Origin of the sequence: Dyella ginsengisoli LA-4 (assembly GCF_000334915.1) — a bacterium.
In the GTDB taxonomy this organism is placed as follows: Bacteria; Pseudomonadota; Gammaproteobacteria; order Xanthomonadales; family Rhodanobacteraceae; genus Dyella_A; species Dyella_A ginsengisoli_A.
Genome location: NZ_AMSF01000058.1, coordinates 1 through 57,671 on the forward strand (window position 1 = coordinate 1; position 57,671 = coordinate 57,671).

Sequence of the window (57,671 nt, forward strand, 5' to 3'; positions counted from 1 at the left end):
CCCCCCGAGGCACTCCAGCCGCTGCCGCCGACGAAGGCGACCAGGGCGGGGGCATAGACCGGGCGCGGGCCACGCGGCCCCGGGATCCAGCCCCAGCGGTCACGCACGTAGACCCAGCGGCCGTAGTGATACGGCGCGAACCCCCAGGGAGCGTCGTCGATCCAGGTCCAGCCCCACGGGGCCACGTAAGCCCAGTGCCCGAAGCGGTAGGGCGCCCAGCCGGCGTCGACGTCGCTGGGATACCAGACTTCGCCGTACTGGTCGTCGTCTTGCCAGCGGCCATAATCGTCGAGATCCTGGTAGCCGATCACCTGTTCGGAGACGTAGCGGCCGCTCTGGGCGTCCGCGTAGCGCTGGTCGCGGTCAGCGCTCCACACGTCGAAGGCGTCCCGGCTGCCGGCGTAGGATTCGTCGACCTGCGCCAGCGAGCTGTCGTCGAAGCGGTAGGTGTGTCCGCCAACCAGCCTGCGGCTGGTCTGGTCGGCGCCGTAGACCGTGGCCTGGCCGTCGAACGCGGTGATCTCGGTGTCGCCGTCGCGCGCGCCGACGTCGACGCGGAACGTTCCCGGCTGATCCACGACCAGGGCCACCCGCGGCGTGTCGATCTCATAGCTCTCGCCGGGTGCCAGCGCGCGTACCGACAGGCTGACGGTGCCGCGCGTCAGCTCGAACTGGGCCACCTGGTCGTCCAGGCGCAACACGCCCAGGTCGGTGTCGCGATCCAGGCGCAGGGCGGCACGGTCCAGTTCCAGTTCCGCCCGTGCGTTGTCACCGGCAGTCAGGCGGTCGCCGCGGGTCAGCGGACGGTTCACCGAGGCGTCGCTCCAGTCCCGTGCGCCGCTGGGCAGGAGGCCGATGTCGCCGGCGAGGTAGGACAGGCGGGCGACGCGATCGGGTGGGTCGGTGTCCGTCGTCTGTGCGCGGGCGATCCCGCCCAGCGCGAACAGGACGGGGAGGATGGCAAGCATCCGCCAGCGGGCGATGGGGGCATGGCGGTCGGACCGTGACTGGCGCATGGACCTCTCCTTGGGACCGGCGATCCGGCAGCGCCCGGATCGTTGCGATGATCAAGCCTTTGTGAAGATGGCTCGTCCGCATTATGGGTGGGCCGCCGTCGACTTCATGGGCCGAAGGACCCGGCAGGCGACATCGGTTCAGCCTGCTGCCATGTGCGGTTCACCCGGCGTTCGGCGCGGACGCCTTCCCCCGGCTGGCGTTGGCGGTTACCATCCGACGCCGATGCGGGTGTAGCTCAATGGTAGAGCTGTAGCTTCCCAAGCTACTGACGAGGGTTCGATTCCCTTCACCCGCTCCACTGCATCATTCTGCGGACTTCCGCAGAAGTCCAAGAGAGTCTGCAAGTCATTGCTCCACAAAGACTTTTCCTCTCTTTGACGTTCTGCCGTGGTCCACTGCGATCCGCCTACAGCCGGGACTTTTAAGTCCACAAACAAGTCCATTTTTGCGGGCGCGGCTGATTCCGGATTGTTGATGGAGGGGCGAGGTCGACGTGACCAGCATCTGGTTCCTGACTCATGTTCAGGAGCAAGAGCATGGCACTCTCAGACCTGGCCGTTCGGCAGGCCAAGGCAACTGGCAAGGCATACACCCTCCCTGACTTGGATGGCCTCTCCCTGGCCGTCACGGCTGCAGGGGGCAGGACTTGGCACTTCCGCTACTACTGGGCGGGCAAGCAGAAGCGGATGTCGCTCGGCACCTACCCGGAGGTGACGCTTCGCGAGGCCCGCAGCCTGCGCGACGAAGCGCGCGCCCTGCTGGCCAAAGGCACCAATCCTCGCGTTCACCGCAAGCAGAAGCGCACCGCTGTCCGGCTCGCCGACGAAAACACCTTCGAGGCGGTGTATCGCAAGTGGCTCAAGCATCGCGGGCTCAGCCTCAAGGAAGGCCGGCAGACGACCCTTTCGATACTTCCGCGCATCTTCGACAAGGATGTGCTGCCCGCCTTGGGCAAGCGGTCGGTCTATGAGATCAAGCGTCCCGACCTCTTGGAGGTGATTGCCAAGATCGAGAAGCGCAGGGCGCTCTCCGTCGCCGAGAAAGTCAGGACGTGGTTCAACCAACTGTTCCGCTACGCGCTGGTGATCGTGCCGGGCCTGGAGCAGAACCCTGCCTCCGATCTCGATGTGGTGGCGCTGCCGCTGCCACCCGTCAACCACAACCCGTTCCTGCGCATGGCCGAGCTGCCGACGCTGTTGCAGCGGCTGCGCAGCTATCGCGGCAGGCGGCAGACCCAGCTCGGGCTGCGGCTGTTGCTGCTGACCGGCGTGCGAACCGGCGAGCTGCGACAGGCGATGCCGGATCAATTCGATCTGGACCGTGGGTTGTGGATCATCCCGCCCGACGTCGTGAAGCAACTCCAGTTGGATATGCGCAAGAAGCGGCAGCAGCCGAAGGACATCCCGCCCTACATCGTGCCTTTGTCGATTCAGGCCATGGAGATCGTCCGGCACCTGCTGGATGAGTTCAAGCCGGCCCAGCGCCACCTGTTCCGGCACGACAGCGACTTGAAGAAGCGCATCAGCGAGAACACGCTCAATGGTGCGCTCAAGCGCATGGGCTATCAGGAACGCCTGACCGGACACGGCATCCGCGGCACGATGTCCACTGCGCTCAACGAGATCGGCTACCCGAAGGTCTGGGTGGATGCACAGCTCTCGCATGTCGATCCCAACAAGGTCAGCGCGACCTACAACCATGCCGAGTACGTGGAGCAGCGTCGCCGCATGATGCAGGACTGGGCCGATCGGCTCGACCTCTTCGAGCAGAACCAGGTCGAGGCAGCCAGCATGCCGCTCACCGTGCATCTGGAAGGCGTGCCCGCGTTCCCGAGTGAGCAAACCGCAAGCGCGCCCTCCACGCCGGTTGCCGCTTCGCCAATCCTGCTGGTGACGAAGCCGGGTGACGCCATGCCGTTGGTTTCTGCCGCCGCACATCGGCTGCCGGCGGTTCCGCCCCCTCGATCGGCCGCGCCGCTGGTGCCTTCGGACATTCAGCGCGAGAGGATGGAACTGTTCGATGTCTTCGAGGCGCCGCACAACCTTCCCGTCGCGGCGTTTGCCAAGATGGCAGGCAAATCCCGCAGGTGGATCAGCTACGAGATCAAGGCGGGCAACTTGCTGGCGTTGAACGTAGGCAACCGCGGCCAGCGCGTGCCGGACTGGCACCTCGATCCACTCAAGCACGAGCTGATCCAGTCCGTCCTGAAGCTGACCAGGGGTGCGGACCCCTGGCAGATCTACCATGCACTGCTGCAACCGCGCTCGATGCTGCGGGGGCGTTCGGCACTGGAGGGCGTGACGGCCGGCAATCTCGACAAGCTCGTCATGGCCGTGAGCACAGCCGTGAAGGAAAGCGAATGGACCCTGCCGCGAGTCGTGGTTGCCTAGCAGCAGGAATGCGGGATCGTGGCGAAACCGCGATCCCGGCGTATCTGTCAGGACACCAAGCGCGCGCGGCGGGCGAATCTTGCCTGGGTGTCCGACAAGGAAGCGTTGCGGCGCAGCAGGTAAGCCATCACGATCGTTGGTGCGCCGGCCAGCGGCCGCACGGCGATGCCTCGGCGTAGGTAGCTCGCCAGTCTCGCGGCAGGCGCAATGGCGATCCCGTACCCGGCGGCAACCAGCGTCATCGCCACATCGAATGTCTCCACCGTTTGCTCTCGCTCTTGCAGCGCGTTTTCGAACACACGCTGCACGGTCATGCGCCATGGTTCATCGGCCGTGGACTGCGAGCAGATCAAGGGCTGCTTGAGCACTTCACCGCACGGCACTTCACGGTAGGCCAGCAGGTGGGAGCGCTTGGCCACGGCGACCGCCAGCGTGTCATGCCACAGCGGTTCGCATACCCAGCCAGGCCACTGCCGGGAAACCGCAGACAAGGCGAAGTCGAAGCCGTCGTCCGGCAGCTCCGCGCCTCGACCGGGATCTGTCCAGCCGGCCAGGACGGCATGAGTCTCCGGCTCTTCGGCACGCTGCAGGGCGAGCACGTCGGCGAGCTGGGGAGGCACCCATTCGCCGAGGACGGCCATGCGAATTTCGGCGGTGATGTCACTCGATTCCACGTCCAGCTCCCCCCAGGCGGTGAACTCGTGGCAACTGATCTCGAAGCCGTTGAATGAGTTAAGTTTAACGTGGTTTAAATCGTGACCGTGTTCGACGCTCTTGGCAATGCCAAAGCGTTCGATCCAAAGGGGCCGCCCCACCGGCACCACTACCTACGAAGCGGAACCAGCCATCGCGTTTGGGGCTGCCGTGCGGGAAGAAAGAACCAACCAGGGCATCGCTCAGGAAACGCTGGCCCACATGGCCGGCATCGAACGGTCGCACATGGGCAAGATCGAGCGCGGCGAGCACGTCCCCACGCTCCCTCTCATCCTCAAGATCGCCCGTGCGCTGAAATGCAGTTCCGCCCACTTGATGACTCTGACCGAAGCCAAGCTGGCGGAGTCGGCCCCATCCGCAGATTGAAGCCGGCCCGCACAGCGGTCGCATGCCTACGCCTGATCGTCGTCCTTGGCCCCAAGGGCTGAATCTTCGCGCTTTGCGGCCTCGTTGAGGAGCCGCAGGTATGGGTTGTCTGGCGGCGTCTCCTGGAACAGCGCATCCGGGCTGACGAGCAGGTAGCCGTGCAGCCGGCGCGACTTGCGCGGCCCCGTGACTTCGCAGGTCCAGATGTTCAGCCCGCTCGGCTGCTTGCGGTGCTGTCCCAACTTCTCGAAGCGCTTCTGCACCCACTGCCACCCCTCCAGCTTCTCCTGCTTGGCCAGCGCGGCGACTTGAAGGTACTCCTGCGCGTAGCGCTGGAACACGCCGGGGCTGACGAGGTAGGTCGTACCGGCGACGGTATGCACCAGGGCCTTGGCGTCGTTGATGATGAGCTTGCGCGTCTGGATGCTCTGACGCAGCCAGGCCATGAAGTGCGCCCCGGAGGGCTCCGCGCGATCCTGGGAAGACGCGAGGCTCATCTGCGGCGGGGGCATGGTCGAAGGGGCCGGCTCGGGCTCGGCAACAGGGGAACTCGGGATCTCCGGTGTCGCGGGTGGAGCGGTGTCGCCCAGCAGGTCGAGCAGCGCGGCCACGCCGGCATCCGTGGCTGTGGATGCGATCGGCGCCGCGCTCGCGGATGCAGCTTCGATGCCTTCGGCGCGCGGCCCATCGGCCACCGCCGGCGCCTGCGGCTCCGCCTGTTCCTCCTCGACCTGCACACGGCCTGCGAACGGCGCCGGCCGGTCAGCGGCATCCCAGATCATCGCCGGCGAGAGTTTCAGGAAGGTGAAGGCGTGCGACCAGCCGGCGTCGCTGGTGACGGTAGCCTTCCAGATCGCCTTGCCATCCGGCGTCGGTTGCACGATGCCGTGATCCTGCAGCACGTTGAACACCGCCGTGTTGCTCGCCGGGATGCCGTCGATGCCCTGCGACAGCAGATGGGCGCGCAGCTTGTCGGAGACGGTCTTGCTCACCAGCCACAAGGCGTCTTGGGTCAGCCAACCGTCCGCCGGACCGGCCTGGTTCAACTTGAATTCTTCCTTGAGCAGGTAGCGCAAGCCGTCGAGCAATTTGCGTTGCAGCGCATGCTTGGGCGCCGCCAGCGCCTTGCTGGGATCGCCGCCGAGTTCCTGGGCGACCGATGCCTGGTCGGCCTGCACGACCAGTTCGCCGAGCGTGCCGGCGTGCTCGTACTGGCCGGCCAGCACGTACAGCAGCGCGGCCCAGAGGTCGGGATAGCCGCTGAGCCAGTCGAAGATGTCCCGGTCGAGAAGGCGCGCGTAGAGCAGCCCGGTGGCGGCGCTGTGCAGGCGGTACTCGCGCTCCTTTCGGTAACGGAAGCGGTAGGGCTTTCGCAGCGGGCCGTGCCAGGGATGCCAGACGCTGCCGTCGGCATGTTCGACGTGCAGATCGACCGCAATCTTGCCGATGTCGTGCAGCAGGGCCGCGTAGGCCGTGCCTGCGGTCCAGGCTTCGGCCTGGGCCGCCTGTGCCTCCGGCGTGACGCCCGCAGGCAGCAGGTATGACTGCCGCAGCTTCAGCGCATAGGCGACGATCTCCAGACCGTGGTCCAGCATGCCGCCCGGATAGGCGTGGTGGTGGTTCTCGGAGGCCGGGAACTGCTGGACCAGCTCGGCGTAGCGCTCCAGTGGGGCGAGGTAGAGCGCGGCGAACTGTCGGCGTGAGAGCGATGTGCGCTGCCAGATGTGTTCCAGCAGTTTCTGCCGACGCGGCGTGGTCAGCAGCGATGCGGCCGACTCCGGCCGCATCGCCCCTTTCGGAGTTTCGATGGCGGATGTGGGCGGTGTGCCGGCGGCGGGTGGCACCCTTTTGCGCTGGAACAGCGAGAGCATGGCGAACCCCGGATGACGGGCTGCTCGGGGCGCCTTTTGGCCTTTTCAGGATAGGGCCTTTCCCCTTGGCGCCCTTCCTTTGCCCCTTCCCAGCCCTTTGGCCTTTGTCGGAAGCCTTTGGGTATAGGGCCGCTGCTTCGTGGATGCCACGATGAATGCGGCATGGGGCAATCCCGGCAAGTGGGGCGCTGCGGGATGTTCGTCAGCTCTGGCCCAAGCCGGTGTCGAGGGCGGCGGATTGCGCTGCGAAGTCGTCGGGACGGCGCTTGCGGAAGGTTTCGAGATTGGCGAGCTTCCAGCGCAGTGCCGGCAGTTGCGCGGCGTGCTGGCACTGCACCAGCGACCAGTCCGGTTCTGCGCGCGCCAGCCCGCTCAGAAACTGCTTGTGCGCGGTGTTCAGTCGCTGTGGCAGCTCGCGCCGCATCCTGGCGCGAGCGTCGAGCAGCGTCTCCAGGGAGCAGTCCACTTCGGTCATGCCGACAAAGGCCCGCTCGTACTCGCCGGCGATGTCCTTGTCGTTGCCGAACAGCACTTCGTGGGGCGGCCGGTTGTGGCCCGCCAGATAGATCACGAAGCACTCGACCATGCCGTCGCTGATGTCGCCCGATTCGTAGAGCTGCCACACGTCGAACAGGTCGCGGGGGTGCTGTCGATCCAGCGCGGCCACCAGCTTGCTGGCGTACAGCTCGTCCGGTGCCAGAACCGGCAGCTCGAACTCGACGCCGAACAGATCGCTGGTCTTGGCGCTCAGCGGCCGCCGCTCGACGGGCAGCACGCTGCCGCGGAACACGACGTTGACCTCGATCTTCACCTGGCTGGCGTCGTTCTCGACGATCAGCTTGGTGTCTCCCAGGTCCTTGGCGCGAACCAGGCGTGTCTGCACGCCCAGTGGCGCAACGCGCGCGGCGATGGCGGCCAGCTCCTGGTTGATGGCTTGCAGCGCTTCGTCGCGCGGCGTCTGCCACGGGAGGTACACCACGTCGATGTCCACCGACAGGCGCGGCATGTCCCGCACGAAGAGGTTGATGGCCGTGCCGCCCTTCATGGCGAAGATGTCGTTGGCGAACACGTCGGGCGCGACGGCCAGCAGCAGGCGAACGGTGTCCGCGTAGGTCTTATCCATGAGGTCTCAGGCTCAGCAAGGTGCCGTCATCGAGCCGGCTCATCCAGCGCGTGTTGCTGCCGGTGCGAACCGGGTACTGCTCCAGCAGGGCATCGACGTCCACGAGGCTGGTCTCGCGCGCCCAGGTCAGGAACAGGCGCACGGCCTTCACGCTGGCGCAGCAGGACAGCAGTTGCCCGAGCAAGTCCTTGCGGGGGGAACGCAGTCCATCGAAGAGGTTGCGGGCCTCTTCGAGGCTCTGCTTGACGCCGGCTTCGTACAGCAGCTCCAGCACGGCACGCTCGGGGGCTGCCACCCGCAGATCCTCGGGCAGGCCAGGCGGCGTGGTCAGGGTCTTGCCGGCCAGCGCCGTGTCCGGCCAGTCGAACAGGCGGGCGTGGACGTAGCGGGCCGGAAAGCGCGAAGTGAACCAGGCCGGCAACGCGAAGCGACCGTCGCCCCACAGCACCAGCGCCTCCCGGCTGCCCAGGTTGTGCCGCACCCCCTGCAGGGCCAGGGCGCTCTTGCCGCCGACGTGCAGGCCGGGCACGCGCTGTTGCAGGAACTTCAGCGCACCGTAGACCCCGAACTCATCGTTCGGGAAGGCATAGACGCCATGGGCCAGGCGCACGAGCCACCCGCCGTCGGCATAGTGGGCGGCGAGCTGGGGCGACACCCCGAACTGGCTCAGGGTGGCAAGGTCGAACGGCGCCCCACGGGGGAGTCCCGCCTGCAGTCGCTTGATTACCTGGTGCCGAGAATTTCCATTCATGCTATAAAAATAACACAGAATCCAATCGACCCTAGAGCCATTGCAAGAACGTGCAGGGAAAGTAGCATAAGGTTTGATTTATCGCTCAGAATCTAATCGACCTGCGGCCCGAGCCAACCCGGCTCTGCCGGCCGCAACCCGCCCTCCTGATCGCGGTCTATGCTGGAGGGCAGGCCACGACCGGCCGCTCCGCGAGGTGAGGCACCACTGAAGCCGAGGCATATGAGCATGAGCACCAACACGCACAACGGGCGCTGGAGCCACCGGCTGGGCCGGGGGGCTGGCCGTGCCTGGCGTGGATACCTCCGCCGCGAGCAGCGTGTCGCCGGCTGGCTGGTGACGCGCGGGGTACCCGCGGGCGCGGCGACGGCGGTGCTCTGGATCGTCAAGCTGGCCGTACTTGGCATGCTGCTATACACCGTATCCTGGCTCGTCCTGCTGCTGGCCTTTGCGGTGGTCGCCGCATGGCTCGCGCGGAACGCCGACGAGGACGACGAGAAGCAGCCGGAACTTAGAGACGGACACTCGGGCGTCGGCCTGTACGACAAAGATGACTGGCGGATCGACATGGGCGATCCCGACGAGCCGTAGCTGCCGCATCAACGCGAGAGAGTGCTCCTTACTTCGCAGCACCTTTCGATACAGCCGTCATCGCAAGGCGAGAGCCACTACCCCCAGCCGACTTCGCATCGGACGTGCCAGTGATAAGACCGCCCAGGAAGTTTCCGGCGCGAACGCCTGCCCATCCGAGTGCCATGACCCAGAACGTCGGCAACACGATGAACATCGTTGCCATGACGAAGTTCAGCAGCATGTCACCGAACGCATTGTTCAGGCCGATCAATGGGTCGAAGTTGGCGTGCGGCCTGTCCGCGCCAAACCCCCAGCCGTAGAGCGCATCCAGGATCGTGCTGTCGATCCAGCGCGCGAGCTGGAACCAGAAGTCCACGAAGAACAGCGCGAACTGGACGCAGCTCACCGTCACCACCGTCTTCAGGTCGTAGGTGCCGATCAGCAGCACCAGTGGGATGCAGATGACGAGCGCCATCTTGAGCATGGTCAGCACCATCGGCAGCGCCTGGCGCACCACGTCCATTGCCGGAAAAAAGCCCAGCGAGCCGACGGTCAACCCCAGGTCGCTCGCGCCGCGCGTGACGACGTTCGGCAGCGTCTTGTCGATCTGGCCGCCGTAGTCGGTGTAGACGGCGCCCTGGTTCATCTTCTGCTGCCTCGGTGAGACCACGGCGCGGATCACCGAGTCATTGACCTCGCTCTGCGACAGGAATCCCACCCAGCGCCCGATGCGGGTCAGCAGGTCCGGGTCGACCTGTGCCAGCAGCCGGCTGCGCAGTCCCTGGCCGCCATCGGCCCACCACTGCCGGCAGGATGGATAGCCGCCGCCGCTGCCCACCTGTGCCAGCCCCGCATCGCGGGTCGCGTCGTAGGGCCAGGCCGTGCGTGGGGTCTTGGCGCGATAGGTGTCATAGAAGCCGGGCGTGTCGAGGAAGTAACTCGATCCGATCCAGGTGACGTCGTTCATCTGCTCGTCGGAGAGCGTCGGCCGGTTCATGAACAGCTTGGCGCGCGACGGCCCGTAGCAGTCGTGCGTGAAGTCGGCGACCTCCTGTGCCAGCACCGGATCGTCGATGCGCGTGGCATCCACATCCATGCGAATCTGACGCAGGTCCGTGCCGCAGGGAATCGCCGCCACCGCGGAGCCCGTCACGGCTTTCGACAGCGCGTGCATGAAGAACCACCACACCGGCACCAGCGCGCTCTGGTCGTTGAGCGCCGTGTAGACGTTGGACCAGCCCGTGTCGTTGGGCAGCGGGACACTGACCTGGCATTGCGCGGAGCGCGTGGTGTCGAACCTGATCGTGGCGAGATCCACCGGGATGAACGGGATGCCGGCGAACATGATGACCACGATCGCCACCCACACCCGGTTCTCGATGCGCATCGACGACAGCACGCCCTTGTTGCCTTCGTCCGCACCTTCGCTGCGGGCCTTGAGCCACTCCTGGATCACGATGGCCACGAACGGCAGCGCGAACACGCCGCTGGCCACGAGGATGCTCCAGATGCCGTTGTTGACCACCCAAGCCACCAGGGTCAGGTAATACTCCAAGTAGTCCGTGGTGTAGAGCGTCATGCCTGCCTCCCGGTCTCAGCCGTGCCGCAGCAGCTGGCTGGCTTCCAGCGCGACCACGGCGATGACGGCCGCGATCTCCGTGCGCAGCAGGCGCTGATGCGTCTCGCGGGACGGCTCCCGCCGCAACAGGCGCCGACGCATCCACCACCAGCCGTAAGCCGTCGCTCCGTAGAGGCACAGACGCCACACGAAGAAGTGGCCGGCGTGCGCCTGCAGCCAGTGCTGCCAGCCCTCGACGCCGCCGACCACGTGGATGCCGGCGATGTTCACCGCCACCGCGGCGGCGACCACCAGCAAGGTCCACAGCAGCGCCACGCTGACGCGGCGGTTGAACAGCCATGGCAGCCGCAGCCAGGCGAGCCGGCTCATGGCGTACCGCTCCGCGGCTTCTGGACTTCCCGCAGACGGTCGCGCGTGGTGTCGCCCTCGAAGACGCCGCGCGAGCCGGCAGCGCGGGTACTGTGGCGCTGGATGATCGCCATCGCCGAGTTGCCGGCCAGCGTGCGGCGCAGCTCCAGCTCGGTCTTGAGGTTGTTGATCTCCTGCTCCAGCGCGCTGTTCTCCTGGTCCACCGCCTGCACGGCGAGCTCGTTGGCGGCGACGTTCGGCTCCTTCTTGCCGGTCAGCAACGTGCGTTGCAGCAGCAAGGCCTTCTCCAGCACGCTGGACAGCGCAGCCTCGGACGCGAGGCGCCGGCCCAGCACGTCCTGGTCGGGCTCGTCACGCAGGGCCTCGATCACGCCGCGGGTGATCGGCAGCGAGCTGCTGCCGGCCGCGTCGAGATTGGCCAGTGTCGTCGGCCGGGCGCCCGTCACCAGTTCCTGCAACACCTGCAGCTTGGTCTCGTACTCTTCCTGGATCACTGGCGTGAGCCCGACGCCAGGCGTGGTCTGGGTCTTCGTGCAGTTTTCGCAGGTGCGTTGCTCGCGTTCGCCCAGCACGCGGTTCGCAAAGGCCGCGGCCGCGCCAGGCGACGACCAGGTCTGGCAGGTCAGGCGGTTGCCGCAGGCGCTGCGCGCGATCGACGAGGTATCGGTGGCGCTGCGCCCGTTGAGCAGGTTGTAGCCCGCGCGCGTCACGTCGCCGACCACCTTGATCGAACTCTGGCCGGAGCCGCCCGCGTTGCCGCCGCCGACCCAGGGCACGCCGTTGTTCCCTTTGTTGGACTCGGCCTGCTCGATGGCGGAGACGGCATCGGTGCTGCTGACCGCATCCCGCAGCGCCATCCCTTCGGCGAGCTGGTCCCAGCCGGCCTGGCCGCCGGCCATGTCCGCCATACGATTGGCGATGGCGCGGCAGGTCATCTTCGAGCGGTCGAAATCCAGGCGCGCCTGCAGGATGCCGTTGGTGAGCAGGTTGTACAGGCCCGGGTCGGCGCGCTGGATGATCAGGGCCGGCAGCGAGGCCACGGCGCTGGTGGCGTTCTGGATCACGTTGCTCATGATCGTTTGGAAGCCGTTGGTGATGCCGTTGAGCTGGTTCTGCAGCGTCGTGGTGATGCTCATGTCGCCGCAGATCAGGTTGCTGTTCCAGCCGACGCCGACGCCGATGCTCTGCATGTTGCCGGCACCACCCATCGACACGGCCCGGCCGCCGCCGATGCTGTAGAGCACGTCGTCGCCGATCACGCTGCCGCTGACGTTCACGCCATTGGGATCGATGCGCGTCTGCCCCCAGGCGACGCCGACGACCAGCGTGATGGCCGCCACGAGCAGCGTGGCCCCCAGGGGCGATTTCGCGCGGCGGAGGAAGTCAGAGAGGGAGGCGTTCATCGTGGGTTCCTCACATGAAATCGACGCTGCCGAGGAAGACCTGGCCACGGCGCCGGCAGCAGGAGTACGGCCGCCACAAGGCCCAGGCGTAGTCGCCCTGCTGGGCCTGCACGCGGGTGCGGCTGTGCGGGAAGACCACGCAACTGTTCGAGAGCGTGGGCGTCAGCTCCTGCCACTTGCCCGTCGAGGCGTCGGTCTCCATCAACGCGCCGGCCGGCCAGTACCCGTCGCGGGCGTTGACCAGCAGGGGCTGGTACACGTGAATCTGGTTGCGGCGCGTCACGATGTCGCCCGCGCGCTGCGCGACCACGGCGCCGCTCTTGTGATCGTCGGTCTGGTGCAGGAAGCCACCGCGGGGATACACGTTGCCCCAGAGGTTCAGGCTGGTGCGCGTACCGATTTCGCGCCGGCCAGGGATGAGCGCTTCGGGGTAGAACGCTTCCGGGATGTTGTAGCGCCAGGCGATCGTGTCGAGCGTGCTCAGCAGATACGGCATGAAGGCCGTGCCAGCGCCTTCGCAGGTGTAGCCGGAGGCGCTGGCGAACTGGCTGAACACCATCCCGGCCGGATGGCCGATGACATCGGCGTTCTTGAACTTGGCGAGGTTGTTCTCGTTGTCGTGATTGGTCGTGCCGTCACCGCCAGCCTTGGCACTCGGGTTGGGCATGCTCATCGCCCTGACTTCCAGCCACGGGTTTTCGCCAGTGTTCGAGTAGCTCGACACCACCGCATCGGGGACGTAGTGGCGCACCTTGACGGAGGTGCGAACCGAGCAACCGAAGGGCGTGCAGTACAGCCAGTAGCAGATTCCGACCACGCGGTATTCGAGGCAGTCGGGGGACAGCGCCGACGAGACGATGGTGGCGGTGTCCAGGGCGAACGTCGACGTGGCCGTGCTCAGCAGCAGCGAGGCGACGGTGGCGCGCAGGCGCCGGGATGCCAGCAGGAGGCTCATGGCTGCGTGCTCCGGTAGGCGTTGATGCGCGCGACGGCGCGGGGCACGTCGGGCTCGCCGTAGACCACGTAGCGTCGATCGACCACCACGGCGGGAATCTTGGCGATGCCCAGTCCCCAGGCATCCGCGACACCTTGGTAGGCGTGGCCGATGCGGCGTTGAAGGGCCTCGCCGCCGTCATGCAACCGCTGCCGCACCAGGGCTGCAGCCTGTTGCGGGTCGGCCGGTAGGTGCGCGGCGAGTTCGACCTCGATGCGCGTGGCCTGGTCCAGCTCGATGATCCGCACGCCGGCTGGAGCCTGCACCGGATGACGGCTGTCGGTGACGACGAGCACGTCGGCTGCTGCAGTCTGGGTAAACATGAACAGCACTGCCCACAGTCCGGGCGCAATGCTGATGGTCGGCAGCCGGGGCGAAGCCTTGAAGACGGGGGCCGGCATATCGGGCGTCCTTGGAGTCGATCAAAGTCACAGTCGACTTCAAGTGCCGATCTAGCGCGACAAAGAAACCGCATCCGGCCCCTGCCGGTTTCATACCCTATGCCGTTGTGAGCGTTGTGATTGCCTCCTGTCGGAGGCGGAGATCAGGTGCGGGACGCTGAGGTGCCCGCGAACCCAAGAAACGCATGCTGTAAGCGAATCGGCATCGACGGCTTGGAGCGTGCATGTAGGCTCTGCCAAGTCCCGTCACTGATGTCGCTCGGGGCGAGGCGATCTACCGAGCGCGAAACTCTTCTCAAGTAAGCGTTGACGCCATCCGCGGATTCCGAAGGAGCGCCGGCAAGAACGTACCCCACCATGAAGCCGATAGCATGGTTCTCGCCGTACTTCTCCTGGATGAATCGATCCATGCCCTCGACGACGTACTCTCGACACAAGTGAGTGTCCGACCCGGCGATTCGTTTGCATTCGATGATCGCGTGCGGATCATGCTCCTGCGTGCGCAAGAAAATTTCGACGAACGCCAGCGGGATGTCGGTACGTCCGTCTGGCAGCATCACGTTGCTTTTGGATCGCGATTCCGTGCCAGGCAGCACCATGATCTGCTTCCACGGGGAGTTCTTCAGCGCAATGCGCATCCCGTCCCGCAGGCGCTCGGTCATGATTACCTCTCCAGCGTTGGCATTCACGTCCTCGGCTGCGCATGCTCGCTGCCAACCTGCGGCCAGTGTCAGCAGAATGACCGCCACAACCTCGGGCTCAAGTTCAATGAACTCTCTGCCCAGTGCAGGAGGTGCCTCATAGGGGATCCTCAAACTTTGCCCCCTGAAAAGCTCTCCGCGACCACTGCATCGGCATCTTCCAGTGCCGCTATGCCCATCCAGTAGCGCCGCGCTGCTGGCTTGATGATCACGACTTCGTTGCGTCCGTGTACTCGCAATTCCCGCTCTGCACTGAGCGCGGTCGCAATCTTGACTTTCAGGCGCCTGCCGATACGTGCCAGTACTTCACCCAATTCGCCTTGTGGTGCCACGACGCTCACGCTCGCATTACCCGGCCCTTCTTCCAAGACAAAGCGCACGACGCGCAAGGCCGAACTGCTTGGCAAGTCGAGCACTTCGGCGCGCATGTGCCGCTTATTGCGAACGGAAAGCCAATCCTCGATAACGGACAGGAACGTCTTGGCATACGCCGTGACCTCAGTACGACTGTCCGATGGCTCCACGGATGATTCGCGGCCGGTTTCCCATTGCCACCCGGCGCGAAGGAGGCCGTCTCGAATGACAGTTCGGTCGGCATCGTTCAGTTCGTACAGATCGAAGACAGCTTCGTCCAGTTCAGCCCATCCCCTCTCGTCGGTGCCGTTGGCGCGCAGATTCTTCTCAATCTGCAGCAGGCGCTGGCCAGCCTCAGATTTCACTGCGCTCGTGAAATTAGGCACCGGTAGGAAGCTGAGGTCGCGAGCCAGCAGCTTCCTCTTGTAGATTCCAAACTCTGCAGCGGTCAGATAGAAGAACCATGTCGCAAAAGCAGAACTCAACACGGTGGCAAGCAAATGTGCCGTCCGCGTGTGCCCTCTCGGAAGAGACACTGCGAAGTATGAGTTCGTGAAGACGAGATCCCGCTCGGAGACGGCCGCCAAGACGCGTGGACTCCCCAGAAGCATTTCCTTCACGATGAGAAGCGGGGCTTGATATATCTCCCGCGATCGTGGCCATTGTGCCTTCGATTGGCTGAAAGTCGGCAAATCAGCGGGAATGTTGAAGTGCTGCATGTCTTTGACTTGCAGTACATCCAATCCTTTTAGCGGGCGAGCATCGCGCGTCTGATTCTCTGGGGCCCCGCGAATCAATCCAACCTGGAAGGTAGTGTCGAGTAATGAGAGTTGCTCGCCCAGATTTCTGTGGGCCGAAGTCAAGTCATCCAGCAATAGGAGGTCACGGCGCCGGCCAACGGCTGCTGCCTTGAGCTTCAACGGCTGTTCTTGGATTTCGTCGAGTGTCAAAGTGATGACGTCACTCGGCGCCACCTCGAACGAATGAGTCCTTGCACCGCTGGGCGTCCACGGGATCTGAACGACCGTGACCTGATCCGTTCGCTGCTTCGGTCGATGACGGGCAAAGAGAACCACTGCGGGCATGGCCGCTGTCGCGAAGAGCCAACTGCACAAATTGGACAGATTTACCAAGGTGATCGGAGCCACGGCTCGCATCACATGCTGAGCTGCTGCCATGCCGGTGCCGCTGCGGCTGAAGAACGGCATCGCGCTAAGAATGATGCCGAAACGGGTCTTCTCATGTGAGAACTCCGCCGCTCGCAACACGAAATCCAAGCCTTCACCGCGCGGTTGCGCAGGTACGCCCGCAACCCTGGTCTTGCGCCGCGCTTCGGTTCCTGTCTGCCCCCTAAAGCTCCAAGGGGGATTGCCCACGATAAGGTCGAACTGCTTCAGCCCTGTCGGCGTCGCCAGCACGGCCTTGCCATCTCCATCACGTTCGACAGTACGAGCGTCACCGACGAGCAATGTCCTGCCGATCAATGGCTGGAACTTCAGGGACTGCGGTGGTTGCGGGTCAGGGTCCAGCTCAAGCGCAGCCAGGTACAGGCTGAACGCAGCGACGCGAATCGCGGCTTCGCTAATGTCTACGCCATACACCTGCCCGTAGAGCGTCGAGCGGATCAGCTCCCTCGTGGGCGGCTGACCTTGCGAGCGAAGATGAACCAAGCGCCGCAGCGCTTCGACCAGGAAGACACCGGAGCCGCACGTCAAATCCAGCACCGACTCCCGTCCAGATAGACCATCCATGACCTCATCGAGGACCAGCGAGACGACGGACAGTCGCGTGTAGTGCACGCCGTTTCGCAACGCTTCTGTGCGCTTTCCTCCAGTCTGCGGCTCAGCATGTGCAAACTGCTCGTAGATCGAGCTGATGAGCTCGACCGGAATCACGTCGAACTGGTACGGGAAGAAGCTGAGTTGCCCGCTTTCAGGATCGACAGCCTCCAGGAACTCCGCAACCCGCGTCAAATGGTGAGCTGCTGGTGTCGTTTTCACCGACGAGGGCGGAAACATATCGCCGTTGAAGGTCTGGGCCAGCCATGCGAACAGCTTGCTGGTCGCTGGCCGGTCGCGCAGGATCGCCGGCAACGCCGTGCGGCCGCATACCCGCTTCAACCGCGCCGCACTGACGATCTCGCGGTCAATCAGGTACTGGGTGAAGATCACGCGCCCAATCAAGGCCTGCGCCGCATCGCGCGCGAGATTGCCTGCGACCAAATCGCGTTCGAGACATCCAAGGTCAGACAGGAGCTTCTGATCGACGCTGGTCTTGCGATCGATGGCCGGCACCTGGGCCCAGAATTGGCCCGTCTCGATCGCCAGTCGGCCGGCCAACTCGTCCAGTTCATGAAGCGAACCTTCGATGTTCTCGAAACGCCGAATCAAATGTCTCTGGGCATCGCCTTCTTTCGCGGGTGTGCCGAAACCGTTGTACAGGTCGATACGCTGCGGCGAGATCACCCACAGCAACGGCGCGAACCCCTCGTTCCAGACCTCTCGTCGCCACTGGCTGACCAGATCGTCTGCAGGCGCGCTTTGCTCAAACTTGAAGTAGACGGTCAACGACGACGCGCTGCGCCACAATGCGTCCGGAACAAAAACGCGGCCGTGGCGCGAGGACTGCGCCTCGGCCCCCAACCGAAGACCGGGCGCGGGTTGCCCGTCCGGCAGGTAGCCGGTTGCGGCGAGCACCTGTTCCAGCGTGGCAGTGTTCACGCCCTACTCCGGATAGCTTCGGGTGGAAACGGCAACGCTGCCTGGCTCGGCGTCGGGACGATCGGCAGCATGTGCTGCTGAAGCCGCATGATCAACGGATCGAGCGGGATGACGAGAGTCGGTTGCGTCGGCGCCGGTCCAATCCCCTCGGGGCCGATATCGCACAGGGTCGCCGAAGTGGCCGTCACGAACGCCACGGACCCATTCAGCGCCAATGCGCTACTCGTGCCCAGCAACCGAAAGAGCGCGTCAACGCCGACGCTGACGGTGGCGATGTGCACTCCCAACGAGCTGACCAACTCATTGGTAACGGCCAAGCCTAGGAGATCCGCGAAGGTGAATCGGGCAGCCTTCCCGGTCTTGGACGCCAAGTAGGGCACGGTCTTGCGCCAATGCCGCACCGTTTCGACGGACACGCCGGTTAGCGTGCGCATCTGGTCCTGAGTGTACTGGATGGCGGTGACGGCAGACATTCGCGTTGCTGGCAACTAGAAAATATGCAGATTCTGCCATGCAAAGGTGTGCTTCTCAACAGGTAAAGGCCGGTTCAGCCGCCTATCCCACAAGCCTTCCAAGCTTCCGAAAGTCGCGACCATCAGAGCGCATCGCGAACGTGTGGATAGGGGCAAGACGCAAGGCGCCCCCGGAAGGGGCGCCTGCGGACTACAACAAGCCGGCTTCGGCGAACGAGTACGGGCTGCCCTTGCCGACGATGAAGTGATCCAGCACCCGGACATCGACGGTGGCCAGGGCGCTCTTCAGCCGCTCGGTGATCACACGATCAGCGGCCGAGGGCTCGGTGTTCCCCGAGGGATGCTGATGCGCCAGGATCAGCGCCGAAGCGTTGAGCGCCAGCGCACGCTGGACCACCACCCTCGGATACACCGAAGTCTGGTCGACCGTGCCCTTGAACAGCGGCTCGTAGGCGAGCACCTGGTGCTGGTTGTCGAGAAACACGACGGCGAAGATTTCGTTCGGCTCCGCGACCAGTTTCAGGCGCAGGTAGTCGCGCACGGCGGCGGGACTGCCCAGCGCCGGACCGGCCTTGAACACGCGGTTCTCCAGCAGGGTGATGGCCTGCTGGATGATCCAGTCTTCGTGCTGGGCGGCGATCAGGGTGAGCGACTCCGGGCGGGAGTCGGCGATGGCAAGAGACATGGCGAACCTCCAATGGATGAGATCGGAGGGCGCCTGCCCCAGGAGGGCAAACCCTCCGGGGGACGATGGGGATGGAACAGGTGACGAGCGGGCATCCACCACCGCGGATGCGGTGGCTGTTCGCGTCAAGGGATGCGATGCGAACGGGTTTCGATCAACGCGGACAAGCCGCGCCGCAGCCTTGAAGATCGATGGCTACCTGGGCATGTCACCGGCAACGCCGGCGGGCATGTCTGGGGAATGGGCGGGTTCGGCTACGGTCGTGCTGCCGGCGGCGAGCAGGTCGATGGCCGACAGCAAGGCATCGCCTTCGACGGGACCGTGCAGCAGGAGGGTCTTGCCGGACTCGCGGTCGCGCAGTTGCAGGGCCGGCGTGGCCGCGATGCCCTGCTGTGCTGCTTCCGCCGCCTGGGCACGGATGACGGCATCGGGGCGCTCGCTGTCGAGACAACCCTGCATGGCCGGCGTGAGGTCGGGATAGCGCAGGCCCTCCGGCAGGCCCTGGCCGTCGCCACGGGTGTTTGCGTAGAGCCAGGCCACTGCCTGCCAAAGCGCGGCGTGTCCGCCCGTCTCGCCCGCGCACTCGGCCAGGCGTGCCCCGGCAGTCGCGGCCGGCTCGTGCATGGACAGCGGCAGGTGGTGCCACTGCCAGTTCACCTCGGGATGGGCGTCGATCCAGCGCTTGAGTTCGGGGAAGTAGGCCCGGCAGTACGGACACTCCAGGTCGGCGTAGCCGACCACCGTGAAGCGCGCATCGGCACGGCCATACAGCCAGGGCGGGCCAGCCGGTTTCGGCGCCTCGGACCCGGCGGCGGCCAGGGGCATGGACTCGGTTGCCGGATGCGGGGCGCGCAGCAGCATCCACCAGGCAACCGCAATCGTCACCACGATCAGCAGACCGATCCAGGGATGACGGCGGGCGAATGAGGGCAGGCGCATCGTGTCGCTCCCGTCAGGCCAACGTATCCAGCGCCAGCGGTTCGATGCCCCGCGCACGGTCGATCTTCTCGGCCACGCGGAAGGCGGCGTCCAGCTCGCTGATGCCGTGCTGCTGCATCAACTGGAAGCGTTCGGCCTTCTCTTCGGGCTCGGTCATCGCCATCGCCAGGTAGAGGCTGGGCGGCACGGCGCGGAACAGCACTTCCATCGACTTGGACAGGATGACGCCCTCGCTGAACTTGCCGGCCTCCTTGCGGGCCGAGAGCATCAGCGCCTTCTGCGAAGCGTTGAGTTCGCGGAAGCGCGCGATCTTCTCGACTTCATCGGGCGGCATCGACAGGCAGATCCACCACTCGATCATGTTGAGCATGGGCTCGGCCGCTTTCGGCAGGTCGTCCAGGTTCTGCGTGGCGAGCCAGAACCAGGCGCCGAGCTTGCGCCACATCTTGGTGATCTTGACCACGTAGGGCGCGAGCAGCGGGTTCTTCGTGATGATGTGGCCTTCGTCCGTCACGTTGATGATCGGGCGGCCCAGGAACTGGTCGCGCTCGGCGATGTTGTTGACGGTGTTGATGAGCGAGATGTAGGCAATCGAGAGTTGGGCGTTGTAGCCCTCGCGCGCGAAGGTGGCGAGATCCACGATGGTGATGTCCGCCTCGGGCCACGGCGTGCCGGACCGGTCGAACATCTCGCCGTCCACGCCTTGGCAGAACATGTCCATGGCGTCGGCCATCTCCAGCAGCCGTGCGCGCCGCATCTCAGGCAGCGTGGCGTCGCGGGCGCGCTCGCGCAGCGCCTCGCGCACGTCGCGGGTCAGTACCGTGCGCTTCTCCGCTACGCAGCGCTGGGCCGCATCGAGGATGCACTGGCGGATCAGGCTGCGGTCGGCGCGCGTCATGCGCGCTTCTTCCTTGTCCTCGCCGCCGGTGATCATCAGCCGTGCAGTGATCTCCAGTTCGCCGAGCACGTCACGCTGCTCATCGCCTTCCACGGCCATGCCGGCATCGGTCTGGTCTTCGTCGAGCGCATCAGCGTCCAGCGTCTGTACCTGGCTCGGCGTATCGACCAGGCGCCAGGCGTCGGCGAACGGAGCCAGACTGACGCCCGCGCCGGGCGCGAGCTTCACCCGATGCACGGTGAGACCCAGCCGTGCGGCGAAGTCGCCGAACAGGCCGAAGCTGTTGCCCGCCTCGACGATGAACAGGCGCGGCCGATAGATCGCCGTCACCTGATTCAGGATGTTGTTGAGCGTCGCGCTCTTGCCCGAACCCGTGGGGCCGAACAGGAACAGATGCGCGTTCATCTGCCGGTCGAGGCGGTTCAACGGATCGAAGGTGATCGGCCCGCCGCCGCGGTTGAAGAACGTGATGCCCGGATGCCCCGTGCCCTGGCTGCGGCCCCAGACCGGCGCCAGGTTCGCCGCATGTTGCGCGAACATGAGCTGGGTGTACCACTGGCGCTTGTCGGCAGCCGGATCGAACACGCACGGCAGCCAGCGCAGATAGCTGTTCAGCGGCGCCACCTCGTCTTCCTCGCGCACCGGCTGCAGGCCGGCGTTGAGCATCACGTTGACGAGCTGCAGGCCGCGCGCATCGAGCTGGGCCAGGTCGCGGCCGCGCAGGTAGAACGCCAGCGCGCCGCGGTAGAGCTTGTGCGCACTGCCGATCAGGCCGCGCGCCTGCTGCACGTCCTGCCGGGTCTGCTCCGAGGCCAGGGTCTCGCCGACGGCCTTCCTGGCGAGGTGGTTGAGGTGTGCCTCCAGCACGTCCTGGGGCGTGGCGACCAGCGTCAGGCACATCACCGTGTCCTCGGGCATCTGGTCGAACAGCGCGTTCATGGCGTCGCCGCCCTTGCGCGTCTCGCCCGTCAGATGGCCCGTCACGGGTGGCGTGCGCAGGCGATCCATCACGATCACCCGATGCGGCATGCCGTCGAAGAACCACAGGCCGTTCGGCACGTCCGAGCGTGGCTGGCCGAAGAACAGGCGCTGCGCGAAGTCGGTGCCGCTGGCGAGTTCGATCTCGCCCTCCTCCCGCTCTTCCGGGTAGCGGGTCAGCGCGTAGAAGCGTTCCCGATCTTCGGCAGTGGCGCCGAGCAGGGTCGGATTCGGGTTGAACCAGCGCAGCAGCCAGGCGTGGATGTCCGCCGCGCCGAGACGTCGGGCTTTCACGCCGGCATTCGCCAGCCCGCCGACGAGGCGGTCGCAGATCGTGGTCAGCGCCTGCTCGGGCGACTGGCCGCGCCGCGAGGCCGGGGCTGCGGACGTGCGGCGGTAGACCACCATGCGCACGCGCCGGACCTGGCCGCGCCACGGCAGGCGCGTCACCGTGGTGTCCTCGAACAGGCCACCCGGCTTGGCGATGGCCCGCAGGTGATGGGCGAAGAAGCGCAGGTAGAAGTCGCTGAACGCGCTGCCCTGCGCACGCGGCTGCAGATAGTTCGCCAGGGAGCGCAGATAGTTGTCCCAGTCGGCTTCGTCCTGGGCGTAGAGCTGCACCACCCAGGGGTTGTCGTCCAACTCGTCGAAGGAGTCCTGCAGGGCGTTCTCCAGCGCATCGCGCGCCTGCCATAGCCAGGCCATCTCGCGGCCCTCGGTGCCGACCGGCGCCAGCTCGAAGAAGGCCGCCACCGACTGGCCGTCTTCCAGCAACATGCACTTGCTGCCGGGCAGGTACTCGACCCAGGGCAGCAAGTCCGCGAACGACGGCGCGACGCCGTAGAGCGCATCGTGGTCGGCCTGGGTGGCCGGTCTGCGCCGGCACCGGCCGAGCGCGCTGCCCGGCTTGGCGACACCCTGTGCCGCCAGCGCCGTTACGTGCCGTTCCCAGGCATCATCGGCCGCATCCACGGCGTCAGCAGGCGATGCGCCGGGCTTGCGTGACCACGGCAGCGACCAGGCCATCAGTAGTCCTCCACGCGCTCGCCCGGCATCGCGTACTGCACGCGCTGGTAGAGCGGGAACACCGTGCTGTAGCCGGGCACCGGCACCGGGTCGGTGCCCGCCAGGTGCGGGAACACGTACATCACCAGGTCGGGGTTCGGCAGACGGTGGAACTGGCGGTGAATCTCGTTCTGCGCGGTACGGGTGTAGCGCGCCTGCACGCCGGGCGCCGCCTGCACATCGGCCTCGGTCAGCGGCCGGCGCAGGCCCTGGCGCGCATCGAGCAGTTGCCGCGCGGCCTGGCCGCCGCCCGCGCTGCCGCCGGTCTCCTGATGCCAGATGTCGAGCATGGTGCTGTCGCCGTGCGGCAGCAGCTTCTCCTTGCTGGTAGCGCAGCCGCCGAGCAGGGTGGCCGCCAGCAGCACGGCGGCCGCGTCAATCCAGATCCGAGGCATGGGCTTCTCCGGTGCGGTGGTGAACCCGACGCCCCTTGGCGTCGTAGTCGATGTCGAGCGGCTGCTCCAGATGCACGGCCACCTTGGCGCCGGGCTGCACGTAGACCGCCGCGAAGGCCTGGCCGTAGAGCTTGTTGACCCAATCGGCCATGTCGCGCACGCCGCCCGCGAGGATGCGGCCCATCGCTTCGTTGCCGCTGATGCCGACGGTGCCCAGCGAGCCGTTGCTGTTGGCGACCACGGCCACGCTGCCGTTGTCGGACTTGATGAGCGAGGCCGCGCCGGCGCCGGCTGCGGTGATGAGCGCCTGGCTGCCCAGGTACTGCTGGGCGTTGCTGCGTCGCTCGCCGCTGACGCACGGAATGCCGTAGGGGTCGCTGATCCAGCCCAGGCCGCCCTGGATGCTGGCGCCGTTGTGCCCCGAGTTGCCGCTGTTGCTGCCGCCCTTGCTGCTGTCCTCCGGCACCGTGCGGATGGTGCCGTCCTGGAACACGAACGTGACCGAGCGGATTTGCCCGCGCACGCACGAGAGCGTCCAGTCGCCCGAGGCCGTGCCGCTGACCACGGCGCCGGCCACGTCGGGGATGTCGATGCCGTTGGCCGTGAGGTTGTCCAGGCCGATCAACACCTTGAACGGGTACGGGTCGTTGACCGTTCCGTCGATCGGCACGCGCCCGATCAGCGCCGTCATGGCAATCGACCCCATGAGCGTCGAGTTCGATGGCACGGTGTAGACCGCCTTCGTGGATGCGCCCACCGCGCGGCTGCCGACGTCGGCGACGGATTCCACTGCGGCCGACAGGCCTTTCTGGGCCGGCCCGAAGCTCAGGGGAAAGCTCGGCTCCTTGCTGGCGTTCTTGGCGTCGACCTTGGCATCGTCGGGCTCGACCCACTGCGTGCCACCGACGCCGCGGTTGAAGCGCTGGCCGTCACCCTCTTCGAGCCCCAGCCCGACGGGCAGATCGGACCGGCCACCCTTGCCGGAAAGGCCGTCCAGTTGCCGCTGCAGATCCTGCAGCAGCCCCTGGGTCTGCTGCCTGTCGCTGGCCACCTGATTGCGCTCCTGCTCCAGGCGGCTGCGTTCGCCTTCCAGCGCGCTCTGGATGCGTTGGTCGATCGCGCTTTCCCGCGCGCGCAGGCGCTCGTTCTCGGCCTTGTGCTGCTTGTTGTCGCCGAGCGCGCTCTGTAGCTCGGTGCGCAACTGCTTCACCTGGGCCACCAGCGTGGCAACGGTATCGCGCGGCGTGTCGCCTGCGATGCCCAGGGCTTTCATCTCCTCGGACGTGAGCGTGCTGGCCGCGCCCTTGGAGGCGGGCTGGCCGCCGGGCGCGCCGGAGAACAGCTTGATGCCGACGAACACCAGCAGCAGCGCCATCGGGATCAGCAGCCACTTGAGCAGCGGATTACTTTTCATCGCGCGCGCCTCCGGTCGAGCCGGCCGCGGCGGCCGGCGGCAGGTTCACGGTGGCATCGATCGGGCTCAGCGCCGGCAGCAGCGACTCGGCCAGGCCGTGGCCGCGCGTGACCAGGTAGAGCACCGTGGTGTCGGACGGGGTGCCGGCCGGCCCCAGTTTCGGATGCTGGAAGGTCGCCGCCACGAAGTTCCCCTGCAGGGCGCGCGGGTCGAGGTCGAGCCAGCGCGCGGCGGTATTGGTGAGTCGCACGGCCGTCACCCACTGGTCTTCCAGCCGCCACGCGGCCAGCGCCCGCGCGTGCACCGGCAGCGTCGGCAGCAAGGTGTCCAGCGCGAGGCCGCGGCGCAGGTTCACGCGCCCGATGCCGGCGACCGGCTCGACGGTGCGCAGCGGCGCGTACAGGTTCTGTGCGGCATGGCGCGTCAGCACGACCGGTACCGGCGTTTCGCGCCGGGGAACGGATTTGTCTGCCGGCGCAATGGCCTGCTCGTCCGCGCCGCCTGCTGCACCGCAGCCGTAGCGCTTCGCGGGGGCTTCCGCTTCCACGATGCGCACCGGCTCCAGCGGCGCCTGGCCGTCCTTCGCCGGCTCGGCGGCGATGTCGAGCAGGATCAGCGCGCCGGATTCCACGTCCTGCAGTTGCAGCCGCGTGGACGGAATCGGCTCGCTCGCCCGCAGGTAGATCGCGCCACCCGCACTCTGCACGCGCAGGTGGTCGCCGACGCTGGCCGGCACGCCGACGCGCACATTGCGGTCGATGAAGACCACGCGCTCGTGGCCGACCACCAGCGGCACCGGCAGGGGCAGCCGCTCCCAGCGCAGGATTTCCACGGCCTGGCTGGCCGGCACGAAACCGAGGATCAGCAGGACGCCGGCCAGGGCCGACCAGTTAACGGGCTTCATGGGGAGTCTCCCTGCAGATGGCCGGAGGCATTGGCGGGCACGCCGGCCTCGGTCGGCGTCGGCGACGGTTCGATGCGCTGGGGTGCGCTGGCGTAGCAGTCCAGCGCCAGGCCGAAGGGGTTGTGCTCGGGGTCGATGTCCAGCCGGACGACCTTGATGGGGTAGCGCACCAGGGCGCGCTTGACCTGCTCGGAGCCGTAGTATTCGTCCGCGCTCACGTCGAGCGTGACGATCCAATCGCGGTCGGAGAGCACCTTGACGCGCGTGGCCGGATCATCGCCGTAGCCGCGGCCGGGAATCTCGTAGATGCCGCGCACGCGCTGACGCAGCTCGCCACTGGCGCGCCGGTACTCGTAGTCCTGTTGCAGGAAGGCCCGGCAGCTCGGCGTGAAGTAGGCCGACAGCGCGCGCAGGTTGCGCGGGTAGTCTTCTTCGCCGTTCGTGGGCCAGCGCTGCACCTGCTGCCAGATGTAGAACGAGAAGGCATACACGCTCTCGGGCGGCACGTCCCACCACTTGCGCGTGCTGCCCGAGCGCAAGTCCGGCGGCACATGGATGGTCAGACTCTTCGGCGCACTCCACCAACCGAAGCCGAGCAGCAGCGCCACCACGAACAACGCGCCGGCCCCCAGACGCAGCGTCTTCACGTGCGCCTGCAAGTGCGCAACCTCGTTCTTGAAACGGCTCATGGCGCACCTCGATCGGCATTGCGCCGGGTAGTCCAAAAGCCCGAGCGGGTGATGAGGCGCTGCCCGCCCAGGAGTGCCGCCAGCGCCGGGTGCCGCAGGGCCAGCCGCCACTGGAGCTGCCGGTACAGCCAGGTGTCGGGCCGGCCGCGCTTCTGTGCGCGCAGGAAACCGCCGCCGACGAAGACGCCCAGCGCGATGCCGACGACGATCAGCGTGGGCACCATGGCGATGCTGTGCGTGAGCCAGGCCAGCGGCAGGCCGAGCACGAATCCGGCTGCGGCCGACAGACCGGCGCAGATCCACAACTCGTCGGCGGTCAGCCCGCGCACGACCACCGGCTGGCGGTTCAGCCGGTGCGGCAGGAAGGTCACCAGGGTGTCGCGCGGGGTCTCCGAAGGGACGGCCATCGCTTGCCGCCCTCACAGCACGCCGGTGGCCTTGGTGAGCAGCCAGATGCCGACCACCAGCAGGATTGCGCCCACGGCGACCGTCAGGCCGAACTGGCCCCAGGTGGCGCGGCCGGTGTGGATCTCCGAGTAGCGTGTGTAGGCGTGATAGCAGACACCGACGAACATCGAGGCGACCACGAGCAGCGCGATCAGCAGCACGATGTCGTAGCCGTAATTCTGCAAGGTCTGCAGGATGCCGCTGCCCTGGCCGCGCGATGGGTCTTCCATGGTCGGCAGGCCCTGCGCGAAGGCCGACAGCGGCAGGCCCGCGAACGCCAGCGGTAGCAGCAGCAGTGCGACGATGCGGGACGGAATGCGATGGGATGTCGATGGCAGGTTCATGGCGTATGGCCTTTCGTGACGTTCAGGAGAGGAGGAAGAAGGTCAGCACCAGGTACATCGCCACGAAGCGCACGACGACGGCGAGGAACTGACGTTCAGTGATGCGGTGCTCGGCCCAGCCGACGTAGGCGGTGCGCATGGCCCACACGCCCCACAGCAGCAACACGGCGAACACGAAAGCGAGCACCACGGCAGAGACGGCCGAAGGCGCAAAGCCGCCGTTGGCCTGGAAGGCGGCGACCTGATCGGCAGAGGGCGTCATGGCGACGGCTCCTCGTCGTGGGCGCGGTCGCGGCGGACGTAATCGCCGGCCATCGGGACGGGATCGCGCGGCTGGGCGCGCTGGGGCACGAGGTAGTCCTGCAGGCCGGCGCGAACGCGCTTCAGGTCGGCGCGCAGCCGGGCGTAGTCGAAGTGGTAGCGGGCGCGTTCCTGCGGAGCGGTATTGGCGGCGTGCTCGGCGAGGCGGTCGATCAGATTGAGCTGGCGGGCGAGCGCGGCGATCTGCTCACGCTCCGGAGTGCCCTCGGCAATGGCGGGTTGCAGGGCCGAGAGCGACACGGCCAGCAGCACGGCCAGCGAAGGCCAGGCGGATGCGCGGCGGTTGGTCTGTCCCATCGTGCCATTCCCAAGTGAAGCGAATGGCCTTGATGCTGTGTCCCTTGCTCGGCTCGCGCCGCAATCAAACGGAACCGGTGGTCAACCGTATTTCAGAAGTGTTGCTTGATCTGCTAGCCAACGCTCTATCTACTGTCACGTAGCAGGGCAAGCAATCCCTCCTTACCCGCTTCGACCATCAAACTATTTCCTTGCTCAGTCGCTAGCCCACAACCGCTCGTCATCCTGGGTCGCCGCCCAGAAGTCATCGAACAGCGCCAGCTTCGCCTCGTCCTTGGAGGCATAGGTCTTTGCACTGAAACGGCTGTCGATCCGATATCCCCATCGCTTTGTCTTCGTCGGATGCACGCCGAGGTTATGGCCGTCGACATTCAGAAAGCTGTTGCCCTTGGCGGAGACCCGCCACTTGCGCTGTAGCCATCGAGTGCGTCGGACGGCGCGGTTGCGCAGCTTGGCCTCACGCCGCTTCGGCCCCTCGTAGTCGCCGCTCATCTTCTCGGCGCAGACGCACCCGACTTCGAAAGTCTCGTCCAGATCCGGGTGCTCCATGATGTGGACGTAGCGGATCTTCTCGTTGCCGCACATCTGGCAGGTCGCGTAATCGGTTTCGTCTGCCGGCTCGCCGTCGGCCCGCAGATCGACGACATCCACGCAGTGCCATCCCTTGTGGGGCACGCCCGGCTGGTCCCATCGATTTCCATTCACGACTGACCTCCCGATCCTGGGTCATCGAATACTGGCCTGTATGGCATTCCACGCCACATCCCAGCGTATCCGCTCCTGTTCGAGGCGGACTTGTTGACCCCAGGCATTTCCCTTGATCGACTGATAGAGCTTTTGTTCGGTACTTTTGAGTAGTGGGAGTTCTGTGGAAGAGTGCTGGTCTTTCTCTTCGACCCATAAATCACGATGACTCATCAGCGTTGACTCATCCATAAGCACAGTCTTCAGGCTAGGGATGTATGTTCTGGCTCGATTAAGAATGGAAAAGCCATGCGTATCAATGTCACCCCAGTAGATACATTGCGCCTGTTGTAGCCATGGAAGCTGTCCTAAAACGTCAACCGCGTAACCCAATCGCATGATCACAACCGCCCCTGGCAGGTCATCAAAGGAAAGTCCGGTTTGAAGGTTCTCAACAACGAAGACATTCTTTGGTCGTATGCCAATGCTTGCCACCTCCTCACAAGGAGCAGAGATATCGCCAAGACCGCCCAAACGGGCTCTCAGCTCTGGGTCTAGAACGCGCATGCGCATTAACTGCGGCTGTGCCCTCAAACCGCAGCGTCTAAAAAAGTCGCGCTCTCCTGTCGGGTCACCCTGGAGCGTCGCAACCAAGTCAGAGATGAGGCCCTTTCTAGAATCCAGCCACTTGCTGTCGGCCCCGGCAACCGGAATTTGTCGTGGGTAGAGATTCGATTTCGGATTGAGACTGATCCAATCCAGCATCTCTGCCAGCCGACTAAAATCGGCATCGCCGTAGTCAGCGAGGACATCAAAATATCTCGGCAACTGCTGCGCCAGTACCGGCCAGCGAGCAGTGAGCGTCTGATAGCGAGACTGGGCACGCACCCACCGTGCGGATTCCCCAATCCACAGGGCAACATCTTCAGGGCCTCGTAACGCCAGTTTCTCAGGCAGTCGCTGGACGCCAAGCGCTTTCCACCGGCGCTCACACCAGGACAGGGTGCCGACTCCTTGCCAGCCTTGCCATGCACTCACCCAAGCGCGAACGCCGTCGACTTGCCTTAGCGCAGCCTGTTCCGTCGGTATGCCGAGCGGAACTTCCAGCGGCCATTGGCTCTCGCCAGCATCACCGATCAACCACTCGCGGTGTTTGCTCTGAAAGCGACGGGCAAGAAACTGCCAAACATCTTCAGGAAGCTTCAACGCTAGCCTCCTCTCGAGCGTGCTCCGGCAGCTTCAACCGCTGGCGGTCACCGTCGTACTCGATCAACAGGACGCCTGACACCCGCCGGTCGCTGATATCTACGAAGCAGGCGCCACCGATGAATGGTTCGAGGGTCATGACGGACTTCAGCGGCGTAGCGACCACCATTTGAAATCCGAAATTGGTAAAGATGTTCATCGCCAAAGCGGTGAACTCGTTGTCGGCCTTGTCGAAGGCTTCATCAAGCACGACGGGCGCATACATCGGCACGCCGTGGTCGTTCCCTCCCAGCTGATACCGCAGGGCTGCGGCCAAGCACGTGGTGGCCAGCTTCTGCCGTTGACCGCCTGATTTGCCAGCACCGCTGCGGTAAATTTCGACCTCCACGCCGCTTTCATCAATCTCCCGTCCGATAAACTCAACATGCTGTCGAACGTCGAGCACAGTCTCGCGCCAGCGTTTCTGCTCGGGGTCCTGACTGGCGAGTCGATCAACAAGTCGCCGCAGGGCCAGGAACCGCGCCTCGGCAAACTCGCGATCCTCCGTCCACGCATGGCTAAGTGCCTGCTGGATCTCCTGCTTGAACTCCTTGACGTCGACAAGCTGCCGGTCACTGGCGTCGATGTGGAGATAGGTACGTTGATTGGCGCTTTGGTTGAACGGCACCTGGCCAAGACTGTCGTTGACCAGATCCATCCGCTCTAGGATGGCTTTGCGCGCATCGTTCAGGTAGGTGGACAGTGCCGCCAGATTCTGGTGGCTTTGGTTCTGCAGCAGTTCGAAGAATCGCTGCTCATAGGCGGGCAGGCCATCCGTTTCCAGTCGAACCAACTTGGCGAAAAAGTCCGCTGCGCTGGCGAGGCTCGTGTCCATGTCCACAGCATCCATTGGCCACTGCCGTTTGAAATCGGCAAAGCGTGCTTCAATTTCCTTCTCGCAATCGCCGATCTCATCTTTGATCTCACCGATTTCTGTGTTGAGCCCTCTCTCAACAGCGGTTGCTACCTTGTCGAGGCTTTCGAGCCTGATCGCGTCTGACTGCTTGGTGAATCGTTCGTCGAGCCCCTTGATCTGGTGGGGAGTCAATGGAACTCTGGAAGCATCTTGAAGGAGCGATTCAAGCTTCTGCGTGCTGTCGTTGATCTGCTTGAGAACTGAGTCATGCGCGACCTTGGCTTCTCGGAGGTCCTTGTCTGCTTGATCAACCAAGTTCTTTTGCTTGTCGATCCGCTCACTGATTTGCAGTAGGGCTGTATTGCCCTCCCGCGCTTCGCGAATCTGTTGTTCGATGGTGGAAATGCGGTCAAGCAACGGTACTACATCAATTTCCTGCCACTGGAGATTCACCAAGGTTTGGCACTGCATCGCTCGGGTCGCACGATTCTTGTCTTGGTCGGCGAGGGTTTCGATTTCTCCCCTGAGGCGCGTAATCGTCGCAGCCAGCTCCTGGGCCTGTGCTTGAAAGAGCCCAAGCTTCTCGCGGTTATCGAACCCGAGCACCCAGTTTCGTCGGTCGCCGACACTTCTCCGGTCGTCCTTCTCGTGCCGGGTTTTGCTGTGCTTGACCTGGCCCTCACGGGTGATGGCTCGATCAGCGCTCCTGAACGACTGAATGGAGTCGACGCACGCGTAATCGAATCGTTGCCGTAGCTCGGCCTGCAGCCAATCGGCATACGTACCCTCCTTGACGTTCAGCTTCAGGACGAGCGAGTTAGCGCCGATGGGCTTCGCCTGCCAGGTCTCCGAGCGGCCAGTTCGGTAGTACACCAGACGCTGCCCAAGATGGGTGTTGTTGATGTAATTGGCCAGCGCCGAATACTGGCGTTCGTCCACCAAGAGTGAGAGCGCAAATCCGTGCAGTACGCGCTCGATGGCACCTTGCCACTCGGCCTCGTCAGACTTCACCTCAATGAGTTCGCCGACGAAGGGCAGAGCCGATTCTGATATCCCAATAGCTGCGGCGATGTCTCGGCGCATTTCGAGCATATCGGCAGGAATGCTCGATGGCTGGCGCTGGAGTGCCTGCACCTCCTTCACCGCTTGCGAAAATGCCGTCTCAGCGTCTTTCTTTTGACCTGCCAAGCGGAACTGTTCTTCGCGGTTCTCGTTGCTGCGCTGCTCCCAGTTTTCGACTTCCTGCCGCGCGTTGCCCAACAGTTCAGCGAAGGCCTGAGGCGAATCCGGGAGGCTCCAGCCAAGCTTCTTGCACGCATCTTCAGCCTGGCCGCGTTTGCGCAGGCGATCCGTGCGCTGGCCCTCCAGACCAGATTTCTCTGCTTCCCATTGCTCGATCTGATCACCGCCTGCTTCACGGTGCTGTCGCTCCAGATTGCGCAAGGTTGTGGTGTGGTTATCCAGGATGCTCTGACGTCGACTTACTTCACCTTCCGAGCCGCTGGCTTGCACCTCCAGGGACTCGACATGCTGCTTGAGGAGTTCAATGCGGCGGGTTTCGCGGTAGCCATCAACGCCCAGCCGAAGCTCATCCAGCCCATTGCGTTGCAGCATCAACGAATCTCTGCGCTGATACTGCTCCCGCGCTGGCGCGAGCGTTTGAACCTGCTCGCGAGCTGTCACTACCGCCTGGTGGGCAGCATTGAGTTCACCAAATTCGCTGACCAAGCGATCCGCCACCTCGAAGGTCTCGGGCTTGTCGAGCATGAAGTCGCGCAGGAAGGTATTGAGGTCGCCGAGATTCTTGGCCGACTGGGTTTTGTGCAGCAAACGCAACGCCATTTCGCTCTCGATACCGAGCAGGCGGCAGAATCGTTCGCAATAGGGACGAAACTCGTCGCGAGCGAACGCCTCGGGGAAAGACTGCTTGAGCTTTCGGATGTCGAAGTTGGATTGACCGAAGTCCTCCAGCTCGCGCAGGTCAAAGGCCCGCTCCAGGACAAGGTAGTGGCGTTTGACGTCGGTGCTTCCATTCGCATTGCCGCGAAGCCAGAACGCCTGAACCAGCACCACAGACTGGCCCAATGCGTTCTGGTAGGTCAGTGCCAGGGCAGACCACGTTGTCCCCGAGCGCAAGTAGCGGGTGGCGATCTCACCCGACTCTCCATCCTTCTGTTCGGCCCATGCCCCACGTACGTAGGTGACGAGGTTTCGGTCACGGCCACTGCGGTCAGCCTCCCGCGCGGCAGCGTTGAAGTCAATCCAGCGAGGTGGCACCAGCAACGCCGAAAAAGCGTCGAGAAGCGTCGATTTCCCAGCCCCTGATCGACCGACAAACAGAAAGCCTCGTTCGCTGATCGGTATGTCATGCAGGTCAGAAAAAGTGCCCCAGTTGTAAACCTGCAGGCGAGTCATCCGGAATTGCTCCCGGGCGAACAAGGACGCGGTTTGGGGTTCCGAGATCATTGGTCGGCCTCCTCATCGGACTCGGTCTGAGCCAGTTGCGCTGGCGTCTCACCGGCGGCCATGCGCTGATACAAGTGGGTCAGGGCTTGTATTTCTTCTGCAGAGAAGAGGAGCTTCAGCGTTGGCGAAATCTCGAAACGATCTTCACTCGAGCGAATTTTCTGGAGGATGCTGTGCTTCTTGATCTTCTCGATGGATGCATGAACACGTTTCACGAACCCTGCGCGGTCGGTGTTGGAGGCACGCTCATAGAGGGTAAGAAACTCCATGATCTCGTCAGTCGACACCACGGCACGATCGCCCTGCGAGTCCGCTTGGGTCAATCGCTGGCGAAGGTGAAGCAGCAGAATGGAGTCAATGAAGGTCAGCTGCGCGCGACGCAGCAGGAGTGGCACTTCAAGGTCGCCGGTATCAGCCTGACGGGTGAAGGCAACTTGTACGTCCCGGTCGATGACCAGTTCGAGAAACAGTTCGGCAAGGCGCCGACGTATCACCGCTTCGTCTCGCACCAATATCGGCCAGAGCTTTGGATGTCGACGTCCGTCGAGCGAAGGTCCCGCAAGTAGCTGCACCAGGGCGCGCCGGGTATCCAGCGCCAACTCGCCGCTGTCACCCATGAAAAGGGTGTTAGCAGATGCCTGCGAAGCATCTGGCGCTTGTGCTTCGGCTGGCATTGCCGCTTCGTCGTTCTCAGACCAGTTCATTGGCCCGCTCCCTCAAAAAGAAGATCTTTGGAATTCGGGCGCTACGACGCTCGTCGTCGCCTCCAACCCAGCCTACGGTTTCGCTATGGTCGGCTTTGAAACCATGCCGACTGCCCAATGCAAGCAGGCCGACGACGCTGCCCAAACCCTGTGCAGCGGGGAACTGCTCCAGCACGTCAGCGATGGATGCCTGGGACCGTTGCTCCAGGACCGCCAGCACGTTGGCCTTCAATGTTCGGAAGTCGATCTCGGACTGGGCGACCAGTTCGCTGACGGACTCCAGGTCGATTGGCGGGGCATCCCCTTCCGCCATTTGGCCGGGCAAAGCTTGTAGGGAGGGGTCGTACAGCACCCATTGAGACAAGGAGCGCAAACGGCTGCTCGTGAGCTCAAGCGTGTACTGGAGGGTTTCTGTGGCCCTGACTTCGTCCTTCAGGGCGAGTGCTGCTCGCTGAGCGTCTTTCAGAAGGTGATTGAGTCGGCGTTGCTCGAGGTATTCACGACTCTGGACGAAGTGCTTCAGGCTGCGCGCGAAGGTCTGGAGCACCTCGTGAACCATGCCGCCCTGCTCGAGAAGGGTCCGCGTCAGCCGAAGAAGGAATCGTCGCTCCTTGGCTTCGAGCTGCCCCACGAACTCCCGCGACATGACGCTATCAAGGGCCTGATCAAGCGTAGCGGCCTGTTCTGGGTCCGTAAGCAATCGCCAGAAAGCGGAGAAAGTCCTTCCGGCGTCGCTCTCTGAAATCAGGTCGATTCCGGCGAACAGTGAATCCAGCACATCCCCCCGATTGCCATCGTTGTCCATGATGCGTTCACGGAGATCTCGATTGAGCTGGTCGAACTGATCGCGGACGCGTCGGAAATCACCTGCAAGATCATCAGCCAACGTGATGATCTCCCGCGTGCGCTCCAGCGCCGTTGCGTGGGGCAGCACGCGCATCTGCCCCTTCTGGATGGCGTCTATCTCCTTATCGATGCGGGCTTGCTCGGCCATGAGCCGGTCTATGCGACGGAATTTGTCGGTGTCGGTGTCCTCGGCAAGCCGGGCTAGTGCCTCGATAACAAGCGTCAGGCGGCTTTCGGTTGCGGCTGAGTGCGGCTGCTCCAGGCCAGAGACAAATCGAATGGCTTCGACGGCGGCCGTGGAGAGTTCATATTCCTCCTCTGAAGCCCCAGCCGGGAAGCGTCGCTCCAGGTACCCATCGGCAAGCCAGCTGGCGACGTACGCTTGTGCCGTTTGGGGGAAGTCTTCGCCTTGGGCGCGTAGCTCTTCCAGATCTCTTGCGATTCGTTCGTGAAAAATGGAGGCAGGAAGACTTCGCTCACTCTCGTAAAGATGGGCCTGAAGCAGGCCAATGACGGTAGGTCCAGTGTTCGAGGCAAGCAGGCGCCACAGCGGCTGCGCCCGCATGCGCCGGTACGTCGCGATGGCTTTGTCTGCTTTCACTCCTGTGCTCCAAGTGCGCGTCTCGTCCGCCTTGTGGTTATCACAACACGACGCATACACGCATCAAAAACAACTGATAGACAGATTCTAGAGCAGACAATATACTTTCCGCAATAACCCACACAAGCATTCGCTAACCCGAACGAGCTAGCCAGGATGTCGAACGAACAGCTTGCAGATCTAACCCAGCCACAACGCGACCGGCTCGCGTTCGTGGAGTTGCGCGTGCGCTTCATCGGGGAGATACGCCGCCAGGACTTGGTGACGCGCTTCGGCATCCAGTCCGCCGCGGCATCGAGGGATCTTGCGCTTTACAAGGAATTGGCCCCCGGCAACATCGACTACGACTCCAAGGGCAAGTCCTACGTCCTTGGGCCGAGCTTTCAGTCGGTCTTCGACTTCCCCCCGGAGCGGGTGCTGTCGTGGCTGACCCAGGGCTTTGGCGATGGCGAGCCAATGCGGCTTAAGGCGTGGGTGGCCAGCGAGAGCCCGTCACGTCTCACGCATCCGGATCTGGATGTGCTGGCGAACGTGACCCGGGCGATCCACCAGGGCTGTCCGCTCGGCATTGAGTATCACTCCATCTCCAGTGGCCGCACTGAGCGGGAGATCGTCCCTTTCGCGCTGATCGATAACGGCCTTCGCTGGCACGTTCGCGCCTTCGACCGGAAGTCCCAGGAGTTCCGAGATTTCGTCATCACCCGGATCAGACGCCCCGTCGTGCTCAAGGGTCAGCCAGTGGCGCCCCACGAGCTTAGCGATCAAGACATTCAGTGGACCCGAATCGTCGAGCTGGAGTTGGTTCCGCATCCGGATCAACCCCGGCCGGAGATCACGGAAATGGACTACAGCATGCGCGACGGCGTGCTGCGGATGAAGCTGCGTGCCGCCACGGCCGGATACATCCTGCGCAAGTGGAGTGTGGACTGCTCCCCCGACCACAGCCTGCGCGGCCATGAGTACCGGCTCTGGTTGAAGGATCATCTCGCCATCTATGGGGTGCGCAATGCCGTGTTGGCTCCAGGGTATTCGGCACCCGATACCGCTGGCGCAGGGGCGGAATTTGACTGAACAACGGATACCTCTGCTTGCGTCGATCGCGCCGGGCAGAACCAACGAACAAAGAGAGATGAGATGAAGGAATCCTACCTATCGACATTGCTGCAAATGAGGTTGATCGTCGGCTTCCTTGGTGAGCGTGCTCAATGCGCTTGGTGGCCAACGGCGTTTTATGAAGCGTCAAGCAGGCTCTTCCTGGAGCCTGTCTTCTCCAAAACTTCCCGGCTCGCTCAGTACCACGGTGTGCTGGAGGCAGCTAGACGATTGCACGATGAGCATTTGAGCGTCGGCAGCTACCACCTATTCCGTTTGCCGGAAGAGATCGAACAAGACCTGCACGCGATGGTGCAAGGCGGTGGGGGCGAGGAACTCGCCAGCCAGGTTGCACAAAGCAAAGAGGCTGCAATGGATGCGTTGAAGCGCTTGGCCGCGACGAGCGGCACGCCTGGTGTGGGACCTACAGCAGTCGGCAGCATCAAGGATATCGATTCCACTGACACCCTGAAGGCCATTGCGGCAGCCTACCTGTCGGCGTTCAAGCAGAACGCCAAAACGTATCCGTATCTGGTGGGTTGATCGTGGCCGACAACAAGCCCTATACGACACAGTTACAAGCAGGCCTTGGACTCGTCAATGAGACCAAGACGCTGCTCGACCTGTGGTCGCCCGGCATGTCGGCGAACCAGTTACATCAGGCCGCGCTGGAATCGGGGCGATTCCCCACCGTCACCGCACGCCGGCTTCGCAACATCGTCGTCGAATGCTTTGCTCCGCGCTACTTGGTGGCCGGTGGCGCACCAGCCGCACACCTCAAGCGACTGTCCGCAACGGTTCCAACCGCTGACCTGACGCAGCTCATGCTCGTGTTTACGAGCCGAGCGAACCCGATTCTCGGCGACTTCGTGCGGCACGTGTACTGGACGCGGTATGCCGGTGGTTACACGCATGTCACCAATGACGACGCTCGCACCTTTGTCGAGCGCGGCATTGACGATGGCAAGACGGTCAAACACTGGTCCGAAACTACGGTGCGGCGTGTCTCCGCCTATCTGACCGGATGTTGTGCCGACTACGGAATGCTTGAACGAGGTTTGCGTTCGAGCCGTCGCATTCTGCCGTTCCGCATCTCACCATCGGTGGCCGCTTACCTTGCCTACGAGTTGCATTCTTCCGGCGTCGGTGACAACGCTCTGCTGACGCACGAAGACTGGCATCTGTTTGGCCTGGCGCGTGAAGACGTGCTGGAAGAGATCAAGCGGCTTTCGCTGAAAGGATTGCTCATCGTCCAGGCGGCGGGTGATGTGATTCGAATCAGTTGGAAACAACAAGACATGGAGGCGCTCTGCGATGTCCTCACTCAAAGCTGATTTCGACGAACTGCGCGAGCGCATCCGACATGGGCGAGAACTCGGTCATGCGAGCTTCGAGCCGATTTACTACCTCGTCTTCCCACCAGAGCAGATCCTCGAGGTCAAGCGGCAAACGCCTGCCTGGGTGGCCAAGCTCCACCAGGAAGGCTGGGACGTGCACACGTTCTCCATTGCCGAACAGATCTGGACCTTGCTCAAAGACGACCCATTCTGGTCGCTGTGCGTGATGGAGGACAAGTCAGCGCCCTTGGATTGGCCGCGTACCAACAAGGCGCTGGCGGACATTCTGACGGCGGGTAACGGCCTGTTGAAGCGACTTGAGGATGCCCTGCAGCCGCTCGAAGGCCAGCAGAACGCGTTGCTCTTGGTAACGGACCTTGAGGCACTGCATCCGTTTATGCGCATCGGCGCCATCGAAAGCCAGCTCCAGGGCAAGTTTCATGTGCCGACGATTTTTCTGTACCCCGGCGTGCGAACCGGCAAGACGCGCCTGAAGTTTCTCGGCTTCTACCCGGAAGACGGCAATTACCGCTCCGTCCACGTCGGCGGCTGAACAGACAAAAGAATCCTGGGATAAACCTATGACCATTCGCTCACTCTTCGACCCAAGCAAGGACATCTACCGGACCATTGAGAAGGTCATCACCTATGGCGCCTCGCAAGAAGGCCGCCTCAAGGCTGAGATCTCCGAATACGTGGTCACCGAAAGCATTGAGGAGCAGTTTCGCAAGCTCCTCGATCGCATGCAGCTCGCGATGGAGTCCGGTGGTGAAAACGAGGTGGGCGTCTGGGTTTCAGGCTTCTACGGCTCCGGTAAGAGCTCGTTCACCAAGTACCTCGGCCTGGCGTTTGACGATCAGCGCACCATCGACGGCACGCCGTTCATCAATTACCTGCAGGACCGCCTGCATAAGCCACAAACCAAGGCCCTCCTCAGCACTGTGGCGAAGCGCTTCCCGGCCGCCGTGGTCATGCTGGACCTGGCGAGTGAAATGCTCGCCGGCGCCACGATGGAAGACGTCTCCACCGTCCTCTACTTCAAGGTGCTGCAGTGGGCCGGCTACTCGCGCAACCTGAAGGTTGCCGCTTTTGAGCGCATGGTCGAGAAGGACGGCCGCACGCCCGAACTCCATGAGCGCATCGCCCAGGCGCTGCCAGGTGCCACCTGGGCTCGCGTGCAGAACAACCCACTGGCCATCGATGGCTTGATCCCGAAGATCGCCCATGAGATGTACCCGGCCCTCTTCCCGGAGGCCAAGTCATTCTCGTCCAGCACCGAGGGCTTCTTCCAGTTCGAAGACCAGCGCGTGCAGGAGATGATCGACATCGTCCGCGAAAAGAGCGGCAAGCAGAACATCATCTTCATCGTCGACGAAGTGGGGCAGTACGTGGCCTCGCGCGACAACCTTATCCTTAACCTCGATGGCCTGGCCAAGAACCTCAAGCGGCTCGGCGATGGCAAGGCCTGGATCATCTCCACTGCGCAGCAGACCCTCACTGAGGACGACCCACGCGCCGCACTGAACTCCGACAAGCTCTACAAGCTCAAGGACCGCTTCCCGATCCAGATCGACCTCGAATCGAGCGACATCAAAGAGATCTGCTATCGCCGTCTGCTCGGCAAATCACCAGCGGGTGAAACCGAACTCGGCAAGCTGTTCGACGCCCACGGCCAGGCACTGCGACACAACACCAAGCTGCAAGACGCCAAGTACTACGACGCGGACTTCAGCAAAGAGAGTTTCACCAATCTCTACCCGTTCCTGCCGGCGCATTTCGACATCCTGCTGCACCTGTTGGGCGCGCTCGCCAAGTCCACTGGCGGCATCGGCCTGCGCTCCGCGATCAAGGTGATCCAGGATGTCCTGAAAGGCGAAGGCGGCTCTAAGGCCATGGCCGATCAGCCGGTGGGCTGGCTGGCCACCACGGTAACGCTGTACGACGAACTGGAAAAGGACATCCGCCGTGCCTTCACGTCCATCCACCAGGCAGTCGGCAAGGTACAGATTCGTTTCCCGGATTCACAGCTACATCAGGACATCGCCAAGTCCGTCGCCGTGTTGCAGATCCTCGGCAACTTGCCAGTCTCGGTGCAGAACGTCGCCAGCCTGATGCATCCCTCCGTCACGGCACCTTCGCAGCTCGACACGGTAAAGAAAGCCGTCGAAGAGATGCTGAACGACGTGCATGTGCCGCTCGGCGAAAAGGATGGCAACCTGGTGTTCCTCAGCGAGAAGCTACGTGACATCGAACAAGAGCGCGGTGCCATTGCACTGCGCACCGTGGACGTGAAGCGCATCTTCAACGATGCGTTGCGCGAGTCCTTCGATCCGCTGCCCCGCGTCAGCCTCCACGGGACGATGGCCGTCGCAACGGGCCTGAAGGTCCAGGCCGGCAGCGCCATCACCAGCCTGGCCGGCGATCAGAGCACCATTCAAACCATCGTGGAACTGGTGCCCGCCAGCGACTACGAGACCGCCAAGAATCGGATGTTGGATGACTCCCGCAGTCGGGCGGGCAGGAATGTCATTGGATTGTTGGCGCGCTCCAACTCTGATCTCGACGATCTGGCAAACGAAATCTATCGCTGCCAGCGCATTGCCGAGCTGCACCGTAACGAGCCCGACCAAGAGGTCAAGGACTACTGCACCGGCCAGCTCGACCGTGCTGCCAAGCTGGCGACCCAGCTCCAGAGCAAGATCAAGCAAACCCTGCAGGCCGGCTCGTTTGTCTTCCGTGGCCAGGCCACTGCGGTATCGGCGCTGGATGCCGACTTGCTGGAAGCGGCCAAGAAGCTGCTCTCCGATGTGGCCGACCAGGTTTTCGACCGCTATGTCGAAGCACCGGTACGCGCCGGCACCGACACCGCTGAGAAATTCCTGAAAGTCGCTAACCCCGCTGCTATCAGCAGCAGCCTTGACCCGCTTGGCCTCGTGCAAACCGTGGCGGGCCGCGCGTCGTTCAAGACCGACCACAAGGCGATGATCAGCATCCGCGACTACATCGACAAGCGCGGCACGGTTGACGGCAAGCGCCTACTCGACGATTTCAACAGCGATCCGTTTGGCTGGTCGCCAGACACGACGCGCTACATCGTGGCCGCCATGCTCATGGCGGGTGAAATCAAGCTCAAGGTCTCCGGGCGTGAAGTCACGGCCGCAGGACAGCAGGCAATCGATGCGCTGAAGACCAACAACTCCTTCAAGCAGATCGGTGTCGCCCTGCGCGACGAGCGCCCGTCTATCGAAACGCTCGGTCGCGCCGCAGAGCGACTCACCGATCTGGTAGGCGACATGGTCATTCCGCTGGAGCAGGAGATCAGCAAGGCGGCGGCGAAGCACTTCCCGCGCTTCCAGCACGACTACGGATCATTGGCCGAGAAACTCAGCGGCCTCGGGCTGGCGGGCAGTGACCGCATCCGCACTTTGAACCAGGACATTGCCGACGTCCTGTTCACCGATGCTTCGGACGCCCCTCAGCGCCTGGGTGCCGAAACCTCTGCCATTTACGACAACCTCAAATGGGCGCTTGAAGTGAAGCGCGTGCTCGAGAATGGGCTGGATATCACCCTGCGGGATCTTCAAGCCCATCGCCGTGACATCGAGGCATTGCCGGACACCGGTGTGCCAGGTGAGCTGCGCCGCGAATTGAGTGAAGACCTGGGGACGTTAGCAGAGCGCCTCGGCAAAGAGGACTTCTACAAACACACTGCCGACTTCAACTCGCAGCTCACCCACCTGAAGGGCCGCGTGCGCGATGCGGTCATCACCCTGTCTGATCAGCAAAAGCTGCGCCTGAAAGAAGGGGTTGAGGACTTGCAGCGTATTCCCGAATGGGAAGAACTCACCCAGGAAGAGCGCGGCAACGCCGTGAACCGACTGGACGGGCTCGCCCTGGCAGCCACCCAGGACCTAGCCGGACTCAAGAAGCTCCTGGCTCGCGACTACGACATCAACAGCACCATAGAAGACCTCAAGCGCTCCATCCAGCGCCAAGGTCAGGAACGGCTGCGCCAGCGCATGGAGGAAGAGCGCGCCAAGACCGGCGAGAAAGGGCCAGCCAAGCTGACTAGGTCGATCGCGGTGCCTGTGAAGATGACGTCTGCCACAGACATCGACTCGTTGATTCAGCAGCTCCACGAGATCAAAGCGCAGCTCGGTCTCTACGCCGAGATCGAGGTGTCGTTTGTCGTCGGCGACCAGCCAGGAACGGGCGGGAGCTGACGATGGAGCTGACAACTGAATCCAGGCAACACATCGAGCATGTCGCTGGCGAGGCGCTCACCCAGCTCGACAGCATCGCTGCGGCTGCCAAGAGCAAGCTTCACGACGGACGAACGCTGGGCTCTGATGCCCTGGCGAGCATCAATACGATGACGTCCAGTTCGGCCATTCAGAAACTGGATCAGATCAGCCAGGCAAACCGAGAGAGCTATCAGGTATTGGCAGCCGAGCCGGCGATTGCCCGTGTTGTCGTGGTGGACGAGGAAGGCGAGGAGCGCACCTACTACATCTGCCGAACCACGCCGGTCTCAGGCTTCCCCAATCTCGCCAGCTATCGCGCCCCAGTCGGGCGCCTGGCCTCCTTGGCGATCGGGGCCGAATTCACACTGCCCAACGGAACCGTTGTTGAGGTGTTGGAGCGCGCCCAACTCAGACCCGCCGCAATGGCTGATGGCTGGGATTCGCGCGATACCGTGGTTGAGGCTGAACACTTCGGCCCACTCACCATCGAGTCGCTGCGGGCGTTGCTGACCGAGGTCGCTGGTGCAGAAGTCACCGAAGATATCTTGGGCCAATTGCTGGCCGAAGAGACCGTCACGGCCAACATCGTCGATGGCGTGCGCCGCAGCGTCATCACCAAGATGGGGCTGCGCGATCAGCCCGTTCTCGATCAATACCAGGACGAGATTTTCCGTCTTCCCCTCGACAAACGCTTGCTGATTCTGGGTCCTCCGGGTACTGGCAAAACCACGACCCTGATCCGCCGTCTGGGCCAAAAGCTCGACACCGCGTTCTTGGAAGAAAGCGAACAACGGCTGGTCGAGACGGTAAGTGAAGCCCAAGGTATCGCCCACGTGAACAGTTGGCTGATGTTCACGCCCACTGAGTTGCTCAAGCAGTACCTCAAAGAAGCTTTCGCACGCGAAGGTGTTCCTGCCTCTGATCTGCGCATTAGAACCTGGCAGGACTACCGCCGAGAGTTGGCCAGGAACGCTTTTGGCGTCCTCAGAACCGCGTCGGGCGGCGGCACCTTTGTCCTGAAAGACAGCTTGCCAAGCCTGAGCGAAGCAGCACTCGATCGTCCCATTCAATGGTTCGACGATTTCGATGCATGGCAACGCAACGCCTACGTGCAGGAGCTGCATGAAGCAGCGGCTCTGCTCCATGATGCCAAGTCGCCCGAGGTCGAGAGCCTCGGCGCACGTCTGCAAGACATCTTGGTTCGGGCGGGTGATGGTGCCCTGGCCGCCACGTTCGGATCATTGGCCGCAGAGCTTCCCAAGGTGCAGGCGCTCGTCACCAGCCTGAAGGACGCATCCGACGGCAAGATCAAAGCCGCGCTCAACCTGCAACTCAATCGCAACAGAGCGTTCCTTGATGAGTTGGCCCGCGTAATCGACAGCTTGCAGCAGGCACCGTCAACTGATCCTGACGAGCAAGACGATCTTGATGCCGAGGAGGAAGAAGGCACCACAGCACCGCGCACCGGTCGTGCCGCCGCTCTCACCGCTTACATGCAAGCGGTGAGAGCCCAAGCCCGATCTGCAGCCTCAAAGCGTGCGGTCAGCAAGACGTCGCGTAACGGCAAAATCATCGAGTGGCTGGCCGATCGCGGCCTGACGGAAACCGATCGCGCGGAGGTGGGTGCGAGCCTACTGGTGCAGACCAACGCGCGCCGCTTCGTGAACCCGGTCAAGCGCTATCTCGACGGCATTCCCAAGCGCTACCGCGCGTTCCGGCGCGAACGCCAGCAAGCCGAGAGCTGGTATCGCAACGAAGGCTTCGAAGCCCGCGATATCCATCCGCTCGAACTGGACATTGTGCTGCTCGCCATCCTGCGCGCCGCAGGCGACTTGATCAGCCGGCCCAACGTGCAGCGCGATATCGACAGCCCCGCTTGGTCGGCACTCCAGCCCATCCTGGGGCACTACCGCAACCAGGTTTTGGTGGATGAAGCGACCGACTTTTCGCCTATCCAGCTTGCCTGCATGGCCGCCCTGGCGCATCCACGGCTGCGCTCGTTCTTTGCTTGCGGCGATTTCAACCAGCGCCTGACCACCTGGGGTGCCCGCTCCGCCGATGAAATGAAGTGGGTCTTTGCCGACTTCGACATCAAGGAGATCACCGTCTCCTACCGGCAGAGCAAGCAACTGAACGAGCTGGCTCGCGCCATGATCCGCGCTGTCGGCGGCACCGAGCAGAATGTCAGCTTGCCCGCCCATGTGGACAGTGGCGGCGTAGCGCCCGCGCTCCTGGAGCACGCAACGGACACAGCAATCGTTGTCAGTTGGCTGGCAGATCGCATCCGAGAGATTGAGCGTTTCGTCGGCCAGCTGCCGTCCACCGCCATCTTTGTGAATGCCGAAGACGATGTGGCGCCAGTGGCTGAGGCGCTGAACGAAGCCCTGTCCGAACACAACATCCAGGTCATTGCCTGCCGCGAGGGTCAGGCGGTGGGCCAGGAAAGCAACGTGCGCGTGTTCGACATCCAGCACATCAAGGGGCTGGAGTTCGAAGCGGTGTTCTTCGTGGGCATTGACCAACTCGCCGCACTGCATCCAGCGCTCTTCGACAAATACCTGTACGTGGGCACCACGCGTGCGGCCACCTACCTGGGCGTGACCTGCGACGGCGCTTTGCCGCCCGCCATCGAGAGCCTGCGCGCTCACTTTGGCCAGGATTGGCAAGCGCCCGGTTCACTGCAAGCAGGCACAGAACAATAGGAATCGATTGATGGCATTCGACCAAACAACAAGAAACCGCCTGCAGCGCTTCGTCAACGACGCGCGCCGGGTGCTGGAAGAGGAGTTCACCCGCCAGCTGCAGAACGACTACGGCATGGACCCGAACGCGGGCACCGTGGCGGAGCTGGTCAGCCTGCGCCATATCAACGATGCCCAGCGCGAAACTGCCCGCATCCTGCGCGATACCCTCGCGCACTACACCGCCAGTGGCGACATGAACGCCACGCAGGGGCTGGATCGCATCGTGCGTGAGCAGGCCTTCACTGTGCTCAACCGACTGGCGGCGCTGCGTATGGCGGAGGCACGTGGACTGCTGGTCGAGTCGGTGGGCAACGGCTTTCAGGCCAAGGGCTTTCAGCTCTATGCGCGCTTGGCCGGCACCGGCTTGGGCGAAACCGGCGATGCCTACCGCGTGTACCTGTTCAGCGTGTTTGATGAGCTGAGCCAGGACCTGCCGGGCCTGTTCGACCGCTACTCGCCCCAGGGCCGCCTGTTCCCGCGCGAGGCGGCGCTGCTGCAAGTGCTGAATCTGATCAACGATGCCGACATCGCCCCGCTGTGGAGCGAGGACGAAACCATCGGCTGGATTTACCAGTACTTCAACTCCAAGGAAGAGCGCAAGGCGATGCGTGATGCCTCGCAGGCGCCGCGCAACAGCCGCGAACTGGCGGTGCGCAACCAGTTCTTCACGCCGCGCTATGTGGTCGAGTTTCTGGTGGACAACACCCTCGGGCGTCTCTGGTTCAATGCCACCGGCGGGCAAACAGATTTGCGCGATCGCTGCCAATACCTGCTGGTGAAGCCGGACGAAATGCCGCAAGCCACCCCCAAGTTGCGCGACCCGCGCACCCTGAAGTTGCTGGACCCAGCCTGTGGCTCTATGCACTTTGGTCTGTATGCCTTCGATCTGTTCGTCGAGATTTATCGTGAGGCATGGGCCTGGGAGCAGCAGCACGGCCCTGGCTCGTTGGATGTCTCAACCCAGCCCCAGGCGGCCCTGAAGCCACTGAGCCAGACCTACGAGGATGAAGCGGCATTTCTGCGCGACGTGCCTCGTTTGATCATCGAGCACAACCTCTATGGCGTGGACATCGACCCGCGCGCTGCGCAGATCGCATCGCTGGCGCTGTGGCTGCGAGCCCAGCGTGCATGGCACGACGCGGGGGTGAAAGCCAAAGACCGCCCCCTGATCGGGCGTGGCCATGTGGTCGCCGCCATCGCGCCGCCTGCAGAGCGTGAGTTGCGAAAGCAGTTTGCTGCCAACCTTGATCAACGCGACGCCGAGCTCTTCGAGAAGACCCTGCAACTGCTCAAGGGCCTGCCGGAGCTAGGAGTGCTGCTTCAGGTCGAGCGCGAGTTGCCACATTTGATTCGTCAGATTTATGTCGGCAAGGGTACTGGCTTGTTTGCCCAACAGGAGCAGGAGAACTGGCAGCAAGCAGAGGCAAGGCTGCGTGAGGCACTCACCGAATTTGCCCAGGCTGCCAAATCGACTTACCAAGGACGTCTTTTTGCACAGGATGCCCTGCAAGGATTGCGGCTTATCGATCTATGCAGAGAAGTGTTCGATGTGGTGGTGATGAACCCCCCCTTCGGGGCAGTCAGCCTGGGCGTCAAAGAATTAATAAACAAGAGTTACGCGAAGTCGAAGAATGACTTGCTAGCGGTTTTTGTTGAGCGCGGATTGGACCTGCTTAGATCAAACGGCATGCTCGGCGCAATTACGTCACGCACCTGTTTCTTCCTTTCTAGTTTCAAGAAATGGAGAGAAAGCACTGTTCTCGATGCGGCAAATCCAATTGTGCTTGCCGACTTAGGTATGGGCGTAATGGATGATGCAATGGTAGAAGCTGCTGCATATGTTCTGGAGAAACAATAATGACGATCTTTATTCGCCTGATTGAGGCGCAGGACAAACGTAGCGCATTGCTTAATGCCATCGCCAATGTCGATGACAAGAAGGTTTTCGACGTTGATCCAGAATCTTTCAAACAGATACCGGGTAGCCCGTTTGCCTACTGGGTCAGTGACAAGATTCGAGCGCTATTTTCAAAGCTTCCAATATACGAGGGAGATGGTCGCACCGTTAAACAGGGGCTTGCAACGGCGGATGATTTTCGGTTTGTCAGAACCTATTGGGAAATTGAATCATCAAGAGTGGCTTCGCGCGCCGACGAAATCAATTCGGAGCGATATTGGGTACTGTATCCGAAAGGAGGCGAATTTTCACCGTTCTACGCGGACATACCGCTGCTAGTGGACTGGTTCGGGAATGGTATTAAGTATTGGCATAATTTGAATACAGCGGGTGGCGTTCGATCCAACATTTGGATGCTGAATGAGTCCGCCAAGAATCACTTTTTTCAAGCTGGCCTCACTTATCCTCGGCGACTTCATCGGCTCGCTGTTATGCCTATGCCAGAGGGGGCAATTATTAGCGTTAGAGGGAGTGGGATCTATGGTCGACGAGAGGATCTTTTCCGGATTGCAGGTCTTTATTCCTCGTCAGCTTTCGATTTCTTGGTCAAGTGCATGCTTGGAAGGTTCGGCCATCCACAATTTGACAATGGGACGCTTTGCAAGACGCCGGTTCCAAAGAACTTCCCTCAGTGTGCATCCGCGTTGGATGAACCTGCAAAAAGAGCAATATCGATAAAGAGGACACTGGATACCGTCAACGAAATTTCTCACGCATTTTTGTTGCCTGCGTTGCTTCGAGGCCGAGTGGGAGAATTTTCAATCTCAGCCCTAGTAAGCGAGCTTGAAGGAATTCAGGAGAAGATCGATGCAATCGCATTCGAACTTTATGAAATCAGCGAAGACGACCAAAACGCCATCAAGCTTGGGAACAAAGAAGAATCTAGCCTTGACTCCTCAATCGAGGCAGACGAGGAAGCGGACGCTGAGGATCTTGAAGAAGAATCGGGTGACAACACATCTGACCAAGGAAATCTCCTGTCGTGGTGCGTAGGTGTCGGCTTTGGTCGATTTGACTTGCGCTTAGCGACACTTGAGAGATCTGCGCCTCCTGAGCCAGATCCATTTGACCCACTTCCTGCCAAGAGCCCAGGCATGCTGCCGGACGGGGCCGCGCCCTTCCATGTGCACGAAGGCATCCTGGTGGACGACCAAGGCCATCCCCATGACCTCGCGCGTCTGGTGGAGGAGGTGTTGGCTCGCGTGGATGTCGCGGTGCCGGAAGACGTGCGTCGCTGGCTCCAACGCGACTTCTTCCCCTTCCATCTGCAGCGCTACTCCAAGAGCCGCCGCAAAGCGCCTATCTACTGGCCGCTGTCCACCACGTCTTGCAGCTACACGCTGTGGGTCTATTACCCCAGCCTCACTAGCCAGACGCTGTACACCGCCATCAATGACTTCGTTGAGCCCAAGCTCAAACAAGTCGGTGGCGACGTGACGGTGCTGCGCAATAAGGGTTCTGCCCGCACTCGTGACGACGAGAAGCAGTTCGAGGCGCTGCAAGCCTTCGAATTGGAACTGATCGAGCTGCGCGACACCCTGCTCACGCTGGCGCCCACCTACAAGCCCAACCACGACGACGGCGTGCAGATCAGCGCCGCACCGCTGTGGCCGCTGTTCCGGCACAAGCCCTGGCAGAAGGTGCTCAAGGACACCTGGGCCAAGCTGGAAAAAGGCGACTACGACTGGGCGCACCTGGCCATGAACTACTGGCCCGAGCGCGTTCGCGAGAAGTGCAAGACTGACAAGTCGCTTGCGATCGCGCATGGCCTGGAGGATTTGTACATCCAGCCCGAGGCAGCGCCGAAGAAGACGCGCGGCAGAAAGAAGACCGGAGGCGATGAATGATTCAGGATGTCAAAGCGCTGCCGGTCAGCTTCTACTTCAGCCCCGATGGGACCACGTCGTTCTTCATTCCCAAGTACCAGCGCGAGTATGTATGGGGCGGCAAGAACTGGGACGCGCTGTTCAATGACCTGGAGGAGTCGCCCAGTGGGCACTTTCTGGGCTCCATCATCTGTGTGAACACCCAGCAAGATGGCATGGCCGGTGGCCGACTTGAGCTGATCGACGGCCAGCAGCGGTTTACCACCATCAGCCTGTTGTTCTGTGCGTTCTACGACAAGCTGAATGCCATTCCGAATCCGGATCGCCGTCTGCTGGTGGAGCTGGACAACCTGGAAAGCCGCATCTTCGTCCGCGCCTCTGGCCAGTGGCGTCTGGAGCCCAGCGAGCAAGCGCAGAACAAGACAGATTTCCAGAAGGTGCTGAGCGATCTGTTTCCCAAGCAGGTGAAAGCGCCGAAGGGCTTGAGCAATTTCGGAAACCGCCGCATTGCGCGCGCCTACCGCTACTTCTGTGAGCGACTGGAAGGGCTGAGCCAGGACAGCGCACTGGCCCTGCTGGAAAAGCTCAAAGCGGCCATGCTGGTCAAGATCGAGGTGCGTAGCCATTCCGACGCATTCATGTTGTTCGAGTCGATCAACAACCGGGGCATCCCGCTCTCGGCCATCGACATCATCAAGAACAACCTGCTGGCCGAGTTGGACAAGCGCCCGGACTACGGCATTGACCGAGCGTTTGACGAGTGGAAAGACCTGATCGACCAGTTGCCCGACCCGGCGGTGCAGGAGCGCTTTCTGCGTCAGCTGTACAACATGTTCAAGTACCTCAAGCGGGTCGAGGTCAAAGGCTGCACCCGCGCCACGCGCTCGAACCTGATCACCATCTACGACACCCTGCTGCGCAAGCGCCCGGTCTGGCTGTTCGGCGCGCTGCAAGCCAAGGGCAAAACCTACTCGGCACTGCTCAACCCCGCCGTGGCGCGCGCGGAATGGGGCGACGCTGCCGCAGCGGCCTTGCAAGACCTGCAGCGCCTGGGGGCCGCGCCGGCTTACGCATTCTTGTTGTGGGCCAGCCAGGTCGCGCAGAGCCAGAAGTGGAATGAGGGCGACGCATTGAGCCGCTTGGCCGCTTTGCTCACCAAGTGGTTCTTTTGGCGGAACCTCACCGATATGCCGCCGACCCGTGAACTCGACCCGATGTTCATGGAACTGGTCAGCCACCTGCTGACGCAGATTCGCAGTGGCGAGATCACGGCGCTGGACGGCTTCATCCAGCAGAGCAGTAATTGGTTGCTGGGACGGGCAGCCCCACAAGATGTTTGCGAGTCGCGCCTCAAGGGCGATGTGTACCTGGAGAATTACGACGCCACGCGGTTCATGCTCTGCAAGCTGGAAGAGACACACCAAACCCGTGAAAACAAACGCGACCTGTGGGTGCATGACGCCAATGATCGCCCCGTTTTTACCGTCGAACACATCCTGCCGAAGACCGAAAACTTGGGGCCGGGCTGGGTGACGATGCTCGAAGGGAACCAGAAAGGCACTGCGGCTGCCATTCGCGAGCGCTGTGCGCACCAGCTCGGCAACCTGACCCTGAGTGGCTACAACTCCAAGCTCGGCACGATGGAATTCTTGAAGAAGCGCGATCGCAAGAACGATCAGGGTGATTTCATTGGCTACCGCAACGGCTTGTACCTAAATGCCGACTTGGCCAGCCGAGATGATTGGAACGAGGCCGCCATTACGGCGCGAACAGACAAGATGCTCAAGGAGGTGATGTCCATCCTGAGCCTGCGGGGGGAGCAATAGATCATGCTCGTGTATGTCAATAATTTCCTGTTTGAACCGGCACAGGGGCCGGACCAGATCGTTCAGCTCGTGGCCAAGTGGGTGGGACAGCGAGCAAAGAGTTATGTCGATACCGCGCGACTTGCCGAGGGCATCCGAGAGCTGAAGCTCAAGGATGGCAGCACGTTGACCTCACGTGCCACTTGGTCCGCCGACAAACGGAGAACCTATCCCTTCTGGTTCTGTGCGCAGCTTAGCCACCGGGACGAAAAAATTTCGGGCAGGCGCTGGATCACCGAAATCGGTCTACACCAAGAAGCCGAGGGGCAGGCTATCGAGTGCTCTTTGCTGCTGAGGACCGACGAGGTCAGCGCACGGGTGAACGCTTCAATTCAGGTGACTCGTCCGAAACTGGTCGAGCAACTCATCCAGTCATGCAACCCTCTCGGGCAAACCCCTGGGTTAAAAGTCAAACAACTGACGCTGGAAAGTGCATCAGCTTTTCTGCGAGAGGTGGAGCGCGACGAGCGGAACTATCCGATTGTGATACTGAGCACCAATCGCGATAACGAATTCCCGGTTACTCCAGAGCGCTTACGGTCAATATTGGTGGGGTTGGCCGACGTCGTTTGCGTGCCGGCAGAAGAAGACACATTTGCCATTGAAGAGCTGGTTGGACGCCGCTTCATGGCTTTTGGCGGGGCCCTCAACATTGTGTTTCCTGGCCGCCAAGGCGATCGCGGGCTCTTTTATGAAACGGTGCTGTTGCGCCCTGATGAAATTGTTGACCTTCTAGACAGCGGCCACTCGATCGAGTCCGAGGTCTTATCCACGATAACGCATCGCACCAACCTACCATGTTCATGGAGGCATATTTCGCCGGAAAAGGTGGGGCAGGCTGTATTGCGCGCTCAGTTGGCACAGATGATTGAACGGGCGAAGGCTGGCGATCAATCAGAGGAGCTGACGGAATACGTCGCTCTGCTGGAGTCTGCCGATCAGGAACTGCAGTCCAAGGACAAAGAGCTTGTACGCATTCGTTCCAACTACGAAGAAAAGGAACAAGAGGTTCGATCGCTTCAGGCGGATATCGCCAACCTCAAACACGCGTTGAGTGGCTTGCAATCAAGCGACGATGGCGGAGATGACGTTGCGGAGATCCTGGCGCCCTTGCGCGACACTGTTGCCGCTGTTCTCAAGGGAAATCCAAGTCTCCAACAGACTGTGGATCTGATCGCCACGGTTTATTCGGACCGGATTGTCTTCCTCGAAACAGCCAAGGGTTCAGCGAAAGAGTCTGATCGTGGCGGGTTCCGTCAGGGGGCGAAGGCATTCGAGCTGTTGCAAAAGCTCGCCACAGAATATTGGCAGCAGCTTGCTGATGGCAAAAGCGATCAACAGGCCAAAGCAGTATTTGGGCAAAACGCATATGCAGCCAATGAGGCTAGTGCACTGAGCAACGACGGTAAGCGTCGACGCACCTTTAACTACCGTGGGCGCAAATTCCTTATGGAGAAGCACCTGAAGCACGGTGTGAAAGACAGCTTGGCCGAGACCTTGCGTGTGCATTTCGAGTGGCTGGCTCACGAGAAGAAGATCATCGTTGGCCATTGTGGCAAGCATCTGGATTTCTGAGGGAGTGGCTTTGAGCATTGCAGAATTTATTCGAGAAAGCGTGCTACGGCCGCGCCTGAAGCAAGCTGGGGCCTTGGTGGTGTACGACGCCGACAAGCGCTACCGCGAGCAGTGTTTCGATCTGGCGGCCGACAAGGTGCGAGTGGTGGATGCGTCTGACAGCAGCATCGAAAGCCGCGAGGCAGCGCTGCTGGCGCTGCGTGAGGTGGGGCAACCCAAGGCACCGCTGGAAGGAGTCTTGATCTATGTGCCGACCAAGCGCCCGGAAACCGACGAGCAGAAGCAAGCTGATCCATTCGCCCTGTACGCAGAATGCGGCGCGGTGTTCCCGCAAGATGATGGCGATGAATACTTGAGCCTGTGCCTACGTGCGAGGCCGGATCACGCCACTGAGATTCGGCAGGTGTTTGCGACTTCTCCCTCTGGGCCGACCTTCGCGGTGATCGATGCCATTGGCGGCGGCGTGAGCTGGCCGCAGTTGCGAGCCACTTTGCGGGTGGAATCGGGGCGCGAGATTCTGGCCGCACTGCTGGCACCCACTACCAGTCAATCCGAAGCACTCAAGGGGCAGGAAGGCTGGGTGCAAGAGGCGCGCGATTTCCTCCGCGCTACCTTGGGCCTGAGCGTGAAGACGCGCGGCAAGACGTGGTCTGCCTTGGCGGATGAACTGTGGCGCTACGTGCTGTTCAGCGAGTTCGTGTTCGATTTGCCGGTGGCACTGCCAGACACATTGAAGGGCGTGCCGCACGCACCGATGGAAGCCAGACCCATTGTCGAGGATGTGTGCGACCGTCTGCGCAGTGACCCCAAATCACGCGCGGCATACATCGAACGTGCCGAGGCCATCGAGGCTGAACTCAATCTGACCGATCTTTGTGGTGCGATTGAAGACCTGGGCGAGCGCGACACCTTCCCCTTCGAGGAACGGACTTTCCTGCGCACGGCGATCAAGGGAATCGTCGCCGGCGACGCCGATGCCACACGCCGAGTGCTGACCCGTCACAAGAGTTCGGTATGGCTCGGCAAGGGCGAAAGCCAGGCCCAGTGGGAGTTGGTGCGGTCTGGCTTGAGCCTGGTTGAGGCCTGCGACGATTTTGAGCGCCAGCTACCGGATCATGCCCGCTCGCAAGCGGATCTGATCGACTTCTACCTGGGCAGCCTGCGTGAAGCAGATCGTCTGCAGCGCGAGTTTGAGCAAGCGGCGGGTGACTTCCTTGACCCACATGGCTTGATGCATGAAGTGATCAGCCAAGCACGGGCGCGCTATCGCCGGTTGGCAGAGAAGGTTCAGGGCGTGTTTGTGAAGCACGTTGAGTCCGCCGGTTGGCCACCCACTGGGCGCCTCGCCAATGCCGATGCCTTTGATCGGCTGGTGGCTGATCGACTCAAGGAAAGCGGACGCAAAGTGGCCTACCTGATGGTGGACGCCCTGCGTTACGAGCTGGGCGTGGCCCTCGAAAAGCTGCTGGCGGAGGATGGTCCCGTCGAGCTGCAAGCGGCCTATGCGCAGCTACCGACCATTACCCTGGTGGGCATGGCGAGCTTGCTGCCGGGCGCTCGCACGGGGCTGACCTTGTCGCTGGAGAGTGAGTCACTGGTACCGAAGCTGGCGGGTACTCCGGTAAGCAACGTCCCGCAGCGCATGAATGTGCTGGCCAAGCGGTATGGCGATCGGTTCGCGGAAATGCCGCTGAACGACTTTGTTCGCGGTAAGCCGAAGATTGCCGAAACCGTCGACCTGCTGGTACTGCGCTCTACGGAAATCGATAGTCAACTGGAAAGCAACCCGGAAACGACGCTGGGCTTGATCCCCGGCACACTCAAGCTGGTCCGCGTGGCACTGCATAAGCTGCGTGGCATGGGCTTCAAAGAGGCGGTCATCGTGACCGACCACGGCTTCTTCCTGAACGCGCAAGCAGAGGCTGGCGATGTGTGCGTGAAACCGCAGGGGAAATGGCCGGTGAATGCCCATGACCGCATGATGCTGGGCGACGGCACAGCAGATGGTCACAGCCTGGTCGTCAGCGCCGAAAAGGTCGGCATTCGCGGTGATTTCACGCAAGTGGCACTACCGCGCAGCATGGCTCCCTATCGCTCGGGGCACCTGTATTTTCACGGCGGGACATCCCTGGCCGAGGCCGTTGTGCCGGTGCTGGTGGCCAGGCTGGATACCACCACCCATGCGGAATTGCGCAAGGTGGTGGTGGAGCTGAGCTACAAGAACGGCGCCAAACGAATAACTACGCGATTGCCGGTCATCGAAGTGATACTGGTGACAGACGATATGTTCTCGCAAGACATGAGCGTGGAGATATTGCTGGAAGCGCAGGATGGCAAGGGCAATGTGGTGGGAGAGCCGCGCCCAGGCGGGGATGTTAACCCCGCGACCAGAACCGTGACCCTGATGCCAGGCCAGCGCAAGCAGATTGCGCTGCGGATGGATGATGAGTTCAGAGGCAAGTTCTCGGTCAAAGCGCTGAACCCGACAACCCTGGCGGCCTACAGCAATCTGGCGCTTGAAACCGACTATACGGAGTGAGCCCTATGGACGAACTCGACCAAAAACTAAACGCCACCTTCGACGGCAAAGTTCTTCGCAAGGACTTGCTGCATCGGATCAAAAAAGGCACTAACGTCCCGACGTTCGTCCTGGAGTTCCTGCTCGCCAAGTATTGCGCCAGCAACGACCAGGCGGAGATGGATGCCGGCATGGAGGCGGTGCTGTCCTCCTTGCAGGAGAACTACGTTCGTCCCGACGAAGCCAATGCCGCTCAGTCCAAGGTGGCCACCAAGGGCAAGCATCGCTTCATCGACAAGGTCCATGTCCGTTACGTCGAAAAGGAAAAGCGCCACTGGGCATCGCTGGAGAACTTCAACTCGCAACGCATTGCCATCGCCGAGAAGTTCTACCGGGACAACGACAGACTGCTGGAAGGCGGAATTTGGGCCGAAGTCACCCTGGCGCACAACGACATCGATGAGGACGACTACGCGTTTTCCATCGAGGACCTGCGCCCGATCCAACTGACCCGTTTCGACTTTGACCGCTATGCAGAAGGCCGGGCAGCCTTCACCCGAGATGAGTGGATCGCGGCGGTTCTGCGCTCTGTGGGTCTGGAGCCCAACAAGCTCTCGAAGCGCGTTCAGATGCATTTCATCGCCAGGCTGGCCGCTCTGGTGGAGCCCAACTTCAACTACATCGAGCTGGGCCCGCGCGGCACCGGCAAATCCTACTTCTTCAGCGAGTTTTCGCCCTACGCCACGCTGATCTCGGGTGGCCAGGCGACCAAGGCCACACTGTTCTATAACAACGCGCGTCGCAAGGTGGGCCTGGTCGGCTTCTGGGACACGGTGGCCTTTGACGAAGTTGGCGGTATCAAGGTCAAAGACCCGGACACCATCCAGATCATGAAAGACTTCATGGCTAACGGACGTTTTTCGCGCGGGGCCGAAGTCATCGCCGATGCCAGCCTGAGTTTTGTCGGCAACATCGATGTGTCTGTGCAGCAGGTGGTCAATTCCAACGAGCACGACCTGTTTCAGCCCTTGCCACCAGAGCTCGACCTGGCCGTGATGGACCGCTTCGCCGCGTACATCCCGGGCTGGGAAATGCCCAAGAACAGCAGCGACTTCCTGACCAGTAATTACGGATTCATCACCGATTACCTGGCCGAGGCCTTCCACTACCAGTTCAAGCACACGAACCGCTACGAAGAAGTTAGCAAGCGCATCCGGCTCGGTAAGTCGATTGAGGGGCGTGACGAGAAAGGCATCAAGAAAACCGTCTGCGCTTTCTTGAAGGTCTTGCATCCGAATGGGCCACCGACCGACGAAGAGTTCGAGGAATACGTGGCCTATGCGACGGAATGCCGCCGTCGTATCAAAGAGCAGATGAACAAGCGCAAGCCGGATGACGAGTTTGCGCGCATCAACCTGTCCTACTTCAAGGCCAGCGGTGAGGAAGTGGTGGTCTTCTGCCCGGAGTCGAAGGATGCGCCCGCGACGCAAGAACCGGCTCGTCGTCGTTTGAGCCAGGCGGATGGCCAGCCTGCTGAGGCAGTCGAAGTGCAGCCCGTCGCCCAGCCGGCGCCTGCTGCAGCAGTGGAACCTCCAGTGGCGCCGATGCAGACTGCTCCGACACCAACGGTGGTTGCTCCGTCATCGGTCGAGCTCAAGGAACAGCACTTCACCATCCTCTATGGCGATACCGGGTACAGCTATGAGTCGATCCTCGGCGCCTACCTGCAAGGCGCGAAGTCCGTCGTCATCGAAGACCCGTACATCCGGCTGCAGCACCAGATTCAGAACTTCGTGCGCTTCTGCGAGACGGTACTGAAGGCTGGCACCGTGAAGAAGATCAGCCTAATCACCGGCTACGACGACAAGACCCAGTTGGCCGACATCGCCGAAAAGCTCGATGAGCTGAAGCAAAGTCTGCTGGAGTTAGATGTCGAGCTAGAGGTGAAGCTCAACCCGAACATCCATGACCGCGAAATCAGACTGGATAACGGATGGATCATCAAGATTGGCCGTGGACTGGATTTTTACCAGAAGCCAGGGGGATGGTTCGAGGTTGGTGCAAACGATCTGAGTCTGCGCAAGTGCCTTGAAACCAAAGTGGATATCTTTCGGGCATGAGATTGGGGCCTGTGGTGAGCTTGTCTACAACGATTGAAGCTGCCGGAGGCCCAGCGACTGCGTTGCCCGCGAGCCCGATCGCGGCACGCTGGGACGACATTGGTTTGTTGTGTCGCTATTCCACAGGGGAAAATACTGATCCTTGGCCCGAACTTGGCACCAACTCAATATACAGGGCACTTCGTCCAACAATGACAGCGAGCGTTGGTCGCTTATCCCGACGCTTGGCCGACAGACGGTTCCACTCCGATCTATCGAGGCCCGACGGGTTGGGGTTGTCTTCCGGATGGGTGTGCCATTCGCCCAAATAGCGGATGGTTCCCTGGCTCGCCGTCCATCGAACCAGTGCGATGGCTTCGTGGCCGAATGGCATTCTCTCGAACAGGTAGCGAAACCGTTTGTCCCATGCCGTGGGAACCGTTGCATGCTCAATGAGCATGTGAGTTCCATGGACCGAACCGAGTAGCAGCCCGCCAGCTTCGCAGTCAGAATCACTGGCCTGGACATGCTGGCGGAAGGTCTCCAGCGTGGACTTCGAAAAATGCAGCAGCGTTCTGTTGTCGTCGGCCGCCCAAGAACTCATGAATTGCATAAGGGGCACTCCCGATCCCGCGGCGGATCGCAATCGGGTGTGGCAAGCTGCTGTGCGCGGTCGATCAACCTGGTTCGTAACGCGGGGGTATAAACGCCGTTGACCCAATCGAGGGTCATCTCAGCGCCCAGGCTGGCAGCGTGCACCGACACCGAAGCGGGGAATGGCACGTACAAGCCTTCGCATCCATGCCCCGCCAGAATGGCAGGAAGAGGATCAGTGATAGAACGGAACTCGCCTCTTCTGTTGCTATGCCAAAGACATCGATAGCACGCATCAGATGCTTTCGTCCTCAGGAGCGCACGGACAGCCGTTCCCGGCCCCTCGATCCAGACCGAAAGCATGGGCGTCGGAGGCGGATAGTGGCCGCACAGCCAATGCCCGAGAGATTCTTCCCCGGTGGCATCTATGAGTAGGTCCAGCTCTCCCAGTTGGGCATGCCTGACATCCACGGGCAGCGCGCGAATCTCGGCGCCTGGCGCCAAGCGCTTGAGTTCCTTCGCCATAGCCTCGGCCTTGTTCGACAGCAGGTCCGGGAATCCGAGGCGATGGCGCCCGATGTTTTGCGGGAGAAAGCAATCGAAATCCACCAACGTGAGTTTTCCGCCACATGTCCCCGCCCCAGCCTTGACAAGCATGTCCGACAGATAGCCACCAATCGTGCCGCATCCAACGACGGCGATGTTCTTCCCTGCAAGCGTCTTTGAGTTCGGCATGTTCCGCTGGGCAAGGTACCGATCGTCAATTCTGACCACCGAAATGGGCATCACCTTCAACCCATAGCTCGAATCCCTGCGATCTGCGAGCTTGCTCTTTTGGACAGGACTTTGGCGGTCGTAGAGAACCGCAAAGCCATAGGTCATCAGCGGAGACTCGATGACGATCAGAACTCCGTTGGCCTTCTTCCTCTCCCCCTCCTTGATACGCTCGTGAATCTTGCGCCGGCACCGGGGATCAAGAGTGCTCTGCCACGCCAGGATATCCCCGACTGTTTCAGGAGGCCAATTGCTAGTCAGAGGGCGCGGTTGAGCACCGGTCTTTACTCGGTAAGTCAGCACCGTTCTATCGGTGACCTGGTAGCCGAGCGACTTCAGCTTTTCAGTTGTTCGATCTTCGTTGTCGGTGATGAACCACAAGGGGCACCCATTGGCATGCGCGACGATGCAGTTCTGTCGCCCTAGATCCTCGCCTTGCATGTCCACGAAACAATGCCAGCCGCGCCAA

General features: G+C 62.5%; 46 protein-coding genes and 1 tRNA gene (1 of these 47 running past the window's edge). 16 read left to right on the plus strand and 31 right to left on the minus strand.

Annotated elements, in window-relative coordinates:
• Nucleotides 1–1,016, minus strand: a 1,016-nt coding sequence (locus C693_RS0113870) for a DUF6600 domain-containing protein (RefSeq protein ID WP_017462890.1), incomplete at its 3' end; no start/stop codon positions are given.
• Between the two features lie 225 nt (nucleotides 1,017–1,241).
• Between C693_RS0113870 and C693_RS0113875 the strand changes: the two genes are divergently transcribed.
• Both C693_RS0113875 and C693_RS0113880 read left to right on the plus strand, forming a co-directional pair.
• A tRNA-Gly gene (locus C693_RS0113875) sits at nucleotides 1,242–1,315 on the plus strand.
• Nucleotides 1,316–1,553: 238 nt separating this feature from the next.
• The gene (locus C693_RS0113880; protein WP_017462891.1) at nucleotides 1,554–3,407 is read left to right on the plus strand and encodes a tyrosine-type recombinase/integrase; all 1,854 of its coding nucleotides are present in this window, start codon (nucleotides 1,554–1,556) and stop codon (nucleotides 3,405–3,407) included.
• Nucleotides 3,408–3,454: 47 nt separating this feature from the next.
• On the opposite strand, the gene C693_RS0113885 is transcribed toward C693_RS0113880, so the two are convergent.
• Nucleotides 3,455–4,081 carry a LysR substrate-binding domain-containing protein gene (locus tag C693_RS0113885; RefSeq protein ID WP_017462892.1) on the minus strand — a complete coding sequence of 209 codons (627 nt, stop codon included), beginning with the start codon at nucleotides 4,079–4,081 and terminating at the stop codon, nucleotides 3,455–3,457.
• A 106-nt stretch (nucleotides 4,082–4,187) separates the two neighbouring features.
• Between C693_RS0113885 and C693_RS0113890 the strand changes: the two genes are divergently transcribed.
• Nucleotides 4,188–4,487 (plus strand): helix-turn-helix domain-containing protein, encoded by a 300-nt coding sequence (locus tag C693_RS0113890; RefSeq protein ID WP_003282197.1) that lies wholly within the window; start codon nucleotides 4,188–4,190, stop codon nucleotides 4,485–4,487.
• 26 nt (nucleotides 4,488–4,513) lie between these two features.
• Here the strand turns inward: C693_RS0113890 and mobH are convergent, their stop codons facing one another.
• The 3 genes from mobH to C693_RS0113905 form a co-directional block, all read right to left on the minus strand.
• Nucleotides 4,514–6,358, minus strand: coding sequence for a MobH family relaxase (mobH, locus tag C693_RS0113895; protein ID WP_026107423.1), 1,845 nt, complete (start codon nucleotides 6,356–6,358; stop codon nucleotides 4,514–4,516).
• Between the two features lie 202 nt (nucleotides 6,359–6,560).
• Nucleotides 6,561–7,481, minus strand: a complete 921-nt coding sequence (locus tag C693_RS0113900) for a nucleotidyl transferase AbiEii/AbiGii toxin family protein (protein ID WP_017462894.1) — start codon at nucleotides 7,479–7,481, stop codon at nucleotides 6,561–6,563.
• Nucleotides 7,474–8,232, minus strand: a complete 759-nt coding sequence (locus C693_RS0113905) for a type IV toxin-antitoxin system AbiEi family antitoxin domain-containing protein (protein ID WP_017462895.1) — start codon at nucleotides 8,230–8,232, stop codon at nucleotides 7,474–7,476. The genes C693_RS0113900 and C693_RS0113905 overlap by 8 nt, the downstream gene beginning before the upstream one ends.
• A 228-nt stretch (nucleotides 8,233–8,460) precedes the next feature.
• Between C693_RS0113905 and C693_RS0113910 the strand changes: the two genes are divergently transcribed.
• On the plus strand, nucleotides 8,461–8,823 hold the full coding sequence (locus C693_RS0113910) for a DUF3742 family protein (RefSeq protein ID WP_023125135.1): 363 nt from the start codon (nucleotides 8,461–8,463) through the stop codon (nucleotides 8,821–8,823).
• Between the two features lie 28 nt (nucleotides 8,824–8,851).
• On the opposite strand, the gene C693_RS0113915 is transcribed toward C693_RS0113910, so the two are convergent.
• The 24 genes from C693_RS0113915 to C693_RS0114025 form a co-directional block, all read right to left on the minus strand.
• Nucleotides 8,852–10,384, minus strand: coding sequence for a conjugal transfer protein TraG N-terminal domain-containing protein (locus C693_RS0113915; RefSeq protein WP_017462897.1), 1,533 nt, complete (start codon nucleotides 10,382–10,384; stop codon nucleotides 8,852–8,854).
• A gap of 15 nt (nucleotides 10,385–10,399) precedes the next feature.
• Complete coding sequence (locus tag C693_RS0113920) at nucleotides 10,400–10,753, minus strand: hypothetical protein (protein WP_017462898.1); 354 nt, start codon at nucleotides 10,751–10,753, stop codon at nucleotides 10,400–10,402.
• Nucleotides 10,750–12,156: an integrating conjugative element protein gene (locus tag C693_RS0113925; RefSeq protein WP_017462899.1), complete on the minus strand. Its 1,407-nt coding sequence runs from the start codon at nucleotides 12,154–12,156 to the stop codon at nucleotides 10,750–10,752. Before C693_RS0113925 ends, C693_RS0113920 begins: the two co-directional genes overlap by 4 nt.
• 10 nt (nucleotides 12,157–12,166) lie before the next feature.
• Nucleotides 12,167–13,111: a TIGR03756 family integrating conjugative element protein gene (locus C693_RS0113930; protein ID WP_017462900.1), complete on the minus strand. Its 945-nt coding sequence runs from the start codon at nucleotides 13,109–13,111 to the stop codon at nucleotides 12,167–12,169.
• Complete coding sequence (locus C693_RS0113935) at nucleotides 13,108–13,551, minus strand: TIGR03757 family integrating conjugative element protein (protein ID WP_016446147.1); 444 nt, start codon at nucleotides 13,549–13,551, stop codon at nucleotides 13,108–13,110. Before C693_RS0113935 ends, C693_RS0113930 begins: the two co-directional genes overlap by 4 nt.
• Nucleotides 13,552–13,694: 143 nt before the next feature.
• Nucleotides 13,695–14,213: a hypothetical protein gene (locus C693_RS21855; protein ID WP_017462901.1), complete on the minus strand. Its 519-nt coding sequence runs from the start codon at nucleotides 14,211–14,213 to the stop codon at nucleotides 13,695–13,697.
• 149 nt (nucleotides 14,214–14,362) lie between these two features.
• Nucleotides 14,363–17,326, minus strand: coding sequence for an HsdM family class I SAM-dependent methyltransferase (locus tag C693_RS0113945; protein WP_017462902.1), 2,964 nt, complete (start codon nucleotides 17,324–17,326; stop codon nucleotides 14,363–14,365).
• Nucleotides 17,323–17,799 (minus strand): MerR family transcriptional regulator, encoded by a 477-nt coding sequence (locus C693_RS0113950; protein WP_016446149.1) that lies wholly within the window; start codon nucleotides 17,797–17,799, stop codon nucleotides 17,323–17,325. The genes C693_RS0113945 and C693_RS0113950 overlap by 4 nt, the downstream gene beginning before the upstream one ends.
• A gap of 190 nt (nucleotides 17,800–17,989) precedes the next feature.
• Nucleotides 17,990–18,484: a RadC family protein gene (gene radC, locus C693_RS0113955; protein ID WP_003140985.1), complete on the minus strand. Its 495-nt coding sequence runs from the start codon at nucleotides 18,482–18,484 to the stop codon at nucleotides 17,990–17,992.
• 195 nt (nucleotides 18,485–18,679) lie between these two features.
• A complete protein-coding gene (locus tag C693_RS0113960) occupies nucleotides 18,680–19,423 on the minus strand; it encodes a DsbA family protein (RefSeq protein ID WP_017462903.1) in 744 nt (247 codons plus the stop codon).
• Nucleotides 19,424–19,436: 13 nt separating this feature from the next.
• Nucleotides 19,437–22,325, minus strand: a complete 2,889-nt coding sequence (locus tag C693_RS0113965; RefSeq protein ID WP_017462904.1) for a conjugative transfer ATPase — start codon at nucleotides 22,323–22,325, stop codon at nucleotides 19,437–19,439.
• Nucleotides 22,325–22,759, minus strand: coding sequence for a TIGR03751 family conjugal transfer lipoprotein (locus C693_RS0113970; RefSeq protein ID WP_017462905.1), 435 nt, complete (start codon nucleotides 22,757–22,759; stop codon nucleotides 22,325–22,327). Before C693_RS0113970 ends, C693_RS0113965 begins: the two co-directional genes overlap by 1 nt.
• A complete protein-coding gene (locus C693_RS0113975) occupies nucleotides 22,740–24,173 on the minus strand; it encodes a TIGR03752 family integrating conjugative element protein (protein WP_017462906.1) in 1,434 nt (477 codons plus the stop codon). Before C693_RS0113975 ends, C693_RS0113970 begins: the two co-directional genes overlap by 20 nt.
• Entirely contained in the window at nucleotides 24,163–25,077 is a 915-nt protein-coding gene (locus C693_RS0113980) for a TIGR03749 family integrating conjugative element protein (RefSeq protein ID WP_017462907.1), read from the minus strand. The genes C693_RS0113975 and C693_RS0113980 overlap by 11 nt, the downstream gene beginning before the upstream one ends.
• The gene (locus C693_RS0113985; protein WP_004254909.1) at nucleotides 25,074–25,766 is read right to left on the minus strand and encodes a PFL_4703 family integrating conjugative element protein; all 693 of its coding nucleotides are present in this window, start codon (nucleotides 25,764–25,766) and stop codon (nucleotides 25,074–25,076) included. The genes C693_RS0113980 and C693_RS0113985 overlap by 4 nt, the downstream gene beginning before the upstream one ends.
• Entirely contained in the window at nucleotides 25,763–26,173 is a 411-nt protein-coding gene (locus tag C693_RS0113990) for a TIGR03750 family conjugal transfer protein (RefSeq protein WP_009397206.1), read from the minus strand. The genes C693_RS0113985 and C693_RS0113990 overlap by 4 nt, the downstream gene beginning before the upstream one ends.
• A gap of 12 nt (nucleotides 26,174–26,185) precedes the next feature.
• Nucleotides 26,186–26,557 (minus strand): TIGR03745 family integrating conjugative element membrane protein, encoded by a 372-nt coding sequence (locus C693_RS0113995; RefSeq protein ID WP_009397207.1) that lies wholly within the window; start codon nucleotides 26,555–26,557, stop codon nucleotides 26,186–26,188.
• 22 nt (nucleotides 26,558–26,579) lie between these two features.
• Complete coding sequence (locus C693_RS0114000) at nucleotides 26,580–26,819, minus strand: TIGR03758 family integrating conjugative element protein (RefSeq protein ID WP_003140997.1); 240 nt, start codon at nucleotides 26,817–26,819, stop codon at nucleotides 26,580–26,582.
• Entirely contained in the window at nucleotides 26,816–27,175 is a 360-nt protein-coding gene (locus C693_RS0114005) for an RAQPRD family integrative conjugative element protein (RefSeq protein ID WP_017462908.1), read from the minus strand. The genes C693_RS0114000 and C693_RS0114005 overlap by 4 nt, the downstream gene beginning before the upstream one ends.
• 195 nt (nucleotides 27,176–27,370) lie before the next feature.
• A complete protein-coding gene (locus C693_RS0114010) occupies nucleotides 27,371–27,826 on the minus strand; it encodes a hypothetical protein (protein ID WP_017462909.1) in 456 nt (151 codons plus the stop codon).
• A 75-nt stretch (nucleotides 27,827–27,901) separates the two neighbouring features.
• Nucleotides 27,902–29,065, minus strand: a complete 1,164-nt coding sequence (locus tag C693_RS23080; protein WP_083868317.1) for a Wadjet anti-phage system protein JetD domain-containing protein — start codon at nucleotides 29,063–29,065, stop codon at nucleotides 27,902–27,904.
• Nucleotides 29,052–32,426, minus strand: a complete 3,375-nt coding sequence (locus C693_RS0114015; RefSeq protein ID WP_017462910.1) for an SbcC/MukB-like Walker B domain-containing protein — start codon at nucleotides 32,424–32,426, stop codon at nucleotides 29,052–29,054. The genes C693_RS23080 and C693_RS0114015 overlap by 14 nt, the downstream gene beginning before the upstream one ends.
• Nucleotides 32,423–33,130: a DUF4194 domain-containing protein gene (locus C693_RS0114020; RefSeq protein ID WP_023094200.1), complete on the minus strand. Its 708-nt coding sequence runs from the start codon at nucleotides 33,128–33,130 to the stop codon at nucleotides 32,423–32,425. Before C693_RS0114020 ends, C693_RS0114015 begins: the two co-directional genes overlap by 4 nt.
• Nucleotides 33,117–34,577, minus strand: a complete 1,461-nt coding sequence (locus C693_RS0114025; protein WP_017462912.1) for a DUF3375 domain-containing protein — start codon at nucleotides 34,575–34,577, stop codon at nucleotides 33,117–33,119. Before C693_RS0114025 ends, C693_RS0114020 begins: the two co-directional genes overlap by 14 nt.
• 156 nt (nucleotides 34,578–34,733) lie before the next feature.
• Between C693_RS0114025 and C693_RS0114030 the strand changes: the two genes are divergently transcribed.
• The 12 genes from C693_RS0114030 to brxL all read left to right on the plus strand — a co-directional run bounded on the left by C693_RS0114030 (nucleotide 34,734) and on the right by brxL (nucleotide 55,855).
• Nucleotides 34,734–35,648 carry a helix-turn-helix transcriptional regulator gene (locus tag C693_RS0114030; RefSeq protein ID WP_010792135.1) on the plus strand — a complete coding sequence of 305 codons (915 nt, stop codon included), beginning with the start codon at nucleotides 34,734–34,736 and terminating at the stop codon, nucleotides 35,646–35,648.
• Between the two features lie 63 nt (nucleotides 35,649–35,711).
• Nucleotides 35,712–36,212 (plus strand): BrxE family protein, encoded by a 501-nt coding sequence (locus C693_RS0114035; protein ID WP_017462913.1) that lies wholly within the window; start codon nucleotides 35,712–35,714, stop codon nucleotides 36,210–36,212.
• Nucleotides 36,213–36,214: 2 nt separating this feature from the next.
• On the plus strand, nucleotides 36,215–37,003 hold the full coding sequence (locus tag C693_RS0114040; protein ID WP_026107426.1) for a DUF1819 family protein: 789 nt from the start codon (nucleotides 36,215–36,217) through the stop codon (nucleotides 37,001–37,003).
• A complete protein-coding gene (locus C693_RS0114045) occupies nucleotides 36,984–37,559 on the plus strand; it encodes a BREX protein BrxB domain-containing protein (protein ID WP_017462915.1) in 576 nt (191 codons plus the stop codon). The genes C693_RS0114040 and C693_RS0114045 overlap by 20 nt, the downstream gene beginning before the upstream one ends.
• Nucleotides 37,560–37,587: 28 nt before the next feature.
• On the plus strand, nucleotides 37,588–41,229 hold the full coding sequence (gene brxC / locus C693_RS0114050) for a BREX system P-loop protein BrxC (protein WP_017462916.1): 3,642 nt from the start codon (nucleotides 37,588–37,590) through the stop codon (nucleotides 41,227–41,229).
• A 2-nt stretch (nucleotides 41,230–41,231) separates the two neighbouring features.
• On the plus strand, nucleotides 41,232–43,952 hold the full coding sequence (locus C693_RS21860) for an ATP-binding domain-containing protein (RefSeq protein WP_017462917.1): 2,721 nt from the start codon (nucleotides 41,232–41,234) through the stop codon (nucleotides 43,950–43,952).
• Between the two features lie 10 nt (nucleotides 43,953–43,962).
• The gene (locus tag C693_RS0114060) at nucleotides 43,963–45,852 is read left to right on the plus strand and encodes an Eco57I restriction-modification methylase domain-containing protein (protein ID WP_026107427.1); all 1,890 of its coding nucleotides are present in this window, start codon (nucleotides 43,963–43,965) and stop codon (nucleotides 45,850–45,852) included.
• Nucleotides 45,852–47,798, plus strand: coding sequence for a hypothetical protein (locus C693_RS0114065; protein WP_043598785.1), 1,947 nt, complete (start codon nucleotides 45,852–45,854; stop codon nucleotides 47,796–47,798). Before C693_RS0114060 ends, C693_RS0114065 begins: the two co-directional genes overlap by 1 nt.
• On the plus strand, nucleotides 47,795–49,603 hold the full coding sequence (locus tag C693_RS0114070) for a DUF262 domain-containing protein (protein WP_017462918.1): 1,809 nt from the start codon (nucleotides 47,795–47,797) through the stop codon (nucleotides 49,601–49,603). The genes C693_RS0114065 and C693_RS0114070 overlap by 4 nt, the downstream gene beginning before the upstream one ends.
• Nucleotides 49,604–49,606: 3 nt before the next feature.
• Nucleotides 49,607–51,217, plus strand: coding sequence for a hypothetical protein (locus C693_RS0114075; protein WP_017462919.1), 1,611 nt, complete (start codon nucleotides 49,607–49,609; stop codon nucleotides 51,215–51,217).
• A 4-nt stretch (nucleotides 51,218–51,221) separates the two neighbouring features.
• Nucleotides 51,222–53,756, plus strand: a complete 2,535-nt coding sequence (locus C693_RS0114080) for a PglZ domain-containing protein (protein WP_241762680.1) — start codon at nucleotides 51,222–51,224, stop codon at nucleotides 53,754–53,756.
• A gap of 5 nt (nucleotides 53,757–53,761) precedes the next feature.
• A complete protein-coding gene (gene brxL / locus C693_RS0114085; protein WP_017462921.1) occupies nucleotides 53,762–55,855 on the plus strand; it encodes a BREX system Lon protease-like protein BrxL in 2,094 nt (697 codons plus the stop codon).
• A 115-nt stretch (nucleotides 55,856–55,970) separates the two neighbouring features.
• On the opposite strand, the gene C693_RS23085 is transcribed toward brxL, so the two are convergent.
• A complete protein-coding gene (locus tag C693_RS23085) occupies nucleotides 55,971–56,447 on the minus strand; it encodes a Mov34/MPN/PAD-1 family protein (RefSeq protein ID WP_083868318.1) in 477 nt (158 codons plus the stop codon).
• A protein-coding gene (locus C693_RS0114090) for a ThiF family adenylyltransferase (RefSeq protein ID WP_017462922.1) crosses the window boundary here: on the minus strand, nucleotides 56,435–57,671 show its 3' portion. 395 nt of this gene lie beyond the right edge of the window; 1,237 of the gene's 1,632 nt are visible here — the last part of the coding sequence; its start codon lies off the right edge, out of view; its stop codon occupies nucleotides 56,435–56,437. The genes C693_RS23085 and C693_RS0114090 overlap by 13 nt, the downstream gene beginning before the upstream one ends.

Excerpts from the sequence above, each read along its gene's own strand:
- C693_RS0113880 (WP_017462891.1), top strand. The coding sequence starts at position 1,554 with ATGGCACTCTCAGACCTGGCCGTTCGGCAGGCCAAGGCAACTGGCAAG.
- C693_RS0113890 (WP_003282197.1), top strand. The coding sequence starts at position 4,188 with ATGCCAAAGCGTTCGATCCAAAGGGGCCGCCCCACCGGCACCACTACC.
- mobH (WP_026107423.1), bottom strand. The coding sequence starts at position 6,358 with ATGCTCTCGCTGTTCCAGCGCAAAAGGGTGCCACCCGCCGCCGGCACA.
- C693_RS0113900 (WP_017462894.1), bottom strand. The coding sequence starts at position 7,481 with ATGGATAAGACCTACGCGGACACCGTTCGCCTGCTGCTGGCCGTCGCG.
- C693_RS0113905 (WP_017462895.1), bottom strand. The coding sequence starts at position 8,232 with ATGAATGGAAATTCTCGGCACCAGGTAATCAAGCGACTGCAGGCGGGA.
- C693_RS0113910 (WP_023125135.1), top strand. The coding sequence starts at position 8,461 with ATGAGCACCAACACGCACAACGGGCGCTGGAGCCACCGGCTGGGCCGG.
- C693_RS0113915 (WP_017462897.1), bottom strand. The coding sequence starts at position 10,384 with ATGACGCTCTACACCACGGACTACTTGGAGTATTACCTGACCCTGGTG.
- C693_RS0113920 (WP_017462898.1), bottom strand. The coding sequence starts at position 10,753 with ATGAGCCGGCTCGCCTGGCTGCGGCTGCCATGGCTGTTCAACCGCCGC.
- C693_RS0113925 (WP_017462899.1), bottom strand. The coding sequence starts at position 12,156 with ATGAACGCCTCCCTCTCTGACTTCCTCCGCCGCGCGAAATCGCCCCTG.
- C693_RS0113930 (WP_017462900.1), bottom strand. The coding sequence starts at position 13,111 with ATGAGCCTCCTGCTGGCATCCCGGCGCCTGCGCGCCACCGTCGCCTCG.
- C693_RS0113935 (WP_016446147.1), bottom strand. The coding sequence starts at position 13,551 with ATGCCGGCCCCCGTCTTCAAGGCTTCGCCCCGGCTGCCGACCATCAGC.
- C693_RS21855 (WP_017462901.1), bottom strand. The coding sequence starts at position 14,213 with ATGACCGAGCGCCTGCGGGACGGGATGCGCATTGCGCTGAAGAACTCC.
- C693_RS0113950 (WP_016446149.1), bottom strand. The coding sequence starts at position 17,799 with ATGTCTGCCGTCACCGCCATCCAGTACACTCAGGACCAGATGCGCACG.
- radC (WP_003140985.1), bottom strand. The coding sequence starts at position 18,484 with ATGTCTCTTGCCATCGCCGACTCCCGCCCGGAGTCGCTCACCCTGATC.
- C693_RS0113960 (WP_017462903.1), bottom strand. The coding sequence starts at position 19,423 with ATGCGCCTGCCCTCATTCGCCCGCCGTCATCCCTGGATCGGTCTGCTG.
- C693_RS0113965 (WP_017462904.1), bottom strand. The coding sequence starts at position 22,325 with ATGGCCTGGTCGCTGCCGTGGTCACGCAAGCCCGGCGCATCGCCTGCT.
- C693_RS0113970 (WP_017462905.1), bottom strand. The coding sequence starts at position 22,759 with ATGCCTCGGATCTGGATTGACGCGGCCGCCGTGCTGCTGGCGGCCACC.
- C693_RS0113975 (WP_017462906.1), bottom strand. The coding sequence starts at position 24,173 with ATGAAAAGTAATCCGCTGCTCAAGTGGCTGCTGATCCCGATGGCGCTG.
- C693_RS0113980 (WP_017462907.1), bottom strand. The coding sequence starts at position 25,077 with ATGAAGCCCGTTAACTGGTCGGCCCTGGCCGGCGTCCTGCTGATCCTC.
- C693_RS0113985 (WP_004254909.1), bottom strand. The coding sequence starts at position 25,766 with ATGAGCCGTTTCAAGAACGAGGTTGCGCACTTGCAGGCGCACGTGAAG.
- C693_RS0113990 (WP_009397206.1), bottom strand. The coding sequence starts at position 26,173 with ATGGCCGTCCCTTCGGAGACCCCGCGCGACACCCTGGTGACCTTCCTG.
- C693_RS0113995 (WP_009397207.1), bottom strand. The coding sequence starts at position 26,557 with ATGAACCTGCCATCGACATCCCATCGCATTCCGTCCCGCATCGTCGCA.
- C693_RS0114000 (WP_003140997.1), bottom strand. The coding sequence starts at position 26,819 with ATGACGCCCTCTGCCGATCAGGTCGCCGCCTTCCAGGCCAACGGCGGC.
- C693_RS0114005 (WP_017462908.1), bottom strand. The coding sequence starts at position 27,175 with ATGGGACAGACCAACCGCCGCGCATCCGCCTGGCCTTCGCTGGCCGTG.
- C693_RS0114015 (WP_017462910.1), bottom strand. The coding sequence starts at position 32,426 with ATGATCTCGGAACCCCAAACCGCGTCCTTGTTCGCCCGGGAGCAATTC.
- C693_RS0114020 (WP_023094200.1), bottom strand. The coding sequence starts at position 33,130 with ATGAACTGGTCTGAGAACGACGAAGCGGCAATGCCAGCCGAAGCACAA.
- C693_RS0114030 (WP_010792135.1), top strand. The coding sequence starts at position 34,734 with ATGTCGAACGAACAGCTTGCAGATCTAACCCAGCCACAACGCGACCGG.
- C693_RS0114035 (WP_017462913.1), top strand. The coding sequence starts at position 35,712 with ATGAAGGAATCCTACCTATCGACATTGCTGCAAATGAGGTTGATCGTC.
- C693_RS0114045 (WP_017462915.1), top strand. The coding sequence starts at position 36,984 with ATGTCCTCACTCAAAGCTGATTTCGACGAACTGCGCGAGCGCATCCGA.
- brxC (WP_017462916.1), top strand. The coding sequence starts at position 37,588 with ATGACCATTCGCTCACTCTTCGACCCAAGCAAGGACATCTACCGGACC.
- C693_RS21860 (WP_017462917.1), top strand. The coding sequence starts at position 41,232 with ATGGAGCTGACAACTGAATCCAGGCAACACATCGAGCATGTCGCTGGC.
- C693_RS0114060 (WP_026107427.1), top strand. The coding sequence starts at position 43,963 with ATGGCATTCGACCAAACAACAAGAAACCGCCTGCAGCGCTTCGTCAAC.
- C693_RS0114065 (WP_043598785.1), top strand. The coding sequence starts at position 45,852 with ATGACGATCTTTATTCGCCTGATTGAGGCGCAGGACAAACGTAGCGCA.
- C693_RS0114070 (WP_017462918.1), top strand. The coding sequence starts at position 47,795 with ATGATTCAGGATGTCAAAGCGCTGCCGGTCAGCTTCTACTTCAGCCCC.
- C693_RS0114075 (WP_017462919.1), top strand. The coding sequence starts at position 49,607 with ATGCTCGTGTATGTCAATAATTTCCTGTTTGAACCGGCACAGGGGCCG.
- brxL (WP_017462921.1), top strand. The coding sequence starts at position 53,762 with ATGGACGAACTCGACCAAAAACTAAACGCCACCTTCGACGGCAAAGTT.
- C693_RS23085 (WP_083868318.1), bottom strand. The coding sequence starts at position 56,447 with ATGCAATTCATGAGTTCTTGGGCGGCCGACGACAACAGAACGCTGCTG.